Source organism: Paenibacillus sp. HGH0039 (assembly GCF_000411255.1).
In the GTDB taxonomy this organism is placed as follows: Bacteria; Bacillota; Bacilli; order Paenibacillales; family NBRC-103111; genus Paenibacillus_F.
Genome location: NZ_KE150412.1, coordinates 2,212,613 through 2,268,993, shown reverse-complemented (window position 1 = coordinate 2,268,993; position 56,381 = coordinate 2,212,613). Strand labels below are relative to the sequence as shown.

Below are 56,381 nucleotides of genomic sequence, written 5' to 3'. Positions count from 1 at the left end.
GCCAAAAAGGAGGACTTGGATAAAATCCGCGGCTTCAGCCTCGGAGCCGACGATTACATCATCAAGCCGTTCAGCCCGGGAGAACTCGTGGCGCGCGTCAAGGCGCACTTGTCCCGGTACGAGAGACTGAAAGGGCAGCAGGACCAGGATAAGGACGAAATCCGCATCCGCGGACTCGTCATTAACCGTGCTTCCAGAAGGGTATACGTAAACGGCAAAGAAATTCCTTTCACGACCAAGGAATTCGATTTGCTGACTCATCTTGCCATGAATCCCAACCGCGTGTTCAGCAAAGATCAGCTGTTCGACCATCTGTGGGGCATGGACGCGATCGGCGATATTTCGACCGTGACGGTTCATATCCGCAAACTCCGGGAGAAAATCGAGCCGAACCCGTCGGATCCCGCCTATATCGAGACGATCTGGGGAGCGGGCTACCGGTTCAAGCCGTAAGGGTTCGAAGGGGGAGCCCCGGGTTCCGGCGGACCGCTTTCGGCCGCGAGATTTTCGCCGGAACCGGTATAGGCGATCGTGCCCGTCGGATTGGTGTAAGGCCCGATCGGACGGAACTGGCGGATATGCTTGATCCGCGACTGGAGGCTGACCGGACCGCTGCCGCCCACCTGCATCACCGACGAGGCGGACACACCGAGCACCTTAACCGGGCCTACCTGGATGGTGCCGAGGTTGCGGGTCGTTTTCTCCGCTTCCGGCGGAAAAAGCACTTCCGGATGCGGACGGGCGAAAATGGAATACGCTTCGAACGAGCCTTCGTCACCCAGATAGACGGGAATTTCCCGCTGCAGGGCGAGAGCTCTGAAGCGTGTGTGAATCCCGCCGTTGTCGCCGATCTGGAAAACGGCGGAGCTGGAGACCGAAAGCACTTTCGCCTGGGTGAGCCAAACCAGACGTCTGGCCATGGCTCAAGTATGGGGCAGCGGAACGAGCGGTCCCACTATGACGGATTCCGGCGGGGTATCGAACATGGACGATGCGGTGATGGAATCGGTGTCCCCGATAAGGAAGGTCGAAGAACTGGATACCCCGATGATATAGACGGAGCCTACCTGCAGACATTTATTTTCCACATAAAAATCTACCTTCACGGATGTCCATCTCCTTTTCCTTCCTGATATTGAGCCAAATAATTGCGGATGCCGGCGCGTATGTCGGCTTTTGTTTTTTCGATAAGTTTCCACGTTGCGTTCCCAGGCGGCTCCTGTCCACCCGTATGCAAGAGATCGGGGGAGGAAGCATACTGCCGGACTCTGGCTTCGATCTGCTGCCGCAAATCGTCCATAACCCGTCTGCTTTCGTCCGCTCCGATGTTCAAGTGCCGCTTGGCCGCAAGCTCGATCAGCTCTTCCATGGCTTCGCGGTCGAGAAAGTTGTGAAGGTGCCGGTTGGCGGCTCCTTCGTCTGCGGCCGGGCGGTCTTCGCCGGTTTGTTCGGGCTCCCGGCTTTCATTCGGGGAGAAGCCGTCGGAAGACGGAGTCCCGTTACCCGGGAAGGAGGCGTCCATTCCGTTTACGGAGAAATCTTCGATTTCGTCCACGGTAGAGGGAGAGACGCCGATCGTCAGTGTGCCGTCCAACTGTTCGACTTTCAGCTGATCGAATTTGTATTCGATGCGGTCGATATGTATCCCGCGCTGCCGCTTCAACTCTTCGATTTCGCCGCGCATGGCTGCGGTCGTCTCTTCGAGCTTGGCAATGCGGGCTTCCTGCCGCTGAATGTGCGTCCACATCTGTTGAAGCTGATAGGCGTACAAATTGGGATCGCCCGGCCCGTAGCCGTACATAAGCTCACCTCTCTTTCGCTTTCGCAAAAATGCCGCCGGGGTTCATCCCCGGCGGGAAGTATGAGGCCGCCTGCAGCGGCAGGGCCCGGCGCGCTGTCAACTGCCGCGGGAGGGTCCCCGGCAAACCGGAGGCCGCCACGGCATCCACGGCGGGAACGGCGGCTGCAGGTGGGGACCCGGCCCGAGCAGGCCGCCCGCTCCGGGAGCCGCCTCCGCAGCGCCGGTGGAGCCGGGAGCCGCCGCCGGCTTGCCGGACGCGCCAGGCCCGGCTGAACCGGCCTTGCCGGGAGACCCCCCGCCTTCCGCAGCGCCGGGCAGGCCCCCGCCTGCGGCTCCGCCGAAGCCGGCGAGGGGGCCTTTGCCCACTTCCGGGGCGGGTCCGGTGAAGCCGCCCGTGTTGTACTGGTTCGAGAGCGCACGGATGCTGCCCGCGCTCCCGACCTGCAGGACGGAGGAGTTGGACACGGCATCGACCCTGAGCTGATGGATCGTAATCGTCTGATGGATCGTCCAGCTCATGCGGTTGCCGTTTTATTCGCTTCAGCTTCGACAGCATCGCTGTCGTTCGTATTCGTGGCGCTGACGGCATTAAATACATGCGGCAAATCACCTGTATTAAAAGAACCTGCTCCAGCATAGCTTTTTGAACTGCTGTTTGGCGATATGACCAGGCAGTCCCCGAATTGAACGACAGAGCTGGGGCCTACGGTCAGTATTTTCACGTTTCCGACGATGGCCGGCATAGGCGTTCTCCTTTGCTGCATCTTCTTTTATAGCTTATGTACGGGAGCGCCCAGATGTTCATACTCCTTTCCCCGATTTAACGGATTCCGCAAAGAATGTTCACCACCGGGCGGTCTCCGTTCATATAATGCAGAAGAAGCGGGGGGGAGCTGCGATGAATCAGCCGGACACGAGTAAATGGCTTAAATGGGAGCATGTCGAAAAATTTCTCGATCAGCCCCAGAAATATATTGAGAATATCAAATGGATCGAAGGGTTCGTGCGCGACGTCTTCGACCGTACACTGCCGCCGCAGATGAATGCGGACGTTCAACAGACGCAGACGCAGCCCAAGGCTCAGCAGAAGGGCAAGGAGCGAACGCCGTCCCAGGAGCCGAGGGAGACCGTGAACGGCGATACGTTCGAAACGCATACGGACGTATTCGTCCGGTTAAAAATTCCGAAACGCGAAGATCCGCGTTCGCTGCAGGTACTGGTGAAAACCAGTCACGTCAAAATTCTCGGGCTGACGGACGAACCGAGAAAACTCATTAAACTGCCCAGCCCGGTTCTGCCGAAAACGGCGAAGGCCACTTACAAGGAAGGCGTTCTGCAAATACAGGTGCGCAGGCGCAAGTATAAAGACAGCTACCATGAAGCGTATATCGAGTACTGATACGAAAAGAACCGGCCGTCGGAGGCCGGTTCTTTTTTTGCTGTGTTGGAGAGATGGATTCAGGCTTGCTTCTCTTTTCTTTCAGCGTGCAGCGGTGCCGAAAGGAGATCGGAGCGTCCCGATCCTACAAGTAGGGTCCGAAATCGCAGCGCGTGCAGCTCCCGGCAACCGGTGTTTGGCGTCTCCTGGCGATGGTCCGAAAGCGATTGGACCGGACCCCGGTTTTCGTTAATCCTTCGGGAGCCTGACATGAACTTCGGTGCCGATATCCGGCTCGCTTTGGATTTTGAGAGTTCCGGCATGGAGCTTGACGATGTTCTCGGCGATGGCGAGCCCCAGTCCGACGCCTCCGTTCTTGCGGCTGCGCGCTTTATCGACGCGGTAAAACCGGTTGAACAGCTGCGGGATGTCCTCCTTCTCGATGCCGATCCCTTTGTCCACGACGGAGATCTGCAGGTGACGGGGCTGCTCCCGGACGATGATGTCGATCGGCAGCTGACTGTACTTGATCGCGTTGTCGAGCAGAATGATCAGCAGCTGGCGGATTTTCTCGGGGTCGCCTTTCATCTTCAGAGGAGTGTCCTCTTCGGGAAGATCCAGACGCACCTCGCGGTCGAACGTCAGCTGAATGGACGCGGCCGTAGCCTGGACCAGGGGGCGCAGCTCGAATTCCTGCCATTCGGTCCGCTGCCTTTCGTCGGAATCCGCAAGAGTGAGCAGGCTCTTCGTCATTTCCCGCAGCCGGACGGATTCGCTCAGAATCGCTTCGATCGCTTCCTCGCGGATCTGGGGATCGTTGCTGGCCCAGCGCTTGAGCAGCCTGGCGTAACTCTCGATAATCGTGAGCGGGGTGCGCAGTTCATGGGAAGCATCCGCCAGAAACTGCTTCTGCTGCTCGAAATGCTGCTCCAGCCGGCCGATCATTTCATTAAACGTCTGGCCGAGCTGGGCAATCTCGTCTTTTTTTCGCGTGGATTTGATCTCCAGCCGTCTGAATGTCCCGCTCCGTTCAATGCTTTCCATCGTCTGGGCCAGCCTGTGAATGGGGTTGAACACCAGACTGGCGTAGATATACCCGATGATAACGGATAAGACAAGCGCACCGAGCGTCGTATAAAAAAGAGCGAGAAACAGCACCTGCACGTTATCGTTCAGGGTGACCAGCTTGCGGGCGATTTCCAGCGAAGCGATCTGGCGCTCGTTTTCCATGACCGGTACCTGTACATACAGACAAAAGCCGTTGTCCGTGGAGACCAGCTTGGAGATGGTGCCCGAAGCCGTTATAAACTTGGCGGGACGCTGAAGGAGCGTTTCGTCCGTATAGATTTCTTTTTGCACCATGGAGTCCGGTCCGATGAGCCGGATCAGTTCGTTGGCTACGAGAAAGTCTTTGAGCAGAAAAGGATTTTCCCAATATTCGGGATGCTGCACCACATTTTCTTGAAGCAGCAGCTTGGCCGCTTTGCGTTCGATATTTTGAGTTTCATTGCGCGAATTGTTTTCGATAAAAAGATAGTAAATGAAGAAGTTGACGCCCAGAAGAATCAGAAAGAGCAGGGAAGTCTGAAGCAGAGCGAACCGCAGCTTAAGACTCATCGGAGCCACTTCCTTTTATGAGGTAACCGACACCGCGGATCGTATGGATCAGCTTGCCGGGGAAATTTTTTTCGAGCTTCTGCCGCAAATAACGGATGTAGACGTCCACAATGTTCGTATCGCCTACAAAATCGTAGCCCCATACATCGGAAATGATATCTTCCCGGGATTTCACTTCCCCCTTGTGCTGGAGCAGGTACTGCAGCAGGTCGAATTCCTTGGGCGTAAGCTCGACGGATTTCCCCATGCGGGTAACCTCGCGGCTCTTCAGGTTCATGAGAATATCTTCCGCCTGAAGAATCTGTTCGTTCTCCGCCTGGCTCTGCTGAGTCGTCAGCCGGAGCAGGTTGCGGATGCGGGCGAGCAGTTCTTCGATGGCGAACGGCTTCGTCACGTAGTCGTTCGCCCCCTGGTCCAGGCCGCTTACCCGGTCGGGCACCGCGTCCCTTGCGGTCAGGAGGATGACGGGGACCGCGGACTGCTGCCGCAGGCGGCGCAGCACTTCCAGCCCGCTCAGCTCGGGGAGCATGATATCGAGCAGGATGAGATCCCACGGCTCCGCCAGAGCCATGTCGAGACCCTCGCGCCCGTCCTCGGCCAGACTGACCTCGTAGCCCTCATGCTGCAGCTCCAGCTGCAGGACGCGTGCAATTTTACTCTCGTCTTCCACCAACAAAATTTTGCTGCTCATCCCGCACCTCCGCTTTTACAGATAGTGTTTGTGGAGGGGGCGGTTTCCATACGGAACAGACGAAAATTGAACGGCAATCCGGCAAGGTTTGAAAAAAGAGGCCCGTTTTTAGACAAAAGGGCTAAAATGTAAGGCTGTTTGGCCGGCGGGACCCGTTGATTTTGACCCGTAAAGATGATATTGTTTTGACTACAGAACTAAAATAGGATTTTGGTCAAAACGGAGGTGCCGAATGGATCAGCGGCGCGATAACATTCTCGATGCGGCGAAAAAATCGTTTGCTTTGTTCGGATACAAAGGAACGACGGTCGACCAGATCGCCAAAATCGCCAGTGTAGGGAAGGGAACGCTGTACCTGTATTTTGAGACAAAAGAAGATTTGTTAAACGAGATCGTCAAATCCCTGATCGCCGAGATGAGAAAACTGGCCGATGCCAGCATTTCCAAGGGCGGCACGATCATGGAGAAGCTGCATTCCGCAACATACAGCATTCTGGTTTACCGGAAGGAGCACGAGCTGCTGCTTAAATTGTCGCAGGAGGTGGCCCAATTCGGTACTCCGGCGGCTCAGCACGCTCTGCGCGAGATCGAGGAAGGCGTCATCGGCTACATCAAACAGCATCTGGAGATCGCTGTCGCGAACGGAACCATCAAGCCGTGCGACCCCGAGATTACCGCCTTCGTGCTGGTGCGTATGTACCTAGTGCTGCTCGTCGATTGGGAAAGAAAGCATCCGCCTCTTACCAATGAGCAGATTTCGGATTTAATCCAGCTTTATATGATGGACGGAATCGCCCTCTAAGGGCGGTTCGTCCGTTTACACCCTAAATTATGAACTAGAGAAAATATCCTGGGAGGGAAATGTTAGATGAAGTTTGTTAGACCTGTTGTATACGTAGTGATGGCCGGATTGATCGGCGGGGGAACTTTCCTGCTGTCTTCCAAAGAAGCCATGAGCAGCACACAGAACCGTCCGGCGAATCTGCCGACCGCTTATATCGAAGCGAACCAGGTGGCGGCAAGTTTTAAAGCCGGTGGCCGCGTGACCGAAATTCTCGTCAAAGAAGGGGACACCGTGAAGAAAGGCCAGGTGCTGGCCCGGATTCAAAGCCAGGAAATCGAGGCGAAAGTAGCCCAGGCCAAAGCGGCCGTAGCGCTCTCCCAAGGGAAAATCGCCGAAGCGAAAGGCGCGGAAGCGACAGCCCAGGCGAAAAAACAGCAGGGTCAGGAAGCGGTGACGCTTACCGCGGAAACGGCCGAAAAACAAGTGAAGCAGGCCGAAGCGGTTGTGAAGGCCGCGCAGACGAAGGTGGACGCCCTCAAGAACGGAGCGAGACCGGAAGAGAAAAAGCAGGCGGAAATTCAGCTGAATGCGACCAAAGAGGTTTTCCAGACAGCGGAAGAAAGCTACAACCGGGTTAAAAAAATGAAGGAAGAGGGTCTCGTCGCCCAGACGGACGTGGATAAAGCGAAGGTCAGCTACGAAGAGGCCAAAGCCAAATACGAAGTGGCGCAGCAGCAGTATGCGCTTGCCCAGCAAGGACCGCGCGTGGAGGAAATCCAGGCCGCGGAAGCGCAGCTGGAACAGGCCAAAGCGGCCGTCGAGCTGGCTAAGGCGAACATGGATCAAGTGAAAATCCGCCAGGGTGACGTAAATGCCGCTCAGGCGTCGATCCAGCAGGCGCAGGGCGCCGTCAAATCCGCCCAGTCCGGACAGCAGCAGGCCCAGGCGGCCCAAAGCGAAGCCGAGACGTACCTGAGCTACACCGAGCTGCTTGCTCCATCCGACGGTATCATCATTTCCCAATCCGCTCAACTGGGTGAAATGGTAGGCTCCGGCTTCCCGGTGTTCACGATGGAAACGTCCGCCGAGACGAAATGGGCGCGTTTCTATCTGAAAGAAACGGACGCGGCCGGCCTGAAAGCGGGCGATACCGTGACCGTAAAAGTGACGGCTAACGGCGACGCCGTGACCGGCAAAGTAAGCACGGTCGCTCCGGCTGCGGACTTCGCCGTGAAGAAAGCGACTCAGAACGCGTCCGATACCGATATCCGCTCGTTCGGCGTGAAAGTCGAGCTGCCTCAGCTGCCGGAATCGGTTCTGACGGGAATGACCGTACAATGGGAAGGAAAAGCGGGTGATACCGTTGCCCCTTAAAGTCGGAAGCGTGATCGCCGAGGAATGGCGGCAAATTTTCAAGGACCGCCGGTTGATGGCGATTCTGTTCCTCGTGCCGATCCTTTACACAACCTTATTCGGATCGATTTATATGCAGCACAAAGTAACCGAGATGCAGACCGTTGTCTTCGACGAGGACAACAGTCAGCTCAGCCGCCAGATCGTGCAGGCGTTCGACCAGAGCGAAACGTTCCAGGTCGTGAACGCCTACCATTCGGAGGCGGAAGTGACGGAAGCCATCTCCCGCGGAGAAGCGAAGGTCGGGGTCATTATCCCGAAAGAATTCGAAGCCCGCATTAAACACGGCGATGTGCAGCCGGTCATGACGCTGATCGACGGCGCGAACATGATGATCTCCAACTCCGCGACGCGCGCGGCCAATGAGATCGTGACCACGTACAGCTACGGCGTCAGCGGCAAGAAGCTCCAGCAGCAGGGCCTTCAGGATGAACAGGTCAGCTCAACGTTCTCCGCGGTCCCGTTCCGCTACCGGGTGCTTTACAACCCGACGTTCAACTACAGCGATTTTATGATTTTCGGTCTGGCGGGTGCGATTTTACAGCAGGTGCTTCTGCTCGGCATCGCCTTGACCATCACCCGCGATAAGGAAAAAGGGATCTGGAGCCGTTTTGCGGAGTGGAAAAAGATGCCGTGGCGCCTCGCTTACGCGAAATCGGTTCCCTATTTTATCGTCGGCATGCTGAATGCGGTCGTGGTATTCACGATCATGCTGTTCGGCTTCGACCTTCCGATGCGCGGACAAATTCTGATGGCCTTGCTGCTCTCGGCCTGTTTCAACTTTGCGGTGCTCGGCATCGGGTATTTCATCTCCCTGTTCTCGAGCGCGCAGCTCGGCTCCACTCAGATTGCGATGCTGATCGCGGTGCCGTCGTTCATGCTGTCCGGCTATACATGGCCGTTTGAAGCGATGCCGAAGGCACTGAGCATTCTCGGCCATATGCTGCCGCTCACTTATTTCCTGGAGGGCGTCCGCCATGTGTTCGTCAAAGGCAACGGCTACGACGTCATCGTCAAGGACTGCATCGCGCTTGTTCTGACGGGTCTCATCACTTACTTTGCGGCATTCCTGCTCACCCGGTTCGCCATGTTCCGCAAACAGAAGGATGAGCCGGCTTCGGCCGGGCTGCCTGCGGTTCAGCCGGAGAGCAGCTCCCTTACGGTGTAAGAGCCCTGTTCCGGCCGACACCCTGCCAAACAGTGTTTCACCGGCGCGCGAAAGCCTTGCTTTTACATTGCAAGCGCGCCGCTTACATAGTTTCAGTCATCAAAGCTTTTGTTCCCATGTCCCTCAGCCTGCGTTTAGTTCTTATCATACCTTGGAAAAGAAGGGATTTTCGATGAAAAAAATCATAGCTACGCTGACCGCGTCCGCTTTTGTATTCGGGATGATGCCTGCCGCATGGGCGGCGGATACCCATTCGCCCTACTACGAAGTCAAAGATGGTACCCTTGTTCAACTTCACGCGACAACCGATAAACCTCTCGATAAGGACGAGGTGCGCCTGCCCGCGCTGGAGAAAGTCAGCAAGCTGACCCTCGATAACGTGCTGGAACGTACGCTAAACAACTCCTACAATATGAAATTGCTCTACCTGAAAACAGCCGCGCTCGGCAATAAAAGCAGCGATCTCAAGGATCAGAGCGACAACCTGTACGGCGGCAGCTTCGAAGGCTACAAGCTTCCGGCTTCCCCGCAGGACTACATGACGCCCGAGGCGATGAAGAAGTACCAGATCGATCCGACCAAAGCGACTCCGGACAGCTTCTTCTGGATCGGTCCGGTAGTCGAAACCAACACGGTGCTGAACAAAGTCATCGAAGGCCAGGGTCAGATGGTTAACGGAATTAACCAGATTTTGCAGGCTCAGCGCGAACAGATGAAAACAACCTCGCATCAGCTCGACACGGATATGTGGAACAACCTGCTCCAGACCGATGAAGCGATTGAGGGCATTAAGCTTCAGGTGACGGCGCAGTACGTGCAGCTTCTCGGTTCCAAGAAGCAAATCGTCCTCATGCATGAGTACAAAGGCGTGGCGGAGAAAGAGATGAAACGCGCCCAGGTGCTGAGCGACGCGGGTCTCGCTTCTCCCGAGGACGTGGAAACCGCCCGCAAAGCGGTGAACAAAATCGGCGACGACATTCAGACGCTGGAGAACAATTACCGCCTGGGTCTCGTACAGCTGTGCTTCGATATCGGCGTGGAATATTCCCCGGATCTGCTGCTTGAAGAGCCGGCCGCCGTATCCGCGAACGTGGAGCCGGTTGTGAAGAAAGATACCGAAACGCTGCTCGCCAATTCTTTTAAGCTGAAAATGGATCACAACGGCATCGACGAAGCCATCTGGCAGCAGCAGAATACCGTGACCAAGAATACGTACGGCGGCCAGTATCAGAGCGTCAACACGGGAATCGCTTATCAGAAACAGGAACAGACGAAAGCCGAGCTGGTCAAAAAGATCTACGCGACCTACAGTGATGCCGAGAACGCTTATCAGACCGTGCTGAACGAGCAGCGCAACCTGAAAGACGCGCAGGCCGATGTCGCCAAAATGAAAATCCGTTACGAGAACGGATTTGTCTCCAAGCACGATTTCGATAAATTTTCCTTTAAACTTCAGCAGGCTCAAACCACGCTGGAGGGAGCCAGACTGAAATACTTCGCGCTGGTACGCAAAGCCGAAGCGATGGATAGAGGGTTTATCTCGTAAAAGGCCCGTATTTCGAAAGTTTATGCAGCTGAATGTATATGGACTTTATTATTATGCGAATGAATAAGAGGGACCGATCCTGGGGATCGGTCTCTTTTTTAGATCCATTGAAAGGATGCTTGCCGAAAAAACGAGCATGAGTAACCAGTCTTCCGCGTGCTCGTGGTGAGGCCGATTGTATTCGGCGGTCATCCGCTTGCGGGTAGAAGGTCGTGTTCAAAAGTAGGGAAACAGGAAGTTGACATTGTATAATTATTCATTATAATGAATAATTAATCTAATGCGTATATACACGTACCGGAGGCGAGAGCGATGACCTTTAAGATCCGCACGGATCTGCCGGCGAAAGCCGATTATTATGAGCTGTTCCAATCGACAGGATGGAACGGGGACAGAATCTGGACGGAAGACATGCTGCACGAAGCGGTCCGGAACAGCTGGTACGTCGTTACGGTTTATAAGGGCGACAGGCTGGTAGCGTCCGGCCGCATGGTTTCGGACGGGGTTATTCAGTGTATCATCTGCGAAATGATGGTGCTGCCGGCTTACCGGAACCAGGGACTTGGCAGCAAAATCATGGACCGTCTTCTGGACTACTGCAAGTCAAAAGGAATCCGCTGGGTTCAGCTTGCCTGCGCCAAAGGGAAGCAAGGCTTCTATGAACGCTACGGATTTAACGAGCGGCCGGCCGGTGCTCCGGGGATGGGCCTGTTCCTCTGACCGGGGAGGATGGCCGGCCTTGATGCGAGTAGTGGCAGGAAATGTGGTGGAGCATTGGCATGGGCGAAAGCACGGCTGGAACGGGGACGGTCGCACGCCTAGAGCGAAGGCAGCCGTACGCCGAGAACGGCGAGCGCACGCATCCCGGCGGCCCCGCAGCCGAACGCAAAAAGACGTACAAAATTGTCTCCAATTTTGTACGTCTTTTTCGTGTACCCGGCCGCTTGCGGGTCTGTCCCTCCGGGCCGAGAAGAAAGCGGGCGCCGACGGAGCGGCTTACAGCCCTTCGAAGCTGAAATCGTCGTCGCTAAGCGGTTCGACGCGGAGGGCGCGGACGTAGCCGTTGCCTTTTTTCGAGAAAAAGTCATGCTGCTTCGTCTGCGTCCGGATTCCGTTCAGAACGACCGGATGAACCGGCTCTTCCGGGAAATAAGGATCGCGTCCGAGATTCATCAGCGCTTTGTTGGCGTTGTAGCGCACGTAACGCAGCACATCGTCCTGCAGGCCGAGCGGAGTGTACAGCTCTTCCGTGTAGAGCTTCTCGATCTCGTACAGCTCCAGAAGCAGCTTGATCTGCTCCTCGGCGGCTTCCTGCTGATCGGCTTCGCTCAGAGACGCGAACAGCTCCTGCGCCAGCGTGCCGACGTACAGGCCGTGGATGCTTTCATCGCGCAGAATGAGGTCGATGATCTCGCCGCTGTTCGTCATTTTGCCTTGTCCCGCCAAATAGAGCGGGTAGAAGAAGCCGCTGTAGAACAGGTAGCTTTCGAGATAGACGGAAGCCGTCATCGCCAGGTACAGGTCTTTGTCGGACTGGATGCTGTTGTAGTAGCGGTTGATGAGATCCGCTTTCTGCTGCAGGCGTCCGTTCTCTTCGACCCAGCGGAAAATGCCGTCGATCTCCTCGTTGCTCGCCAGCGTCGTGAAAATGCTGCTGTAGGACTTCGCATGAATCTGCTCCATCATGCCCATAAACGACAGCACCGCTTTGCGCTGGAGGCCGTCCATGTGCTCGACGAGTCTCGGCATGCCGACTCCGCCTTGAAGGGTGTCCAGCAGCGTCAGGCCGCCCAGAACCTTCTTGTAGACGTCCTGCTCGTCCGGACTCATCTCGATCCAGACCATTTTATCGTCGGAAAGGGGAATTTCTTCTTCGGTCCAGAACTGCATCACGTTCTGCTGCCAAAACGACCAGGTGTAATCGTCGTCGGGTTTATTCCAATTGACGGCTTTCATCGCTTTCTCTCCTTTGGATGGGGCGCGCTGCAAATGCGGCATCAGTCGCTGCCGTGCATAACCATAGGCAGCTTTATACGGGGCTGACAATTCCGGCCCGGCATAAAGCTGCTTATAGGGATAGCGCCATACGGATGATTTGCGGCCTGCGCGGAGCGTTTTTACGCTCCGCGCAGCCGGCTTTCTTTTACACTAATCTATTCTTAACCCGGCCCTCTCTTAAACGGAGCAGCTCAGGCATTCTTCCATGGTCAGCCGCTTTGTGCGGGTATAGTAGAGTGATTTCAGGCCTTTTTTGGCGGCGTACAGGTAGTTGCGGGCCAGCTCGCGGGTCGAGATGTCGCTGTTTACGTGCAGTACGGTTGAAATCCCCTGATCCACATGTTCCTGGATTTCCGCGATAAGATCAATGATCTTGAACGGGTCCATCCGGTAAGCCGACTTGTAGAAGAACATGTTTTCCTTGGACAGGTAAGGCATCGGATAGTAGGTCGTCGAGTTCGCATACGTGCGCGTTTCGATCTGATCGACGATCGGCATAACGCTCGAAGTGGCGTTTTGAACGTACGAGATGCTCTGCGTCGGCGCGATGGCCAGGCGGTAAGCATGGTACAGGCCGTGTTTCATGACCTGTTCTTTCAGGACTTTCCAGTCTTCCGGCGAAGGAAGATTCATGCCCTCGAAGAGAGCTTTGACTTTATCGGATTCCGGACGGTAATCCTTTTCTTCGTACTTGGCGAAATAGGTGCCTTTCGCGTATTCGGAGCGTTCGAAATCGGCGAAAGTGATACCGCGGTCGCGTGCGATTTCCATGCTCTTCTCCAGCGAGTAGAAGTTGATGGCCATGAAGAAGGCGCGCGCAAACTCTTTCGCTTCCGGGCTTTCGTAAGCGATCCGGTTCTTCGACAGATAGCCGTGCAGGTTCATCGCGCCAAGTCCGACGGAATGAAGCTCCTTGTTCGCTTTCACAACGCCCGGCGCGTTCGCGACCGTCGTGTTGTCACTGACGGAAGTCAGCGCTTCGATGCCGCTGTGGACGGAATCGCGGATGCTTTTCGTTTCCATCACGTTCACGATGTTAAGCGAAGCGAGGTTGCAGGAAATGTCCCGGCGGATAATATCGCCTTGGCCGTAATCGCCGATTTCCGTCGTCTCCTGGAGCTGGAAAATTTCCGTGCACAGGTTGGACATTTTCACTTTGCCGATGTCTTTCAGGGCATGTCCGCGGTTCGCGTTGGAACGGTTCATGATGTAAGGATAGCCGGATTCCAGCTGGATAACGGCAATTTTGGTCAGCATGTCGCGGGCGCTCATGACGACTTTCTTCTTCACGTTCGGGTTGGCGAGCAGCTCTTCGTACATGTCGTCGATATTCATATCGTCGAGGTGACGGCCGTACTCCTTGTAGACGGAGAACGGGGCGAACACGTGCAGCGGCTTGTTCTGCTCGGCCAGCTCGTAAAACTTCTGCGGCACGATCAGGCCGATGGAAAGCGTCTGGATGCGGGATTTCTCGTCCGCGTTGATTTTTTTGCAGTCGAGGAATTCGATGATGTCCCAGCCGAATACGGAGTAGTAGACGGCTCCGGAGCCCCGGCGCTGACCCATCTGGTCCGCATAGGAGAAGGCATCCTCAAGGAGCTTCATGACGGGCATGATGCCCTTGGCGGCGCCTTCGACGCCTTTGATCGGTTCGCCGCGTCCGCGCAGCTTGGACATGTTCACGGCTACGCCGCCGCCGATTTTGGACAGCTGCATGCAGGTGCCGATGACGTACTGAATGGAGTTCAGGGAGTCGTCCATCTCCAGCAGGAAGCAGGAGACCATTTCGCCCCGGCGGCTGCGTCCCGCGTTCAGGAACGTCGGCGTTGCCGGCTGGACGCGCTGCTCGATGATCGCCTTGGCGATCCGCTGGGCTTTGCCGATGTCGCCTTCACCCAAGTGAAGGGCGACGATGGCGGCACGGTCCTCGTACGATTCGAGGACTTGCTTTTTATCGTTGGTACGCAGGGCGTAATCTTTATAAAATTTCGAAGCGGCCATGTAGGATTGGAACTTAAAGCCGCTTTCGCGGATGGTTTCGTGGATGGCTTCGATCTGCTCCAGCGTGTAGTGTTCGTACACGTTCTCGTAGAAATCTTCGCCGATCAGATAATCGTAGCGTTCTTTGATGCTGCCGAAAGGAACGGTCTGCCCCTGCACTTCCTCAAGGAAGGCGTCCAGCGCTTCGCGGTCTTTCTCCAGACGGTAAAACCCGTCTTCCCCCGGTATCATGAGTTCGTTGTTCAGTTCAATATGCTTCAAGATGGCGCACCCCTTTATGGAATCGTTCCACGTCGCTAGACGTGCCGGAAAGTTCGAATTTGGCAAGCACCGGAACACCGTATGCCGATGAAATGCGGTCGGCGCTCAGGGCAAAGGATTGTCCCCAGTTCTGGTTGCCGCTTGCGGCTACACCGCGCAGAAGGGAAGAGTGATGTTTCAGAAAGTCCAGCACTTTGCCGGGAATTTGACCGAATCCGGTCGTATAGGTCACAAGGACGAACGGCTCCTGGATCGTCAAATCCTCTTCGATCCGTACGGCCTTCAAATTCAGCTTGTTAATGAATCGTTGAACATTTCCCGTACGGGAATCGTACACTACCAGCATGGAAGCATCTTCCTTTCCACTCTTTCAAAAATACGGGGCGCGCCGACCACGGGAAGTAGTCGGCGCGCCCGGATGAAAGCCGCTCCTTGTGTGACAAAGAGCGGCTCTAAATTCACAGTCAGCTTCCAGCCCTTTCGCGCGCCGCTGACGGCTCTGCAAAAAGGCTGGCTGAAGCCGCGCGTACAAGCCGGCTGCCCGGCTCCCCGCCGGAAGGCGGAAGAGGGGGACAGCCAGGCTAGGCGGCTGTATGTGAAAAACGTCCGGACACCTCCCTATCTCCCGTAGGTTCAGCGGTGTCTTTCAGACAGGCAGGTCTCCTGGCTCCAGGTTCATTGCGCCCCTCCGCGGCCTTCCCGACGGCATTCGTCAGTGGCGGTATGGGTAGGGCGCTCCCCGTTGACAGTGGCGGGACCGCGCCGGATTCTCACCGGACTTCCCTTTTGATTCCCGCCTGGTAGGCGGGAAACCTGTCCAATCCATATATAGTCTATATATAGTGAATATGTAGGTGATAGATATGAATTTACCTCAATATATTGTGGTTTGTCAACTGTGCGTAAGGACTCAACAAGGGGAGGAAAACCGAGATATAAGGCGAAAAAGGTGTGATAACCTGCCCATAAACGGGCGAGATTTTATTTCGGATTCTTTTTATTTCGACAAAGTTTGCGGGCGGCGCAGGGGCGTGCAGCCAAGCTGATTTCCATGCGTTGAGCGGGTGTTTTTATGTGCATCTAAATAAAAAAGGATCAAGCTCCTTGGATTGGAGCTTGATCCTTTTTTACATGTTTAAATTCTTCTTGTTGTTCTTTTTATAAAGAATTATTATGCCAGCAAGTATCCATTCGATCACGTGCAGAGCGACAGATAAAGTGAGAGCGGACAAAAAATCCTTGATGTACACACCGGGAATCAGATGAGCAAAAACATAAATCAGAAGACAGTCTGCGATTATCGTGATGATTTGTCTGCTGTAAACGGAAGGAGGCCTTTGGAGTCCGGCTGTCTCACTGGCCGCTGCCCTGCCTAACCAACTCATCCACGGACCACGCCACGCACCAGGGATACTGGTTTTTCGTTTCCTGCGGAATCCAGTAGCAGCGGTCCGTTTTATTTTTATCGGGGTAAAACACATACATGAGCAGCTTCACTTCGCTGATATCATCGGTTTCGCCCGGACGGGGATTCGGGTAACGGACCGTACAGCCCATTTGAGATGAGAATTGGGTGGACACGTTCACTTCATACGTGTACATGAAGCTGGACCCTACACCGATCGAAAATACATCGCCGGGCGCCTTGCCCGCAGGCTTGCATTCAACGGATACGCTGTTGGAAACGGAGGTGATGGTTTTGCTGACTTTAATAAAATTTTCTTCGATTTTCATGGATTCCGACCAATTCACCGGCATACTGAACGAAAGCTGTTTATCCGCATAATCGGGCAGCGCCGTAAACCTTTGCACATAATTCTCGATGCGGTTCGGATCGGGCTGTTTCGGAAATGTGTTCAGGGATTTGCCTTTACGGGCTTCGATGCTAAGATCCGATACGGAGAAAAGACTGAGCTGCACGGCCAAGTCATTCTTTTGCCAATCCGCCAGTTTGTAGGTAAGCCTGGTTATGTTGGGACGGATATACAAATGCGCAGCCGTTTTTTTGGTGGCAGAGGGGTACAGTTCAATCGAAAATTCCTTGATGCTCTTCATTTCGGAAGTGACGGACCGCGTCCGCTCATAAGCGATCTTCAGCTCGCCGCCGAGACCTACGACCGGAACTTTGCCGCTAAAGTTGAGAGAAGCGCCGAATTTGTACTTCGCGGATACCGCCGCCTGCTCCTCCTTCGACCACTTGAACCGGAAGGAACAGATGGAATCTTTAAGTTCGGAACCGTTCAGCACGTGGGGAGGGGGGCTTTCCACAACGCCCAGAAACGTAAGATGGTCATCGTTGGCCCAGTTCGTAAGCGTGTCCGTCAAGGTAAGCCGGTCGGAGCGGTATCGGCCTATTCCGAGATGTTTTTTCCTACCGGAGCCGTCGAATGTCTGCGTAAACCAGATTTCCGACTGGATATGTCCCTCGTCCGTAGGTTTGAAAAACTGGAAAGCGTCCACATGGTGCCCGGAAGGCGTCGACATATGCCCCCAGTTCCGGGGAATGGGAGACGACCAGCGGCCCGAAGGGACGGAGTATTCGTATCTCCTCGCTTTGATGTCTTTCTCGATTTTGCCGCTGACGAACATCTGAAGGACGCTGCCTGTACAGCCGTTCTCGATTGATCCCGGAACGACCGCGAAGTGGCTGACGTTTTCGTCTTCCGCTATGGACTGCGGTTCATTTACTTTCCGGGGCGGCGCATTCTCTTCGTGGTGCAGGAGCCACGTTTTTAAAGCTTCTTTTTTGCGGGGAATGACCGACTTCGTATCCCGGCTTCTTTGAATGTAGCCGACCATGATCCGCACTTCGCCGCCGGGGTCCCGGTAGCTGCACGCCGCCGTATGAGTGACGTCCGCAATGCCGATTTCATCCGCCTTGCCGTCTTTCGCGGGGCGCTGTTCACGGGCTTCAGTCCGCTCCCACGTCTGCCCTCCGTCATCCGTCCAGTTCAGCGCCAGCTTGCCGTCCGCACCGGAGCCGATGAGATACAAGCGGGTTCCGGCCGACACGGCTGCGAACCGGCTGTCCGTCCGAAGGCGCATGCGCTCGCTTAAGGTAAGAGCCGATGACCATTCGATCCCGTCCTGGGAGGTCATTTGGTGCAGCGCTCCCCTCTGATCCGCGTAAAACAGGTACAGGACGCCTTCATGCGCGCACGCCGCCAGAGCAGGTATCCAGCCTCCGCTGACCCCGTCGCACCCATAGGCCACTTTGGTCAAATACTCGATACCGAGCGGCCCTTTCTTCTTGTTGGGGCTCTTAACGACTCTGACCATTTCTTGTTTATCATCATTGAGATAGGTTTCCATACAGACGAGATCCAGCAAATTCCCGTTCGTGTAAAAAAGATAAGCTTTATTGTTGAAAAACGTGCCGGCAGCCGGTCCGAGATTGGATGCCCTCGTATAAAACTCCTCAAAAGCATCGTGTTTGGTTTTGGCAGACATGGTCTCACTCCAGTGGTTAATAAGATGGCGTTCTTTTCCATGGACCACTATACCAAACCGAAATTTTTAAGAAAATTAACGAAAGTTAACGGAAAGAGAAGGATTTTAAAATTCCCGGAGACGGAAAAGCAAAAAGATCCCTTCCCGGAGGAAAGGATCTTTTAAGGTGATTAATTGTTGGCGATAGTTTCCGGCGTCGTCAGCTTGTCGTAGAACTCGACGTACTTGTCCTTGTCCGCAGTGTTGCGGACAGCCATGGCTACGCGCGGGTGTTCGTTGAGCGTTCCGGCGACCATGTAAGGAATGATGTAGCCCCACTCCACTTTCTCGCGCATGGCGACCATGTGGCGTTCGATCAGGTCCAGGACGGGACGCACATCGTAACGCGGGTTTTTCAGGTAGCTGACGAGCAGCTCGGTGGTGCAGTTGCCTGCCGCGCGGCCCATGCCGAAGACGGAGGTGTCGAGGAACTCGACGCCTTTCTCGGCACCGATTACGGTGTTGGAGAACGCGAGCTGCATATTGTTATGCATATGAAGGCCCAGTTTCTTCTCGGGGAGAAGACGCTGGAATTTATTGACCATATAGTCGATATCCTTATGATTCATGCTGCCGTACGAATCGACGACGTATACCACGTCAACCGGGCTTTTGTTGATGAGCTCGAACGCTTCGTTGAGTTCGTTTTCCATCACGTGGGAGAGCGCCATGATGTTCAGCGTCGTTTCGTAACCCATGTCGTGGAACTTTTGTACCAGCTGCAGACCCTTGTCCACATCTTTGATATAAGAAGCTACGCGGATCAGATCCAGTTGGCTCTGCTCGCGGGGGAGAATGTCGTTCTCGTCGACGCGGCCGATATCCACGAGCGCGGAAAGCTTCGTATCGTTTTTGGTAGGGATAACCTCACGCAGGAAATCCTCATTCAGAAAACGCCAAGGGCCCGCATTGTCGCTTTTCAGGAGCTTGGCCGAGTTTTTGTAACCGATCTCCATATATTCAACGCCGGCTGCGTTTAAGCCGCGATACATATCCTGAACAAATTCCACGCTAAAATCCCAATTGTTGACGAGTCCTCCGTCGCGTATCGTACAATCGAGAATTTTATGCTGATCGTGTTTCATTTCGGTACCCTCCAAAAGCCGCATACCGGCTCAACTTTTTGCTATATTATCACGCATCTGATAAGGGTTGTCAATCAATCGGCGCAATTGTCGGACAAACGAAAGAACTGACAGACGGTCAAATAAAAAAGCGGACTCCTAAGGGAATCCGCCTTTTTACAGGTTCCGGCGCCGCATGCCTTCTTTTGTAAGTCCGGGTTTACCGGACGAGGACAAGCTTCCCAATGAGTGGCAGCGGTCTCATTCTGCCGTCATGAGCGTTCCGGATCCCGATAAAAGCCAGCGCGAAGACGGAGATGTCCAGGGGAGGCATAAGCAGGTTCTCCACACCCGGCAGCAGCCCGAGCAGCAGATGCGCGAAAACCGCGTAGAGCAGGAGCAGCAGCCCCTGGTTCGCATGGTACATCGCGAATCTGGAATGCCTGGCAACCATCAGCGGCAGACAAAAAATCAGATAAGCGGACATGGCGGCGGATTTGTTGCTGTCGATATCAGAGGAATTGTGATTGTGCATACGCGGACACCTCACACTCAGAATCGAAAACATGAAGCCGGAGAAATTTCTGCTATACTTCTACTATAGAATATGCATACCCCGTTTGAAAAGGGATAGACGCAGGCTGGACACGGAAATGGAGGAATTTATTTGGAAAAAGCTACGGTTCATATAAAAAAGGCGGGATACGGCGATTCCGGCGCGATTTTGCGGGATATTGACTTCCGTATCCTGGAGGGCCAGCTGATCGGTCTGATCGGGCCCAACGGCGCAGGCAAAAGCACGACCATCAAGAGCATGCTCGGCCTGCTGAAGGATGTCGAGGGGAACATTGAATTTGCCGACGGACGGGCTTCGGTGGCTTATGTGCCGGAGCAGCCGGTGCTGTACGAGGAGCTTACGCTGTGGGAGCACATGGAGCTTGCGGCGGCGGCCTACGGGCTGGAGCGCCCGGTCTTCGAGGAACGGGCGGAGGCGCTGCTGGCCCAGTTTAAGCTGTCGGGTGACCGGCACCGGTTGCCGGTGGCCTTCTCCAAAGGCATGCAGCAGAAGGTGATGCTCATCATCGGCTTCCTTAACCGGCCCTCCTTGTACATCGTCGACGAGCCGTTCATCGGACTGGACCCGAGGGCGACGAAGGACTTCCTGGAGCTGCTGCGGAAGGAGCGGGAGAGGGGAGCGGGCATTCTGATGAGCACCCACGTGCTCGATACCGCGGAGCGCATCTGCGACTCTTTCCTGCTGCTCAGCGAAGGGCGGATCGTAGCGCAGGGGACGCTGGACGAAGTGCGGCAGGAGTCGGGACTGCCGGACGGCACTCTCTTCGACTGCTTCCATGCGCTGGTCTGAGGAGGGGAGAAGATGAACATGACACCGGCAAAATTATTCAAGCGAAGGCTGCTCGATGACTGGACCTACCAGTACCGCATTCTGCGTACGGCGGTAGACTGGACGGTGGCCGTGTATCTAATCGTTCCGGCCCTGATCTTCGCCTTCATTTATTATTCGGCGTGGTGGCGGACGCCGCCCGAATGGTTCGGCTATATCCCGGCATCGCTGGTCGCCGTTTTCTTGTATCTGTTCGCCTGGTCCGGCACCGTCCGCTTCTTCATCGAGGAAGCGGACCAGCTCTTCCTCGTGCGCAGCGAAGGCTGGATGCCCGCGATCAAGCGCCGCGGGCTTCTGTACTCGCTTGCGCTTCAGGCGCTGACGACGGCCCTGCTGGCGGGCGCTCTGCTGCCCCTGCTGCGCGCGGAAGGATCGGGCGGCGCGCTGAAGCTTGCGGCCCTGTTCCTGGCCGTCTACGCGGCCAAGGTCAACCTGGGCCTGCTGCGCCAGCTTGCGGCGCTCGCCTGGGCGGGATGGAAGCGCGTGGCCGCTTCCATCGTGCTGTTCGCGGCAGGCTTTCTCATCTACTGGGCCTGTGTCCAGTTGATTCTGGCGGGTGCTGCCGCGGGCTATCTCGCCGGGCCGCTCCTGCTTGCGGCCGCGGTTCCGCTCAGCCGCCGCCGTCTGCGGGCGGCGGGAGCGTTCTACCCCGACGTTCAGCGGGAGCGGGAGGCGAGGCTGAAGCTCGCCTCCCTGATGCTCCGCGGCATCGTCGAGGGCAAGAAGCCGCGGCAGCTCCGGGCTCCGCTGGTGCTGGGCCGCTCGCAGCGGGTGGTCCGCGGAACGGGCGCTTCGGCGGTTCTGGCCGATTCGCTCGTCAAATCGGTCCTCCGCCGGCCCGGCCAGTGGAAGCTGTACGCCCAGTTGACGGCTGTGCTCGCGTTCGCCGCATGGCGGCTTCCCGGTCCGATGCACGTCGTCCTGTGGGCCGTCGCCGCTTTCGTGCTGGCCTACTGGATGAAGTCGGTCGCGCGGGAAACGCTGGGCGCTTCTTTCTTCCGCATGTTCGCGTGGAGCGAAATCAGCAAGCAGGAGGCGCTCCGCAAAGCGTCGTTCGCTCTGGCCGTTCCCGGACTCGCGCTGATCGGGCTTGTCGCGGGCGGCAGCATCTCGCTGCCGCTGGGGATCGCCGCTCTTGTGCTTTCGGTGCCCGCCGCGTATGCGGCCGCTTTTCTGGTGACCATCTGGTATTAAACGCCAGGGTTTGGCGAACACTAAGGGCGACCGGCAAGCGTGCGTCCCGGGTAGAAAGCTCGATAGGAAGAGCGCACGGCGGATCTGACAGCACCGGAAAGGATGCCTTATGAGCGACACACCGATATTTTTCGAATTTCCGCAGGAACGGGATATGCGGCTTGCTTATGATACGTTGTTTGAGCTGGGCTACCGGCCGGGCGTCAATGCTTCGGAAGGGAAGTCTACGCTGCACATCCATGTGGAAGGGCAGGACCTTGCTTCCGCCATGCAGATCGCCCAGGCACACGCGGGTGAGCTGATCGACGCGCCGCCTGCCGCCGAGGTCAGTTACAGCGAACCGGAGGCTTACGCGGCGGCGTACGATCTCGACACGATCCGGATCCCGGCTCACTTGATCCAGGATCCGGAGGAGGACGCGCCGGAAGGGACCCTGGCTGCTGTGCATAATGGGGACGGAATCGGCAGCGTTCCGGACGCTTATACCGACGCAGCGGGTGCGGGGGCCGACGGCTCGTACGAGGAGCCGCAGCGGCAGTTTGACCCGTCCGACGACGATCTGGACCGGTTCTCGGCCGGGATTCATTTATGAGACGGGGCTGCCCTGCGGGTCCCGGCTGTCCGCCGGACGCCCCGCGAGTTCATGGCGCATAGCAGAGGCGGATCGCCCCATGAGGAGGGTCCACTGCATGGTCCCGTCATCATGTGTTGTTCAACTGCCGCGGATACCGGCAGGAACACGGCCGATCCACGGCAGCCTGAACTACTTCGCTCGAACGACAAAAAAACCAGCCTCTCCGGAAGGAGGAGTTGGTCTTTTTGGTTTAGACGGGGCGGTAGTGTCCCGTTTGTTCAGCGCTTGGCTGTGCGATGTCATCCGGCCTGGCGGGCGGCTTCGAAACACCCGCTTTGCGCGGAAACAAGGCTGGCTTTACAGGGAGACAGCTCCCTGCTTCCATCGGCAGCCCGCAAGAGAATAAGCTGCCGGAAGTCCTTCTCGATTCCCGAAAGACCCATGGGTGACGAATGGAACGGCACCGTACGCCCGATTTTCTCCGCCTTTCGTGCCGCATCGCAGCCGGTTAACGGCGATTCCTTTTTCCTTATGCCGCAGTCCCGCCTCTTAAACAGTCACTTCCTCCGCCCGCATAGCCGCATGCTTGCCCGCCGTATAACCCGTGGCGAAAGCCGCCGTAATGTTGTAGCCGCCCGTATACCCGTGAATATCCAGAACCTCGCCGCAAAAAAACAGGCCCTCCGTCAGCTTGGATTCCATCGTTTTGGGATCGATTTCTTTCAAGTTCACGCCTCCGCCGGTGACGAAGGCTTCCTCGATCGACAAGGTTCCGTTAACGCGGAGAGGGAAAGCTTTCAGGAGCTTGCTCAACTCCATCCAGTTCTGCTTGGGCAGGTTGGCGTGGGTGAGCGCCTCGTCCAGCTCCGCTTTTTGGAGCAGCAGGGGAATGAGCCGCTCGGAGACGGCGCCCTTCAGCACGTTCTTGATCGCCCGTTTCGGTTCGGCCGCGGCGAGCGCCAGCGTCTGTTCGTACACTTCCTCCGTACTCCGGTCGGGGAACAGGTCGATAGTGAGCTCGACGCTGTCCTTCTGCGACTTGCGGAGTTCCTTGACGACGAACTGGCTGCAGCGCAGCGAGATGGGGCCCGAGATCCCGAAATGCGTAAAAATCATATCGCCTTGATGGGTAATCAGCTTCTTGCCCTTGGCGTTCCATACGGTAAGCGCCGCATTGCGCAGCGACAAGCCCTGCAGCTCCCGGCTTTTGATGAAAGGCTCAGCCGAAGTGAGCGGCACTTCCGTAGGAAAGAGCTCGGTAATGGTATGACCGGCCGCCTGCGCCCAAGCGTAGCCGTCGCCCGTCGAACCCGTGTGAGGCACGGACTTGCCGCCGGAAGCGACGATCACGCATTTGCCGCGCAGCGTTTCCCCGGTTTGCAGCCGCACGCCGGTCGTCCGCCCGTTCTCGTAAAGCACGCGGTCTACGGAGCAGTGGGTCCGGATGGTTACGCCTTGGCCGCGCACTTGGCGGATCAGCGTATCTACGACGGTTTTGGCTTTATCGGAAACGGGGAACATGCGCCCGTTGTCTTCCTCTTTCAGCCGGATGCCGAGATTTTCAAAGAAAGCGATAATATCCTGGTTGTTGAAATGAGAGAAGGCGCTGTATAAAAAACGGCCGTTGCCGGGAATGTGCCGGATGAGCTCGTCCATTTCCTTATTATTTGTGACGTTGCAGCGTCCACCGCCCGAAATTCCGAGCTTCCGGCCTAATTTGTCGCCTTTGTCCAACAGAAGCACGCTGGCTCCGTCCGCGCTTGCGGCGACGCCGGCCATAAGACCCGCCGAACCGCCGCCGATAATAATGACATCGTAAATCATGTAGTTGTAAACTCCCTAAACCTTCGAATTTTATTCGATCATATCACGGATCGTCCGCTTTTCAAACCGGTAGGGATCGCGCCTTTGAAGGGGGGATGGAGGCCAAATTGGAAGGGACCGGCGGGTGATCAGGGAAGGGGCGAACCGTCGCAGTCTCCGCGGCGAGCCGGGGAACGAAGAGACCGTCCCGTTTTCTCTCTTTTCTTATTATATAGGTCAGCTTAAAATGGCAGCTCAGGACGGGGGCAGCTCGTGAACGTAGGTACCGATCCACGACCGGCTGTAATGCTCCCGGACTCGGATGACCAGCTTGTCCGGATATACCTGGACAAGAAGACTCTCGCTCTTAGCCGGTTTTACCGGCTTTTGATGGAAATCAAGCACTTTCCGTACGGAGGAGGATCCGACGGAGAGAAAGCCGGTGGGGACTGCCTGACCGCCAAGACTCCAGTCGTAATGGGAGTGGCCGGAGAAAAGAACGGCCTGCGGATACTCCGTCAATACGCGGCGGAACGCCTTATAGTCCGTTACGCCCCGCTCCTGCCCGGAGCCTTTCAGCGTATGGACAAGAGGCTGGTGCAGGAAGACGAAGACCGGCCTGCCGGGGTGCGTTCGGGAAGCCTCGGACAAGCGCCTGCCGAGCCAGTTCATCTGCTCCGCCGACAAGTAAGCGTCCTCCCGGGCATCTTTGACGACGTCCCGATAGCCTTCTCCGCTGAGGAAAATGAACGTGTATCCGGCCATCTCCGCCGCATGGTAGGGCTTCTCGTAGCCGAAGCAGCGCGTGAACAATCCGACCGCCTCGCGTGTGGACCAGAACGGATTGAGCCGGCTCGTATCGATAGAGCCGAACGGCGTACGCCACATCCGGTAATACTCGTGATTGCCCATTGTCGCATGAAGAGGCGGATGGGGCATGGCGTTCAGCACCGCTGCCAGCGCGTTGTAGTCCGCCGGATTGCCGTCGGTCAGGTCGCCGTTCAGCACCATCATGCCGCTGTCCGGCGCTAGAGCCGCATGATCCAGTAAAGCCGTCCGCAGGAGATCCTGCGACAGTTTGTCGTGCGCCTCGATATGAATGTCGCTCAGCACGGAGAACGTCAGCAGCGCCCGGGGCGTCTCTACCGGGGAAACCGTCCGTCCGTCGTCCGCTCCAGCTCCGGCTTGCTGCCCGGAGTGCTGCGGTGGCGCTGCGGCAAGCAAAGCTTCTGCCGCAGGCACCGTCTGCCGGCCCGGCGGCAGAAGGCAGACGGCTGTGCAGCAGGCCAGAAAAACCGCGGCGGCACGCTGAAAATGTTTCACGGCACTACACCTCCGTCTCCATTGTCAGGATCATTTGGGTTAGTGTTCCTTGCCGCCTGTTTTTTATGCGTACGACCCGGGCCGGAGCCCGGTTATCCTGAGGTCGGATATCGGCCCCGACTTAGGTCCAGGACCAAAAACCGCCGCGAGTCCGTTTTGGCGAATGCCGCTGTCGACTAGAATAAAGACATAAGACAACGACAACGAAAGGCGGTGACGCAAAAAGATGAAACGCAATCCTAACATGGGCCTCGCGATCGTGCTGATCGCATTCGGAGCCTGGCTGATTCTCGGCAAACTGGGCATTCACCTGGGTCCGATTATGAGTTACTTGATTCCGATCGGCATGATCGTGGTCGGCTACTTCGGGATTCAGAGAGGCAGCAAGCTGGGCTGGGTAATCGCCCTCCTCGGTATCTTCGCCCTTCTAGGCAAAATGACGACATTGTTCATTATCCTGATCGCTGTCGCCATGATCGCGTTCGGTGTATCGATGCTGAAAGGCACGTCCAATTCCTAAGCCCAAGACGCTGATAAAAGAAGGTGGTAAATACAATGAGCATTCTGAAACGAATTCGTGATATAACGGTAGCAACGCTGAACGAGCGGCTGGAAGAAAGCGAAGATCCCATCCGCTTGATCGACCAATATCTCTCCGCCAAGAGAGAACAGCTCATGCAAAGCGAGCGTTTGTATCAGCAGTGTACGGCGCATGCCTCCTCGCTGAGACAACAATACTTAAGTGCACTGGAAACGAAAGAGAAACGCGAGCAGCAGGCCGCACTCGCCCTGAAAGCGGGCGAAGAGAACATGGCCCGCCTGATCCTTCACGAGAAGCTTCAGGCCGAAGAGCGCAGCGACCAGTACCGCGGCCTCTACGAGCAGGCCGGACAGTCGGCCGCCGAGCTGGAAGAAGAGCTTCAGACCATGCGCGCCGATTACCAGGAAGTGCTCGACAAGCGGGGCTACTACATGGCCCGCATGGAGTCGGCCAGGCTGCAGCAGCGGCTGAACTCGCGCCTGGGTTACGGAGACGGTTCTTCGTCGCCCCGCATGTTTTACCGGATGGAAGAGCACGTATCCGATATGGAGATGCAGGCACACGTCCTTCGCGACCTGCGCCGCACAACCCGGGAGGGCGGCTCCGAGAACTCGAATCCGGCTTTAGAGAAGGAGCTTGAGGCGCTGCGCCGCAAGATTAACCGGGAGGAGTCATAATACATGAGAAAACTATACCGCTCGCGCACCGACAAGAAAGTAACGGGACTTTGCGGCGGACTTGCGGAAGTGTTGAACGTCGATGCAACCCTGCTGCGGCTGCTCACAGTCGTCGCGGTGTTCATCACCAGCGGTTCGCTGATCCTGCTTTACTTCATCGCCAGCTTTATCGTTCCGAAGGAACCGGGCTTCGACCCACCGCGCGGTCCTTACGGACCGGGTCCGTACGGCGGAGACTCCTACGGTCCTTACGGCAACGCCAACAACAATAACTACGGCGGCTCTTACGGCGGCAACCAGGCTTACAACGGCTGGAACGGCAAAGAGGCTAAACACGGCAGACAGCAGTCCGCCGCAGGCTCCTCTTTCGGAGCGCCGAAGGCTGACAATATTGATGAAATGATGAAAGATATCGAGAAAAAAGCGATGCAGCGCGAAATCGAAGAGCTTCGCGGCAAACTCGATCGCCTGGAAAAGCAACAAAAACCAACTAATAACGATTCCAAAGGAGATGTATAAACATGGGAGTTTTTTCGAGAATTAAAGATATGACGAAGGCGTCTATTCACGAGGTATTGGATAAAGTCGAAGATCCGGTCGTTATGCTCAACCAGTATATCCGCGACATGGAAGAAGAAATCGCGAAAGCGGAAGTGACCGTGGCGAAGCAAATCGCCAACGAGCGCAAGCTGAAACAGCGCCTGGAAGAAAGCGTACGCCTGTCCGCCGACCGTGAAGGCAGAGCGGCAGCCGCGCTGAAAGACGGCGAGGAGCAAGCGGCACGCCAAGCACTTGAGGAAAAACTGTACCACGACGAGAAAATCGCCGAGTATACCGATCTGCACGAAGCTTCCAAAGGTCATGCGTCTGAACTGACTCAGCAGCTTCACGACATGAAAGACGAGTATTACAAGCTGCGCAACAAGCGCAATGAGCTTGTGGCCCGCACACAGCTGGCCAAAGCGAAAAAGCAAATGGCGCAAGTGAGCTATAACGGCGTGATCGAAAGCGGTAATGCCTCCAGAGGCTTCCAGCGCATCGAAGAGAAAATCATCCAGCTGGAAGTGGAAGCGGAAATCGCCCGCAAGCCTTACGTACCGGCATCCGGTTACAGCAGCGTGTCGAGCTACAATCCGTCCGATTCCGCCAAGCAGGCCAAAGTCGACGAGCAGCTCCAGCAGTTGAAGAACAAAATCGGCGGTACGAAAGCCGAGAAGTAATCGGCTTCGCAGAAGCCTTATGACTGACCGGCAGGCGCCGGAATTCAGAGCAGGAATTCCGCGCCGCCTCCGGCCGGTTCTTACCGCAATAAGCGGCACCTCTTGCACAGCTATACCTGACCTTGCCTTCGGAGATCGGACTCCGGAGGCTTTTTTTTCTGTCCGCTCCCTGGTTGATTGACCGATCATGCGACGCGGCTCCGCAGGTGACAAGAGCGAATTGCCCTCCAACGTGGTGCGCATACTACGGAAAAGAAAGGAGATGAACCCCGAATGGCTAAATCCAACAATTCCAAAGAGCAGGATATTCACGAAAAAGAAAATAAACAACGCAAAAGCACCCCGTCCGAATCCGGCGGCGACAAAAAACTGAACGGGCCGAATTTTCCCGCGACGTAGCGGCATTTAGGGTCTTGCGGACGCCATGGATCTTATACAGCCCCTTTGCTTTCTTTTCCCCCGATTGTATAATGGAATGGAAAAGAAAATGTCCATGACATTGATCACAGGGGAGTGAACCAATTATGGTGATGTCTTTTGACTCATATATGAGAGACATGGTACAACCAATGCGTGAGGATCTGACCCGCATCGGCGTGAAGGAACTTCTGACGCCCGAGCAGGCAGCGGAAACGCTGGAGAATTCGGAAGGAACGCTGCTGCTCGTTATCAACTCCGTTTGCGGCTGCGCGGCGGGCCAATGCCGTCCCGGCGTTGCCAAAGCTCTGCAGAACGAAGTGAAGCCGGATCACCTGTACACCGTTTTCGCCGGTCAGGAGAAAGAAGCGACGGCTAAAGCCCGCGAATATCTGGCGCCTTATCCGCCTTCGTCGCCTTCGATCGCGCTGTTTAAAGACGGTCAACTGGTGCATTTTATCCAGCGCCACCAAATCGAAGACCGTTCCGCCGACATGATTGCCGGCGATCTGACGGATGCCTTCGAAAAGTACTGCAAATAAGAACGAGACCGTTAACCGGTCCGTTCTCAATAAAGCAAGCTCCTGCGGCCGTCTTTGGACGGAAGCGGGGGCTTTTTTCTTGTCCGCGGAAGGGCTTCGCGCGGCGCACGGCTTAAATTAGTCATGTGGCCCTAACACGTTGAGCATATCAGACTATAGCCCGGCCCGGAGGAATTGAGTAAAGTTTTAATATAAAGAGAGCGTTTCCAAGATGTGGGGATCGGGAAACGTCCGTGGACGTGAGTGTAAAACGAACAGCTGAATCCGGAGGCGGGCATGATTTTTTTCATGCGGCCCGGAGGAGGTGATTGAGCGGATAAAAGTCGGGATGAGCGGAGCAAGTACAAACGGCGGCAGGACGCTGATTACAAAGCGGCGGAATGAAGCAAGCAAAAGGAGGTTTTTTGAAAGCGTTTACTAAAGATCGAAAAGATCGTCCACTAAAAAGAGAAAGAAGGGAAATAAATGAAAAGCAACAAAAAAATAAAAATGACCTGGCTGGGTTTCTTTGCGCTTCTGCTGGCGCTGCTCCCTCTGTTCAACACGGGCGCGGGCAGGGCTTCTGCGGCCGAACCGGCCAAAATCGTCGGGTATTTTACCTCCTGGGGGATTTACGGCCGCAATTATCAAGTTAAAGATATCGACGGCTCCAAATTGACTCATTTGAATTATGCCTTTGCGGACATTTGCTGGGGCGGGGTGCACGGCAACAATTCGACCGACAGCCCTAACAAGCAGACGTGGTCTTGTACGGATTCACATGTGCCTCTGCAATCCAAATCCGTCCCTAACGGAACGATTGTGCTTGGAGAGCCGTGGGCGGACGTAAATACGCCGTATGCGGGCTACACCTATGAGGAGTGCGACCAGAAGGCGCTTTGCGGCAACTTTGCGGGTCTGCGTGACCTCAAGAAAAAGAACCCGTCGCTCAAAACGCTCATCTCCGTGGGCGGATGGACTTGGTCCAACCGTTTCTCCGATGTGGCAGCCAACGCGACTACGCGCGAAACTTTCGCCAATTCCGCTGTCGAGTTTATCCGCACGTACGGTTTTGACGGTGTGGATCTGGACTGGGAGTACCCCGTAGCGGGCGGCCTGTCCGGCAACACCTACAGCCCTGCGGATAAGCAGAACTACACGCTTCTGCTCAAAAAAGTCCGCGAGAAATTGGACGCGGCCGGAACTGCTGACGGCAAGAAATACCTTTTGACCATCGCGTCCGGCGCCAGCCAGAAGTATGCGAACAACACGGAGCTGTCCGAGATCGCCAAAACCGTCGATTGGATCAACATCATGACGTACGATTTCCACGGCGGCTGGGAAAAGTCGACCAACCATAACGCAGCGCTCTACCCGGACCCGAACGATCCGTCCACGGGCGAAATCAAGAAGTTCAATACGAGCGACGCGATCGATATTTACTTCCAGTCGGGCGTTCCCGCCAACAAGCTGGTGCTCGGTCTTCCTTTCTACGGCAAGGGCTGGAAGGGCTGCCCTCCGGGCCCGAACAATGACGGCCAGTACCAGACCTGTGTAGGGGGCTGGGACGGCAGCGTTCTGCCGACCGGCACTTGGGACGACTGGGCGTCCGGCAACAGCGGCACGTTCGATTACGGCGACATCATGGCCAACTATGTGAACAAGAACGGCTTCACCCGCTACTGGAACGACACGACCAAAACGCCTTATCTGTTCAACCCGACGAGCGGCACGTTCATCTCCTATGAAGACACGCAATCCATTGCCGCCAAAACGGCTTACATCAAAAGCAAAGGCCTGGCCGGCGCGATGTTCTGGGAAACCAGCTCCGACTGCCGCACCAGCCCGAAATTCTCCTGCACAACCAAGCTTCTCGACAAAGTGGCGGCCGACCTTCTGAGCCCTGCCGTACCGGATACCCAGGCTCCGACGGCGGTTACGAATTTGGTCTCTACCGGCAAAACGTCCACGAGCGTCACCTTGAGCTGGACCGCTGCGACGGATAACGTCGGCGTAGCCGGATACGAAGTGTCCTACGGCACGACGAAAGTCAATGTGACGGGAACCACCGCCAACATCACGGGCCTGACGGCCAATACCGCTTATACGTTCACCGTAAAAGCGAAAGACGCGGCAGGCAACGTATCCGCACCGGCTTCCGTAACCGTCACGACGGACGGCGGAACAACAACGCCGGATACGCAAGCTCCGACAGCGGTCACGAACCTCGTCTCCACCGGTAAAACATCGACCAGCGCAGCTCTTAGCTGGACAGCAGCGACGGATAACGTCGGCGTTACGGGTTATGACGTCACATACGGCACGAAAACCGTCTCCACGACGGCGACAAGCCTCAACGTGACCGATCTTACACCGAACACAGCCTATACGTTCACGGTCAAAGCCAAGGATGCGGCGGGCAACATATCCGCTCCGGCTTCCGTCACGGTTACCACGGACCCAGCGACGAACCCGGGCTCTCCGGTTCAGCCGACCTTCACGGTAACGAGCGATTGGGGAACGGGCTACAACTTCAGCTTCTCCATCAAGAACACGGGAACGACCCCGATCACGAACTGGAAGCTGGAATTCGATTACACGGGAAGCATCACATCCGTCTGGGATGCTTCCATCGTCAGTTCCGCCAATAACCATTTCGTGATCAAAGGCGCAGGCTGGAACAACACGCTTCAGCCCGGAGCTACCGTTACTTTCGGAGGCGCGGGGCTTGTGAAAGCCCAACCGACGAACATTGTGGTAACAGGCAGCTAATCCGCTGCGGATTTTGAAGTGAGATAATCTAACATGAAAAACCGTCCCGGCCATCCTTTTGGTGGTTGGGGCGGTTTTCTTTGTGGTAAGATAAGTTCAAACCTTAGGTGTGGAGAAGGAGGATTTTTTTAATGAGCCTGCAGCAGGAAATTATACAAGAACTTGGCGTTAAACCGCAGATCGACGTTCAGGAAGAAATCCGCAGACGCGTAGATTTTTTGAAGCAGTATGTAAAAAGCGCGGGCGTATCCGGTCTGCTGATTGCCATCAGCGGGGGCATCGACAGCGCCGTTGCCGCCGGTCTTTGCAAAATAGCGACGGACGAGCTGACGGAAGAGAGCGGCAAAGAGTATAAGACAGTCGGCGTCTTCCAGCCGTACGGGACACAAGAGGATATTCATGACAGCTATGCGACGGCAGAAGCGTTCAACCTCAAATACCGCATGGAAACCAATATCGAAGAAGCGGTGAACGAGATCGCGCTCGAAGTCGAGTTCGGTCTGAAAAATGCGGGCGACTCCCGTCATATGAGTAAAGAAGGCAAGGGCAACGTGAAGGCGAGAACCCGGATGGTCGTGCAGTATGCCATCGCTTTCGAAATGAACCTGCTCGTCGTCGGTACGGATCATGCTTCCGAGGCGATTACGGGCTTCTTTACGAAGTGGGGCGACGGCGCCGTCGATATCACTCCTCTCAGCTCACTCAACAAGCGTCAAGTACGCGCTCTGGCGGCCGAACTGGGCGTTCCGGACAGTGTGCTGCATAAAGCTCCGACTGCCGGACTGTGGGAAGGACAGACGGACGAGAAGGAACTTGGAGTCAGCTACGAGGACAACAGCGACTATCTGGAAGGCAAAGCGATCGATCCGGCCGCCGCGGAAAAACTTGAGAAGCATTATATGAAAACAAGACATAAGCGCGGCCGCATTCCCGGCATTTAAATCCGAGCGTTCAAGCGGAAACTTGCCTGGCATTCGGAGACCTGTTCTTTTTCGGGAAAAAAGATAAAGAAGCGGAGGAGCGGAGCTCTTTCGCTTCTTTTGCGTATGCGAATGCTGTGGCGGCGGCGTCCCGGCTTGACCTCGCGGAATGGCCGTGCCACAATCAGGCAAGGTGAACGAAACGGAAAAAAAGATGAGTAACGGAGGCGTACACATGATTATCGGAGTCGGAATGGACATGGTTGATATCGCCCGTGTAGCGGGATTGCTGCGGGAAGAGAGCGGAGATCGGTTCATGCGGAGGATTTTAACCGAAGAAGAACAGCAGCTTGCAGCCGGGAAAAGAGGCAGGCTGGCCGAGTTTACGGCAGGGCGTTTTGCCGCGAAAGAGGCCGTGGTCAAAGCGTTGGGATGCGGAATCGGCCGCCAGGCGGGGTTTCATGACGTCAGTGTCCTTCCGGACGAGTCGGGTAAGCCCCATTGTTTCCTATCCGAGGGGGCGAGGCAGCGTCTGGGGCTCGGACAGGACGTTGTCATTCATTTGAGCATTACGCACACGGATACGATGGCGGCGGCCTACGCGGTTGTCGAGCGGCCTTAGCCCGGAAAAGGCCGGAAGGCGGATACACTCACGGTTACGGGGCGTTATGAAGGCGCATCGGAAGATGAGCGGGCCTGCTTAATAGCGCTTGTCAGGTAGGCGGTGAATCGCCATCAAGCGGAAGCTCCAAGAAGGCATACAGTATAAGCCGGCATTCGGAGGATAAAACGGGAAAGGTAAATGAAAGTCCGCAGTCGCGGTAAAACGCGAACGGTAAGCGAAAGGGACTGCTATAGAACGGCAAGCGAAATGGAGAACTATAGAACGGCAAACGAAAAAACGGGGAGCTATAGAACGGTAAACGAACCGGAGAGCTACAATCTGGCGCTCTCCTGAGTGCAGCCCGTGTGCGCAGCCAAAGCGGGCCGATGGAGCGCTGCACAAAAGGCTGGGTGTTTTGTAAACTCCCCGGCGCAAAAGAAAAGACAGCCCGTTTCCGAAGCTGTCCGAGCTGCCTGATTCTGTGCCCAGTGGGCCGTGCGTTTGCCTGCCGTAAGCGAGGCGAGCGCGTACCACCACGCTCCACTCCGGGAGCCGCGACTCAAAGATGGAAAGCCGTCTGAGCCGGGCCCGCGGCCAAGCGGAGAGCTTGGCACGTGAGGCAGGCCTACCAGACTGACGGCCGCAAAAAACTTGCGGCGCTATCCCGTCACAGGCGCCAGCGGCCTTGTCAGGGACCAGGCGCAAACGAGCAGGCTGAGGCCGCTCATCCCCTGCAAAATGACGCCGGAGTAGCCCAAATACCAGAGGGCCATCACGATCGTAAGCGCGAAGAGCCACAGACCGAGCCAGAAAAGCCTTCGGTCGGCGGCCGCTCCGAGCAGGACGAAAACGACCGAGAGCAGGAACGCCCTCAGAAGCGCGACGAAATAAGGGCCGACCGCCTGCACATATTCGAGCACGGCTACGGCGCCGATCAGCATAACGGCGGGGAAGGCGAGCATAACGAGGGAAATGGAGCCTTCGCGCGCGGCGCCGGCTTTGCGGCGCATTTTTACCCAGATCACGATGCTGGCAAGCACGGCCGCCGCGAATATTCCCTGCGCGAGCCAGTCTAAATCGACCCATTCCTGAAAGAAATCGACCGCCGCCGCGACGACTCCCTGAATGCCCCATACAGCCAGATAAGGCGCGAGCCAGCGAAAGCCGGAAGGAATCACGGCCGGTCTGCCGGGTGCCGTTCGGGCTTCTTTCATTTTGTACAACCTCCGTTCCCGAATCCAATCATCCGAAAAAGTCCGAATACGACAAGAATACCCAATTCAGCCCGCAAAAACAAGCAAAGGCCGGACAGTTCCATCCTCCCCTCTTTTGCTTTATAATAAAAGGTTGTGGGTGTTCAAAACGTGAGCCCCGGAGAGGAGAGGGAATCCAGGTGGCAGAGCTTGAACGGCAGCAGGAACGCAATGAGCCGGTACCGGCTGAAGAGGGACAAGTTCCGGAAAAGCCGAAGAAAACAAAATCGGCGTCCAAAACGGATAAAACACCGCCGGTGGAATACCCGACGGAACAAAAACGATTTTTCTCCGCCAATTTGTTGGCGTGGTATTTGATACATCGCCGCGATCTCCCGTGGAGACGCAGCCGCAACCCTTATTATATCTGGATTTCGGAAGTTATGCTCCAGCAGACGAGGGTGGACACGGTGATACCGTATTTCCACCGGTTCGTCGATTTGTTCCCGACGGTAGAGGCTTTGGCCGTAGCCCCGGAGGATGAGGTTCTGAAAGCGTGGGAAGGGCTCGGCTACTATTCCCGCGCGAGAAACCTCCAGCAGGCCGTACGCGAGGTTCACGAGCGTTACGGGGGCATCGTGCCGGACACGAAGGAGGACATCTCCTCCCTCAGAGGGGTAGGCCCGTATACGTCGGGCGCGATTCTCAGCATCGCGTACAACAAGCCGGAGCCCGCCGTCGACGGCAACGTCATGCGGGTGCTTTCGCGCTACTTCCTCATCGAGGACGATATCGCGAAGCCCGCCGCAAGAGTGGGGATGGAGCGGCTGGCCCGCGATCTCATCCCCGAAGGCTCCGCGGGGGACTTCAACCAGGCGCTGATGGAACTCGGCGCCATGGTCTGCACCCCGCGCTCGCCGCAGTGCCTGACCTGCCCGGTCATGGACCACTGCTCGGGCAGGCTGGCCGGCAGGGAAGAGACCCTGCCGGTGAAGAGCAAGGCCAAGCCGCCGAAACCGGAGCGGCGGCTTGTGGCCCTGATCGAGGGCGAGGGCCAGAACGCGGGGCGGATACTTATCCGCCAGCGACCCCAGGAGGGCCTCCTCGCCCGCATGTGGGAGCTGCCGCACGTAGAGCTGCCGGCGGCCGCCTCCGGCGGCGCCCGCGGCTCCCTCGCGGCAGCGGAACCTCCCGGCCCTGAGGGCGGGCCGGGGCTGCTTCTCGCGGCGGCGGATGAAGCCGCCGCATCTTCCGCCGGCGCGGATCGGTCGGCGGAGGCACAGCCTGCCGTCGGCAGCGCGGCCGCCGGGCCGGAAGCGCCGGCGAAGCGGGGCCGCCGCGGCAAAGCCGCCGCTGCGGGGAGCGAGGCTCCCGCAGCCTGGCCGGGCGATGCGCACAGCATGGAGCAGCTGCGCATCGCGCTGGCCGAGGAGGAGCACGTGGACGTGCTCCCGCAGGGCTGGATCGCCGACACGAACCACACCTTCAGCCATCTCTACTGGGACATGAAGGTGTACCGGTGCCGGCTCGGCGGCCAGGGAGGCGCTCCCGCGGGGCAGCTGCCTTACCGCTACCGCTGGATGTCGCCGGAGGAGCTGGAGCGCTACGCGTTCCCGAACGTGTTTCTGCGCGTCTTGAAGATGTACGCGGAGGAACAGGGCGTATGGGAGGGGAAGTAGACCCGGCCGCCCCGGATGCCGTCTAAACGCGCATCACCGGGAAGTAAAGCGCGACAAGGGCTCTGAACCGTTCCTTCGCAGGTCCTTCAGCGCCTCGGTCGTTAGCTAGGCGTCCCGTTTGCTGCTGGATCTGTTCGGAAGGGTCACGCTGGCCGGCAGCCGGTTCTCCCTTGCACCGTATGTCCCGCTCCCGAGCGAGCGAGCAAGCAAGCACGAAGAACGTGTACCGCACCGGAAAGGGCAGATTCTTGATGCCTTTTAAAACACAATTCCATAAACACATTCTTCTAGACACATACAGCCCCATATAAAAAAAGACGCCCTCCCAGGCTTATCGCCCGGGAGGGCGTCTTGCGTATACCGGAATTATTTCTTAGCGGCTTCGTAACGCTTGTTAACGGCATCCCAGTTAACAACGTTCCAGAAAGCGGAGATGTAGTCCGGGCGTTTGTTTTGGTATTTCAGGTAGTAAGCGTGCTCCCATACGTCCAGTCCGAGAAGCGGAGTGTCGCCTTCGAAGAGCGGGCTGTCCTGGTTAGGAAGGCTGTATACTTTCAGTTGGCCGTCTTTACCGAGCGCAAGCCATGCCCAGCCGCTGCCGAAACGGGTAGTAGCCGCTTTGGCGAAATCTTCTTTGAATTTATCGAAACCGCCCAGCTCGCTGTCGATAGCTTGAGCCAAAGCGCCGGTAGGCTGACCGCCGGCGTTAGGAGCGATGGTTTCCCAGAAGAGGGAGTGGTTGGCGTGTCCGCCGCCGTTGTTGCGTACTGCAGTGCGGATCGCTTCCGGAATGCTGTTCAGATCGCTGATCAGGTCTTCCAGGGATTTGTTCTGAAGGTCGGCATGGCCTTCAAGTGCAGCGTTCAGGTTCGTTACGTATGTGTTGTGATGACGGTCGTGGTGAATTTCCATCGTTGTTGCGTCGATGTGCGGTTCCAGTGCGTTATTCGGATAAGGTAGAGCCGGTAATTGATGTGCCATGATTTGAATACCTCCTAAGCGATATGTTAACACTTACCTGTTTATTATAAGACGATTTTTGATAGTAAATCAACATTTATGTATATTAAGTCGGTTAGACCGTATTCTCCCGCCTTCTTTCAATCTCCCGGATGACCTGCGCGTGTATAGCCGTACCCTGTGCGTTGAGCCAGGGAGACAGCTCGCTCATCACCGAATGGTGATAAGATAATTCTTCTTCATCCCAGGCGGAAGCGTCCAGTGAACTCAGTTCGTGCAGATGTCGTTTTTCCTGCTGTGGCATTTTTTTCACCTCCTTTTATTAAGAATGACCGGAAACCGGAGTTATTATCAGAAATTTTCTGCAAGAAGGCGCCGGGAAGATGTGAAGAAGACGGGGGGGAGGTTTAGAAGAACCGGAAAGGACAACGTTTTCCTTGCCTTATGATTTGTAAGCGCTATACATTTTTGCTTGCAAAAGCAAATAAGGGATTGACACCCGGCATGAAAGCGTTTATCTTAAATTTATAAAAGTTAAACCCTTTTAATTTTTGAGAACAAGCTGACACGGATGACAGAAAAGGAATTTGAAGTGGTTTACGAGGTTTTAGGCTGAAAAATGGGCATAATATCCAGAAATCCGAATCGGTTTAGATGGAAATCATGCCTTTTATTTTTGGACTAAAATTAAAGCGTTTTAACTTTCGGAAGGAAGGATGCCATGAGAACCAAAACGGCAAGGCACCAAACGCTCTGGTTTTACATCTTCATTTCACCCTGGCTGATCGGAGCTGTTCTGTTCGCCCTGTATCCCATCGTATCATCAGCTTACTACAGTTTTACCGAGTATGACATCGTAAATCCCCCGAAATGGGTCGGTTTTCAGAACTACGTCGATTTGTTCCACGATGATATCTTCTGGATTTCCATCTGGGCTACCGTGCGATATACGCTGCTGAGCGTTCCGATCCAGCTCGGGCTTTCGCTTCTTTTCGCGCTCCTGCTCAATCAGAAGATCCCGTTCAAAGGTTTTTTCCGGACGGTCATGTATTTCCCGAGCATGATATCGGGTGTGGCCATGGCTCTGATCTGGATGTGGATTTTCAATCCGCAGAGCGGGCTTCTTAATCAGGGGCTCAGCCTGCTGGGGCTGCCCGGGCCGCTTTGGCTGTTTGACGAGAAGTGGGCCATCTTCGCTCTCGTGCTCATGTCGCTGTGGACGGTAGGCGGGGGAATGGTCATCTTCCTGGCCGGTCTGCAAAGCGTGCCGCCAAGTCTGTACGAAGCGGCCGAACTGGACGGCGTAACGCGCCTCCGCTCGTTCTGGCACATTACGCTGCCGATGATCTCGCCCGTGTTCCTTTTTCAGCTGATTATGGGTCTGATCGAGTCTTTCCAGGTCTTTACCCAAGCGTTCATCATGACCAAGGGCGGACCGAACTATTCGACGATGTTCTACGTGTATTACCTGTATCAGAACGCCTTCAAGAATTTCAAAATGGGCTATGCTTCCGCGATGGCCTGGCTGCTGCTGATCGTCGTCATGGTCCTTGCCCTGCTTATTATGAAAGGCTCTAAACGATTCGTTCATTACGAAGGGGGAGACGGAGTTTGAGCAGCGCGGTTCCTACACAGCCCGCGAGGGCCTATAAACCTTCCAGGCTGAAGGCTGGGCGCAGAACATGGTTCGACTGGTTCGTCTTCGCCATGCTGATCGTCCTGTCGGTCTTGATGATTCTGCCGTCGGTTCACATGCTGTCCACGGCTTTCAAAACGCGGGCGGAATCGCTGAGATTCCCGCCGACGATCCTGCCGGATAAATTCGTGACGGAAAACTTCAAGAAATTGTTCGAGCTCGATTTTCTCAACTGGTATCAGAACAGCCTGCTCATCGGCATTATGACGGTGATCGGCACGGTGCTTTCCTCCGCTCTGGTCGCCTACGGTTTTTCGCGGTACCGGGCGAAGGGCAAGGACGCCCTGTTCGCTTTTCTGCTGGCCACGATGATGCTGCCTTACCCGGCCGTCATGATCCCGCAGTTCATCCTGTTCAAGGAACTCGGCTGGATCGATACGTTCCTGCCGCTGATCGTTCCGGCCTTTCTAGGCTCCGCCTATTTTATATTCCTGCTCAGGCAGTTCTATACCTCCCTGAGCAACGAGCTTTTCGAAGCGGCCAAAGTCGACGGCTGCTCGGAGCTCCGCCAGTGGTGGAGCATCGCCCTTCCGCTGTCGGGCCCGGCCCTGGCGACCGTCGCCATCTTCTCCTTCATCTGGAGCTGGAACGACCTGCTCGGGCAGGTGCTTTATCTGAACTCGACCGAGAAGTTCACTCTGCCGATCGGTATGGCCGGCATGGTGTCCTCGACCACGCGCCCTCCTTCCTGGAACGTCGTTATGGCCGCATCTCTGCTGGCGCTGGTACCGATTCTGGTTTTATTCTCCGTCGCGCAGCGCTATTTCGTACAGAGCATCGTGCTGACGGGTGTGAAATAAGAGAGGGAAACAATAAGGAGGTCTACCTTAAATGTGGATGACTAGAAAACCGTATCATATGACGCTCGCTGCCGTATTGGCGGCGTCGGTAACGCTGGCGGGCTGCTCCGGGGGAGACAAGAAGACCGAGGGAACGGGCGGTTCCGGCAAGTCGGGAGAAACCGTAACGATTACCCACTACACCCAGGACGCGCCGGACAAAGCCTACGTGGAGCAGCTCATTCCGGAATTCGAGAAGAAGTTCCCCAACATCAAGGTCAAGGTTGTAAAAGCGCCTTACGAGCAATTTGAATCGAAGCTGCAGAGCATGGTAGCCGCCGGCAATTCGCCGGACGTCACTTCCCACTGGGGCGATGCGGGCTTCGCGGAATATTACAACAAAGGCTTGGTCCGCGACATAACCGATCTTCTGAAAGAAGACAGCTTCAAACCTTCCGACTATGGAATTTCGGATCATTTGATGGATATCTACAAAGTCAATGGCAAAACTTATGGAATTCCTGTCTATAGTTACGTATCTGTTCTCGTATATAATAAGGATATGTTTGACAAGGCAGGAATTCCGTACCCTCCGTCCGATTATGAAGACAAATCGTGGACGTTCGAGAAGATGCAGGAATATGCCAAGAAGCTGACCAAAATATCCAAAAACCTGAACGATACCCAGTACGGCATCGATTGGGGCTGGTCCGAGAGAGATATGAGACCGCTTTATTTCGGCGCCAGCACGTATCCGGAAGAAACGTTTACGAAGAACGGGGGCAACCCGGAGGTTTCCAAATTCAATTCGCCCGAAGTGAAGGACGCTTACCGGACGCTGTTCGATATGATGCACAAAGACAAAAGCATGATCGATCCCGTTACGACCAAAGCTGTCGCGGGCGAAGGAGGAGACCCGTTTGCCGCAGGCAAAGTCGCGATGTCCGTGGGCGGTGCCTGGCTTCTCGCCGGTTCCAACGATTTCGGCTTTAAAGTCGGCGTAGCCGCCGTCCCGGCCGGGAAGAACGAGAAGGCGAGAGACGTGCTGTTCGTCGATCCCCTGTTCATCCTCAAAGACTCGAAGCATCCGAAAGAAGCGCTGGAGTGGATTAAATTCCAGCTTTCCAAGGAAACGCAGGAGAAAGCGGTCGAACTCAGCGGAGGCACGCCGCCGGCGAATTCGCAAGCAGGCGAGAAGTATTTCAGCTACTTCCAGAATATCGATCCGAAAGATCTCAAGAACGTGTACGAAGGCGGCCTGAAGTACGGCGTGGAATCGTGGAACCATATGATCCCGGGCTACGCGGAGCTTAACACGATCATCAAAAACGAAATGGAGCCGATCGAGAACGGCAAAAAATCGGTCGACGAAGTCATGCCGGATCTTGAGAAGCACATCAACGACGTTTTGGCGAAAAGGCAGAAAAAATAACACAGTCGGACTCTTGACCAGCCCCGCTGCATGGTGGGATTCCGACGTTGGGAGTTCGATTGGATGAAAATAAGCATATTTGACGTTGCAAAAAGAGCGGGAGTATCGGTGGTCACCGTCTCCCGCGTTCTGAACGACTCGCCTACGGTGAGGGAAAACAACCGGCAGAAAGTGCGCCAGGCTATCAAGGAGCTCGATTACCGGCCCAATTCGGCCGCAAGGAGTTTAGCCAGAGGGAAGACGGGCGTAATCGGCCTTACGCTTACGACTTTGCAGGATTCCCTGTTCGACGGAATCGTCAAGTGCGTGAACGATGCGCTGAAGGAGCACGGCTATTTCCTGGCCCTGTCCATCGGACCGGACACGAGTGATTCCGACTGGGGAGAGGGCAGCAACTTTCTGTACCAGGAAGACAGGGTGGACGGAATTATCGTACTTTCCCCTCTTAAGGAGGAAAACGACGTCCTGGAGTTGAAAAGGAAAAAGATCCCATTTGTACTGGTGGATAACCAGCAGGAAGACATGAGCGCCTCGGTCGTTAACGTCGATAACTATATGGGCGGTTTGGAGGCGACGCGTCACCTGCTGAGTCTCGGGCATACCAAAATCGCGCATATCGCGGGTCCCGAGCTCTACCGGAGCGCCAGGGAGCGGAAACGGGGCTATATCGATGCCATGGCGGAAGCGGGGCATCCCCCGTTTCTTTTGGTGGATTCGGATTTCGATATCCGAAGCGGCTTTGACATCGCCAAGAGCTGGCTGGCGGAGGGCGAGAGGCCGACGGCCGTATTCGCCGCCGACGATTTCATCGCGCTGGGCGTGATCGAGGCCTTCCGCGATGCGGGACTTCACGTGCCGCGCGATCTTTCCGTCATCGGCTACGATGACCAAGCCTTCTCGTCGGCGATTCATCCCCGGCTGACGACAGTCTGTCAGCCCTCCGAGGGGATGGCGCAGGAAGCGGTGAAGCTGCTGCTGAAGATCGTGAACGGCACGCAGAAACGGAATGCTTCGGTGAAGCTGGAGCCGAAATTGATCGTGCGCGAATCCACGGCGTCTCCGGACGGCAGAACACTCGAAATAGACAGATAAAATAGGAGCTGTGAAATAGGAGAACAATTGCATGGAACGGGAGATGGAGAACTGTGAACTATTATTTGGGCATGGATGCAGGCGGCAGCAAAACCTATGCGGTTATCGCCGATGAAACCGGACGGGTGGTCGGCACCGGCAGAAGCGGTATGGGGAATCATCAAATTCATCACGATCGGGCGGCCGCGAGCATCGGGGGCGCCGTGGACGAGGCGCTTCGCGAAGCGGGCCTGACGAAAGCGGATATCGCTTTCGCTTACTTCGGGCTGGCGGGGGCGGACCGCGAGATCGACTTCCGCATCCTGCGGAAGCTTCTGGAGCCGATCGGCTTCGCGAACTGGGATCTCGCCTGCGATACCATCGTCGCCATGCGGGCGGGCACCACGAAGCCTTACGGCGTCGTCGCCATCTGCGGCAGCGGCGTGAACTGCTCGGGCATGAACCGGCAGGGCGAAGCCTACCAGTGCGGCGGCTTCACCTACACATTCGGCGACTTCGGCGGCGGGGGCGGCCTTGCCGTCGAAGCGTTCCGCTCGGTCGTCCGCGCCTGGGACGGACGGGGAGAGCAGACCCTGCTGACGGGCCTGGTTCTGGAGCTGCTCGGCTACGAGACGGTCGGAGACATGTTCCACGAGTTTCTCGACCATAACAAGTCCGTTCCGCTGGAGCTCGCGAAACTGCTTTTCACGGCCGCAGGCCAGGGAGATCAGGTTGCACGCGATATTCTGAAGGAGCAGGGCGAGGAAATCGGCCTCTCGGTCAAGGCGATCGTGAACAAGCTCGGCATGGCCGAAGAGGAGTTCGATGTCGTACTCGCCGGCAGCGTGCTGATGCGCGGAAACGGCGACTACGTCGAGAAGTATATCGTAGACGCGGCGAAGAAAGCGGCTCCGGCAAGCACGATCCGCCGGCTGGACGCCGAGCCGGTAGTGGGCTCCGTGCTGCTTGCGATGGAACGCGGCGGCTTGACGGTCAGCGAAGAAGTGAGCGAGAAACTGAAGCAGTTAAAAATGTAAACCAAATCGGGGAGTGAGAGAGATGGACAAAAGCTTGAAAATCGTCGTCATCGGTGGAGGTTCCTCTTATACACCGGAAATCGTAGAAGGATTTATTCTGAATTACGACAAGCTGCCGATTCGTGAAATTTGGCTCGTCGACATTCCGCAGGGTGAATGGAAGTTGAACATCGTCGGCAGCCTGGCGAAGCGCATGGTCGAAAAATCCGGCCTGCCGATCCAGGTTCATCTGACGCTGGACCGCCGGGAAGCTCTGCCGGGGGCAGACTTCGTCTCCACGCAAATGCGTGTCGGCATGCTGGAAGCCCGCGCCTGGGATGAGTCCATCCCGCTGAAATACGGCGTCATCGGCCAGGAAACGACGGGGCCGGGAGGCATGATGAAGGCGTTCCGGACAATACCGGTCCTGCTCGACATCTGCCGCGACATGGAAGAACTGTGTCCGGACGCTTGGCTGCTCAACTTTACGAATCCGGCCGGCATGGTAACGGAAGCTATCTCCAAGCACAGCTCCATCAAATCGATCGGCCTGTGCAACGCTCCCATCGGCATGCACAAATGGCTGATGAAAGAATACGACGTTCCGGCGTCGAGCATTTATACCGAGTTCGTCGGTCTCAATCACCTTCACTGGATCACGCAGATCACCGTGGACGGGGAGTCGAAGCTGGAAGAACTCGTCGGCAGCGGCAGCGGATATTCTGCCAAGAACGTGCCTCAGATGGAATGGAACGCAAGCTTTATCCGCGGTCTGGGCGCGGTGCCCTCCTACTATCTCAAGTATTTCTACCTGAAGGATGAAATGCTGGAGGAACAGATCGAGGCGTCGAAGAAGGACGGCACGCGCGCCGAGGTCGTCAAGCGGGTCGAAGACGAGCTTTTCGAGCTCTATAAGGACCCGGATCTGGCGGAGAAGCCGAAGCAGCTGGAGAAGCGCGGCGGAGCTTACTATTCCGAAGCGGCGGTTAACCTGATGTGCTCCCTTTACAACGACTCAAGGGATATTCAGACCTTGAACGTGCGCAACGACGGCATTCTGGATTTCCTTCCGAAGGAGTCGAGTATCGAGGTGAACTGTGTCGTGACCCGGCAGGGACCGATCCCGCTTTCGGTGACACGCGTGCCGGAGGCTGTCAAAGGCCTGATCCATGCCGTGAAAACGTATGAAATCCTTGCGATCGAGGCGGCCGTTACGGGAGACAGAAGTATCGCCCTCCAGGCGCTTGCTCATCATCCGCTCATTTCCTCGGTCAATACGGCCGAAAAGATGCTGGACGAAATGCTGGAGCAGAACCGCGCCTATCTGCCTAATTTCTTTCCCGCTGCCGAACATTCGAACGTTTAACGGTTTACGGCCCTAATCATTATCGATAAAAGAAAAATCGACAAGCAAACAGACGATTTAGCTGTTGGAATAGAACGAAAGACAGCCGGGATAACCCGGCTGTTTTTTTTGTGCCCGGAAGTCGGCCTTCCAAAAAGATTCAAATGAGGAAGAACCCGAAAGCGGCTTTTCCCAGGTCCGTAATCCTATGAAACTGTTGGAAGAAGAAGGACTTTTTAGGCGAAAAAAAGCACAAAAAGTCATGTAAACGCTTCCTATTAAGCGCTTTCAAGAGATTTATTAAGAAAAGCTAGTGTTTTTTGAAAAAAAGGGAGGATTTTCGGCGTTTTTTGTCGTAAAATTATTTTTACACCGAAAAATTGATATTGTGGGAGTGGACCTCATGCGTGTTCGTTCTTTTCGATTGTCTGATTACAGCTCGATCTCCGGTCTGCTTCAGGAAGCGCTCAGCGATCCTTGTTACAAGGAAACGATGCAGGCGTTTGCCAAGCAGCTGTCGTGGGACGGCGAATTAGTGTTGGTTGCGGAAGAGCAGGATGAGCTGGTTGGTATGGTAATCGGGACTATCGATGATAACAAAGGGTACTATTACCGCCTGGCAGTTGCACCCGGGCATCGTCGCAAGGGAATCGGCAAGGCTTTGATTGAAGGAATGAAGCAGCGTTTTATGCAGCGTAAGGTTAAACGCATTCTTGTCACAGTCGATCATCACAATGAATTGGTGCTGCCTGTTTATGAGTCGGCGGGATACAATCACTCCGATTTTACGAGAACGGCAAACCGGCTCAGCATTGTAAAGAAAGCAAGCATGTAGGGGTCAATTATAGTATAATGAAGGCATATCTTTTTGTCGCTGGCGGACAGGCTCCGCTCCCGGGAGGAAGGTATGCTTTTATTGTAACCACTTCTTTTATGCCGGGAAGAACGGGCTCCGTAGGGAGCTTTTTTAGTCGCTGCGTATTTATTTTTCTACGCGGGTTCCGGTCATTTCGTTTCAACCTGATCGAATTTCAAATTAACCGACAATACCAATGAAGTCATGAGCATAAGCTGCATTAGCCGGATGAGACGGTTTATATAGAGGGGCAATTTCAATGGAATCTTTCGAGCATTTTGTCATTAAGAGCTTTAAGCACGACGGTCATCTGCACCGGATGTGGCTGGAGAACTGGAAAGTGCCCCAGCACGAGCTCCATCCCGAACATCAGAGAGAAAACATGAACGTGTTTATCAACAACCAGACGAAAATCCAGGAAGCGGACGGGAAGGAATGGACAAGCCGGATTCCGGGCGTCTCTTTTTTTATACCGGGGGAATGGTACAATATCGTCGCTCTTCTCGAAGAGGGGGGCGTGCGCTACTACTGCAACGTAGCCTCGCCGTTTTACCGGGCGGGCAACGTGATCACCTACATCGACTACGATCTGGATGTGATCCGGATGGCCGGAGGCGACGTTCATGTCGTGGACCGGGAGGAATACGAGCAGCATAAGGCGCTGTACCGGTATCCTCCGCTGGTCGAATCGAAAGTAAAGGCGGGGCTGGACGCCCTGCTGAAACGAATCGGCAAACAGGGCGCCCCGTTCGGGGACGAAAGCGTCCGCCGATACTATCAGCTGTGGAAGGACAGGGAAACGGAGGCGTGAGGTGACGGATTCCAGGCGGGAACCCCGGTCTTCTTCCGCGCCCGCACCGGAGACGGGCGGAGTGCAGGGAGGCGGCCGCATTTCCGGGAGAAGAAACTGGAGCAGGCTGGGAACTTTCGTTGTCATTATACTGGCTGCTGCCGTTATTCAGCGGTACGGATTCAACATTTCCGCCGTCCGCGGAATATCGATGGAGCCGACCCTGCATGAAGGGGAGCGGCTTTTTGTGAATAAAACGGCTGCTTGGACCGGGAGTTTCAGCCGGGGAGACGTCGTAGTCCTGAAAGAACCGGATGGGACAGACATGGAGAAGACCCACCCCTATCTGGTCAAAAGGATCGTGGCTGCGGCCGGTGACCGGCTTGAAATTACGGACGGCCGGGTATTTGTAAACGGGGAAGAACTGAAGGAGCCCTATACGGACGAAAGGATCGGGGACGGCGATTACGGTCCTTTAACCGTAGGTAAAGGCTACTGTTTCGTCATGGGCGACAACCGGCGCAGCGGAGCGAGCCTGGACAGCCGGAGTTTCGGTCCGGCAGCCGTTAGTTTGCTGATCGGACGGGCAGAATGGATAGTATGGCCGTCAGACGCCCTGAAAGGTCTCTAGAAAGGCTTTTAGGGGCACGAATAAGACCTGAGAAGCAGCTGGCGCTTAAAGAGCGCACACGCAGGAAGAAAGGCCCCTGCCCGGATACACCGTCCGTTAGCAGAGCCGGTTTGAACGTTTCAACTCAGACGATACGGAAGGAGGGATAGAGCGTGCGGATAACACTTGCGGATGCTTCCGAAAGGGAACTGCTCCTGCTTAAGCAGGAAATCATCCAGGCGGCGCCGTCGCTCGGAATCGATAAAATCGGTTTCGCTTCGGCGGAGCCTTTTCACGATTTGAAGGATATTCTTCTTCGGCACCGCGAGAAGGGCTACGAATCCGGCTTCGAAGAGCCGGATATCGATAAGCGCGTTAACCCGGACCGCAGCTTCGAAGGGGTCAAATCCATCATCGCTATCGCGGTCGCCTATCCCTCCAAGCTGGTTAACCCTCCACGCTCGGAAGCGGGGGCGTACCGGGGGATGCTGGCCCGGGCCGCCTGGGGCGACGATTACCACCTGGTCCTGCGGGACCGGCTGAAGCGGCTGGGGGCGTTTCTGGAAGAGCGCGTCGACGATGTCCGGTTTATGGACATGGTCGACACCGGCGCTCTCGTGGACCGTGCCGTGGCAGAGCGTGCGGGAATCGGCTGGGTCGGCAAAAACTGCGCCGTCATAACTCCCGAGTGGGGTTCCTGGGTTTACCTCGGCGAATTGCTTACAAATCTTCCTTTCCCCGCCGATACTCCTATTATGGACCAGTGCGGGGAATGCCGGATCTGCATCGACGCCTGCCCGACGGGAGCGCTTGTTGGGCCCGGGCAGCTGAACTCCAGCCGGTGCATTTCCTTCATCACGCAGACGAAGGGAACGATTCCGGACGAGTTCAAGGAGAAGATCGGGAACCGGCTGTACGGATGCGATACGTGCCAGATCGTCTGCCCGGTGAACAAGGGCAAGAACTGGACGCACCACGAGGATCTCCAGCCGGATCACGAGGTCGTGAAGCCGTTATTGATCCCGCTGCTCACCATGGGCAACCGGGAATTCAAGGAGCGCTTCGGAAGAAGCTCGGCGGCCTGGAGGGGGCGCAAGCCCATCCAGCGCAATGCGGTGCTCGCGCTGGGCAATTTCAAGGACCGGTCGGCCGTTCCGGTGCTCGCTTCCCTGCTCAAGGACGATCCGCGTCCGGAGCTTCGGGCCACGGCGGCCTGGTCGCTCGGCAAGATCGGAGGCGAGGCGGCGCTAGAAGCCGTGCTCCGGGCGCAGCGCAGCGAACGCGACGAAGGGGTGCTTGCCGAGCTGGACAAGGCGGCGCGGAAGCTCGGCGGGCTTTCGCCAAGCGGCGGCGATCCGGCCGCGCCAGAAGCCGGCGGGCCGCAGGCGGACGGCGCCGGAACGGCACCGGCTGCGGAGTAGCCGCCGTGCGTTAAGCCCGGGGCGCGCTGCCGGAAGTGCCCGCAGCCAACTACCACAAGCGGAGGGATGCGTAATGGACGACAGCGGCAGAGGAACGGTCACGACGGCAGGGGAATCTGTCTATATAGAAACCGATACGCTGGATTCTCTAATCGGCCCTCTGCTTCTCGCCAGGACGAAGACGGGGCTCTGCGCGATCGAATTCGGGAGCGGTCCGGAAGCGGTCCGCAAGCTGGAGCAATGGACGGACCGCTGGATTCCGGGCGGTACCCTTGTTCCGAGTCCCGGAGGATTCCGGGAAATCAGAGAACAGCTTGCAGAGTATTTCAGCGGACAGAGACGTTCGTTCGACCTCGCATTCGATCTGCGGGGGACGGAGTTTCAGCTCCGGGTCTGGAAGGCGCTGCTGTCCGTTCCGTACGGAGCTACCGCTTCTTATAAAGACATCGCCGCCGCCATCGGATCGCCTCAGGCGGTCAGGGCGGTCGGCGGGGCCAACAACCGCAATCCGGTCCCGATCGTCATCCCGTGCCACCGCATTATAGGCGCAGGCGGGCAGCTGGTAGGATACGGGGGCGGGCTTCCCGTCAAGACGGCTCTGCTTGAGCTAGAGGGCTGGTCGCCGGCGGATGTCCGGCATACATCGAAGAATCGGGAGTGGAAAGCATGAAATATGTTCCTATTGATTCCATAGAACCGGGACAATATCTGGGAAAGACGATTTTTACGGCGTCCGGGGCGGTTATGCTGGCCGAGGGGGTTCAGCTTACCGTTTATATGATTAATACGCTGAGACGCATCGGGGTTTCCATGCTTTATATCCAGGATCAGGAGACGGACGATATCGAAATTCCCGAAGTCGTCAGCGAGGAAACGAAGCGGATCGTCATCCGGCAGATGCTGGACACCTTCGATTCCATCCGGTCCGGTAAAGACTTCAATACACGCCACATGAGCAAAAACGTGGATACGCTGCTGGACGAAATTTTAAAAAACAAGGACGTTCTGATCCAACTGACGGATATCCGCACGAAAGACAATGACATGTACCTGCATGCCCTCAACGTCTGCATGATTTCCACACTGATCGGGATCAATATGAATCTGAATCCGCAGCAGCTTAAAGAGCTGGCTATCGGCGCGCTGCTTCACGACGTAGGCAAGCTGGACCGGATTACGGACGACGAAGCCAAGGACGACCGGCTTCATCATACGTGGAGAGGCTTCGAGCTGCTTAAAGCCAAGCGGGAATACAGCCTGCTTATCGCGCATGTCGCGTTCCAGCACCACGAAACGCCTGACGGGCTAGGCAAGCCGCGCAGACTCCTGGGAGAGCAGATTCATCTGTACGCGAAGATCGTAAGTGCGGCCAATACCTACGACAATCTCCTTCAAGGCAGCGGCCTGGACGCGGGGCTGCTCCCCCATGTGGCGATCGAGCACATGATGGCTATGGCGGGTACGAAGCTGGACAGGGACATCCTGATTCACTTTCTGCGCACCGTATCGGTCTATCCGACGGGGATTTCCGTCCGTCTGTCCACTCGTGAAACGGGTGTAGTGGTCGGCCAGCACCGGGGCTTGCCGGGCCGTCCGGTGGTCCGCATCATCAAACAGGGCGGCGGCAAAGAGTACGATGTGAAGGAAATGGATCTGGCGAAACACACCACGCTTTTTATCGAACACGTGTTGGCCTGAGAAGCTTGGATTTTCGGCTTTATAATGCTATGATGAGTTTGACTGAAAACAATTTTTGAACGCAGGGGGAAAAGCAGGATGTGGCAAATTATCATTCCGATTCTGACCTTGATAGCGGGACTGGTCGGAGGCTTTTTTATCGGAGTGTTCTATCTCCGTAAGCAGCTCGAATCGATGCAGAACAATCCGGAAATGATCCAGAAGATGGCTAAGCAGATGGGCTACAACATGAACAAGCAGCAAATGAACAAAGTGCAGACTATGATGAAGAACCAGAACCTGACCAGCAAAAAGCCGAATAAAAATGCAAGATCCAAATAAAAAATCCGCATGAAAGCGGCCGGGAATCCTGTTTCACAGGCTGCTCGGCCCTTTGAGTAGAACGGACCAGTATTATCCAGAGGTGGTTGGCTTATGCCCAGCAACAAAGATAAGATTATCGCTGCTGCCATGGAACTTTTTCACGAGCAAGGCTTTCAGGCTACGGGCCTGGAAGAAATTCTCTCCCGGTGCGGCGTGGTGAAAAGCAACTTTTACTACCATTTTAAGAGTAAGGAAGAGCTCGGCCGGCAAGTCATTCAGCAGAAGATCGCGCTGATGGAGGAGCAGATATTCGGGCCGTCGCTGGACAACCGGGCGCTCGGGCCGAAAGAGAGGCTGGGACGGCTGTTCCGCCTCATGCAGGTCTCGGCGGAAGAGCATGATTGCCGCAGGGGATGCTACATCGGCAACCTGGTTCTTGAATTGGGGGACCGGTACGAAGAACTGCGCCGCTTGCTGGTGGATTTTCTCGAAGACATAGAGAATAGAATCGAAGCCTGCCTGCAGGAAGGGGCAGCTAATCAAGAGATCAACCTTCATGGCATGAAAGCCAGGGAAACGGCCGTTGCGCTGACCGCACTGCTGCAGGGCGGCATGCTTCTCGGCAAAGCGCACCGCAGTAGTTTCGCGCTGCAGTACGGCGGCAAGCTGGTGAAACATATCATAGGGAACGGATCGGAAGGAGAGCAACATGCCGGCTAAAGAATACAAAAACACGAAAGTCGCGGATAACCGCGAACAGATTGAAGGGCATATCCGGGAAATACTTCGTCTGATCGGAGAGAACCCGGAACGCGAGGGGCTGCTGGATACTCCGGCGCGTGTAACCCGGATGTACGAGGAGATCTTCGCCGGATATGAGGCGGATTTTCGCGACGTACTCGGCGTAACCTTCGATGAGCAGCACGAGGAACTCGTTATCATCAAAGATATCGTCTATTACAGCCAGTGCGAGCATCATATGGCGCCGTTTTTCGGCAAAATCCACGTGGGTTACATTCCGAGCGGAAAGATAGCGGGCCTCAGCAAATTCGCCCGTCTGGTTGAAGCCATCACGCGCAAATTGCAGGTGCAGGAGCGGATTACTTCCCAGATCGCCAACACGCTGGACGAGGTGCTGGAGCCTCACGGCATTATGGTCGTCGTGGAAGGCGAGCATCTGTGCATGTGCTCCCGCGGCGTGAAGAAGCCCGGCAGCAAAACCGTCACGTCGGCCGTACGCGGCTCGTTCCGGACGGATTCCGCTTTGCGGGCGGAGTTTTTGTCGCTGATTAAGTAATTCCGCGGAAAAATGCGGGTGAACCTGCCGGACCGCTGCGGGAAAGTCAGGCGAACGTCTGATCCAAGCAATCGCAGGCAAAACAAAGTAAATAAGAACTTCGGCCCACCCGAAATTCAACTAGCAAGAAGGACAGTCTTAAAAAGGCTGTCCTTTTTTTGTTAGGTTCATCGTCTTAAATGCAACTAAAAACAATTAAATAAAATTAAACACACAATCTTTACTTGTATTTAATCGTGGGTTTACAAAACTTCTTTACCATAACAACTGTAAGAGAAATGAATCCAAACGCAGCTTATTCCATTTTACAAATTCGAGAGGATGAACGACGGTCATGAAAAAAACAGCTTCATTTTGCCTGACTCTTCTTATGGCGATTTCCCTTCTGGCAGGCTGCGGAAAAAGCGGCAGCGAAGCGGGTGCCGCGACCAAGCCACCGGAAAAGGCGGGAGGCAATGAGGGCTCTTCCCAATCGGGCGCTCTGAAAGGCGACCTGACGGTGTACACCGCACTGGAAGACGATCAGATTAAAGCTTACCTCGAATCGTTCAAAAAAACGAACCCGGATGTAAAGGTAAATATTGTCCGGGATTCGACGGGCATTATTACGGCCAAGCTGCTGGCCGAGAAGGATAACCCTCAAGCGGACGTCGTCTGGGGCGTTGCGGCGACAAGCCTGCTTGTGCTCGATCAGAACGGCATGGTGGAGGGCTACTCGCCCAAAGGGATCGAACGTGTCTCCCCGATGTTCAAAAGCACCGGCACTACGGCGAAATGGGTGGGCATCGACGCGTGGGAAACGGCTTTTATCGTCAATACGAAGGAACTTGAGAAAAAGAAACTTCCGGTGCCGAAGACATACCAGGATCTGATCAAACCCGAGTACAAAGGCATGATCGTGATGCCGAATCCGGCTTCCTCGGGAACGGGATTTTTCGATGTGACGGGTTGGCAGCAGCTCTACGGCAAAGGTCCGTCCTGGGAGTTCATGGACAAACTTCATAACAATATCGCCGTCTACACGCACTCCGGTTCCAAACCGGCCAAGATGGCGGCTGCCGGGGAATACCCGATCGGCATCTCGTTCGGTTACCGCGGCATCCAGGAGAAGAAGAAAGGCGCGCCGGTTGAAGTTGTATTCCCTCAGGAAGGCTCCGGCTGGGATGTGGAAGCGAACGCCTTGATGAAGAAGGCGGCGATTAAGCCCGAAGCGAAGGCGTTCCTGGACTGGGCGATCAGCGACGAGGCGATGAAAGCCTACAACAAGAACTATGCGATCATCAGTGTGAACGACGGTTCCGGCACAATTCCGGAAGGCTACTCCAAAGACCCGCTCAGCCAGCTCATCAAATACGACCTGAACGATGCCGCGAAGAATAGAGACGGCATTTTGAAAGAGTGGGAAAAACGCTACAACGCCAAGAGCGAGCCAAAATCCTAAAATAAAGCGGTAATCCCGCTTGCGGCAACAAGCCAGAACCGTTAAGCCGGCAGCCGGAAGGAGAGGAACACATGAATCAGGCTCACTTATCAATCCGGGGGATCCGCAAGACATTCGGTTCTTTCACGGCCTTGGACAGCATCTCCCTGGATGTCCGCAAAAATGAATTCGTCTGCCTGCTCGGCCCCAGCGGCTGCGGCAAAACGACGCTGCTCCGCATCATTGCCGGGCTGGAGCACCCGGACACGGGCGCGATATCGGCAGGAGGAAAAGACATCACCGCTCTTCCTCCGGCTCAACGGAATTTTGGCATGGTGTTCCAGTCGTATGCCTTGTTCCCGAACATGACGGCAGCGCAGAACATCGCGTTCGGCCTGAAGAGCCGGAGGCTCGGCAAACGCGATATCGCCGAGAAGGTGAGAGAATCGCTGGACCTGGTGGACCTCTGGGAGATGAGGGACAAGTACCCGTCCCAGCTCTCGGGAGGGCAGCAGCAGCGTATCGCGTTGGCGCGCGCCGTCGCGCTGTCCCCGGACTTCCTGCTGCTGGATGAGCCGCTGTCGGCGCTGGACGCCAAGGTGCGGCATAAGCTGCGCGGAGAAATCCGCGCGCTACAGGAGAAGATAGGCGTCACGACCATCATGGTGACGCACGACCAGGAAGAGGCGCTGACGATGGCGGACCGCATTGTGGTGATGAACAATGCGGAGGTCGCACAGATCGGCACGCCGAGAGAGGTTTACGAACGGCCGGCTTCGCCGTTCGTAGCCGATTTCATCGGCGCGATCAACTTCCTGGACGGAGCAGAGCTCCAGGAAAGGGGCTTGCGCGGCGCCGGCATGATGGCGGTCCGGCCCGAGCATATCGGCGCCGAAGAGCCCGGTTCGCGCGGCGGCATACCGGCCGTCGTCCGCGGCATCGAATTCCGCGGACCTTTCTATCACGTCATGCTGGACGTATTGGACAGCAGCGGGGAGCCGCTCGGACGCCCGATGACGATTCATGTGTCCGCCCAGCATTACCAGCAGTTGGGCCTTGAGAAGAATAAGAAGCTGTCGCTCCGCCTGCCTGAAGAACGGCTGATCGCCTTCGAGCCCCAGGCAGCAGCGAAGTAAGAGAAAGGAGTCCTTGTCATGATGATCGTACGCAGGGTGCAGAGCGCCGCCAGAGACGTTCGTTCCAGTCTTAAGAGAACGGGAGGAAGGGTCAGGCGCCGGCACGGCAAAGAGGAGCGGATGCAGCAGGCTCTGATCGCCCTCATGATCGCGGTGCTGGCCGTTACGGTGTTGCTGCCCCTGATCGGGTTGTTTTCCAAAGCGTTTTACGATAAAACGGGGCAATTTGCGGGTCTGGAAAACTTTGTCGTGTATTTCACGACACCGGCCCTTCTCCGTTCCCTGCTCCATACCTTGAACGTGTCTTTACTCACTACAGTCATCTCAGTCAGCCTCGCGTTCTTGTATGCATATGCGCTGACCCGTACGGATATCAAAGGCAGGACACTTTTCCGCTATATCGCGCTGCTCCCGCTTTTTGCCCCGACGATGATGCACGGCATCGGTCTTATTTATTTGTTCGGCAACCAGGGGCTGGTGACGACCGGTTTGTTCGGTCTTCTGCCCGCCGGGCTGGATATCGGCTTGTACGGTCCGGTCGGAATCGTACTGGCGGAAGTGGCTTACACCTTTCCTCAGGCGATGATGATCATACTCGTGTCGCTGGCGGTAACCGACAACCGGTTGTACGAAGCGGCCGAAACGCTTGGGGCGGGGAAGTGGAGAACATTTCTGAGCGTAACGCTGCCAAGCGTGAAATACGGCGTCATCAGCGCTCTGTTCGTCTGCTTTACGATGAGCTTTACGGATTTCGGCGCCCCGAAAATCGTCGGGGGCAACTACAATGTGCTTGCAACGGATATTTACAAGCAGGTGATCGGCCAGCAGAACATGACGATGGGCGCGGCCGTAGGCATCCTGCTTACACTGCCGGCTATTCTGGCTTTTGCGGTGGACCGTTTCGTGGAACGCAGGCAGAAGGCGCTCGTTTCCTCCAAATCGGTTCCCTATCGGATTCAGAAAGGAAGCTGGCGCAACGCCGTGTTTTACGTGATTTGCAGCTTGATCGGGGGCGCCATCCTGCTCCTGCTGGGCGCCGTAATTTTCGCTTCCGTGATTAAGGTGTGGCCCTATGATTTATCGTTTACGTGGAATCATTTCGATTTCACATCCGTGGCCGGCGAAGGGCTGGCTCCTTTCTGGAACAGCATGCAGGCGGCTCTCTATACCGCTTTGATCGGTACGGCGGTTACATTCATTTTCGCTTATCTAATTGAAAAAGTGCGCCACTGGCACGCTCTGCGGCAGTTTGCTTATTTCCTGTCGATTCTGCCGCTCGCGCTGCCGGGAATGGTGATCGGGCTTGCTTTTATTTTCTTCTTCAACCGGCCGGACAATCCGCTAAACGGGATCTACGGCACCATCTGGATCGTCGTTCTGGCCAACATCGTGCATTTCTATGCGGTTCCTTTTATTACGGCGACAGCCTCGCTCAAGAAACTCGATAAGGAGTTCGAGACGGTTTCGGCATCGATGCGTGTTCCGTTCTACCGGACATTCGCACGGGTAACGGTTCCCATGTCTCTGCCGGCTGTCCTGGAAATGTTCGTTTATTACTTTGTGAATTCCATGGTAACCGTGTCGGCAGTCGTGTTTCTGTACTCCGCCGATTTCAAGCTGGCTTCGGTTGCCATTGTCAATATGGACGATGCGGGGGATACCGCCCCGGCCGCCGCCATGTCCGTCCTCATTCTGCTGACCAACATTGTCGTGAGGATCGGCTATGAGCAGCTTACGAAAGTGATGCGGAACCGGGCTTCCGCCTGGCAGCGGAAATAATTTTTTAACAGGTTTGAACGTTATCCCGATAAAATATCAACGCCTTTACTTCATCAAACCGAAAGCGGAGCCGGATAGGCGGAGGATCCGCGACGGCCCGTTACCAGGAGGAGACTCGACATGATCAAAGCCGTCATTATGGACTGGGCAGGCACGACTGTAGATTACGGCTGCTTTGCTCCCTTGAATGTTTTTATAGAAATATTTCGCCGCAAAGGCATAGAAATTACGCAGGAGGAAGCACGCGGACCGATGGGGCTCCTTAAATGGGATCACATCCGTGAGATTACGAAAATGCCTCGCGTGGCCGACCTTTGGGAACAAAAATTCGGCAGCCGCCCCGACGACCGCGACGTGGATACCTTGTATGCGGATTTCGAGCCGCTCTTGTTCGCTTCGTTGCGCAATCACTGCGAGCCGATCCCCGGCGCGGTGGAACTCATGGGAAGACTGCGCGAACGCGGGATCAAGATCGGGTCCACAACCGGTTATACCGAGGAGATGATGGACATCGTTGTGGAGGAAGCCGGCAGAAGAGGCTACCGTCCCGATGTGCTCGTGACGCCTACGGAGATGCCCGCGGGCCGTCCGTATCCCTGGATGATCTACGAGAACTGTATCCGTCTCGGCGTTTACCCGCTTCATCATGTCGTTAAAGTCGGAGATACCTTGAGCGACATCCGGGAAGGCCTGAACGCAGGGGTTTGGACGGTCGGGA

55 protein-coding genes, 3 pseudogenes and 1 riboswitch (2 of these 59 running past the window's edge) are annotated in these 56,381 nt (G+C 56.0%); of the genes and pseudogenes, 40 read left to right on the top strand and 18 right to left on the bottom strand.

The window, feature by feature from the left end; translation table 11 throughout:
- Positions 1-453 carry the 3' portion of a response regulator transcription factor gene (locus tag HMPREF1207_RS09840; RefSeq protein ID WP_009676338.1) on the top strand. It extends 246 nt beyond the left edge of the window, so only the last 453 of its 699 coding nucleotides appear in the window; its start codon lies beyond the left edge, outside the window; it ends in the stop codon at positions 451-453.
- Here the strand turns inward: HMPREF1207_RS09840 and HMPREF1207_RS09835 are convergent.
- The 5 genes and pseudogenes from HMPREF1207_RS09835 to HMPREF1207_RS09815 all read right to left on the bottom strand — a co-directional run bounded on the left by HMPREF1207_RS09835 (position 435) and on the right by HMPREF1207_RS09815 (position 2,544).
- On the bottom strand, positions 435-920 hold the full coding sequence (locus tag HMPREF1207_RS09835) for a spore germination protein GerPE (protein WP_009676309.1): 486 nt from the start codon (positions 918-920) through the stop codon (positions 435-437). The two genes, HMPREF1207_RS09840 and HMPREF1207_RS09835, sit on opposite strands and share 19 nt — an antisense overlap.
- A 3-nt stretch (positions 921-923) precedes the next feature.
- A complete protein-coding gene (locus tag HMPREF1207_RS09830) occupies positions 924-1,199 on the bottom strand; it encodes a spore germination protein GerPE (protein ID WP_231392032.1) in 276 nt (91 codons plus the stop codon).
- The gene (gene gerPC / locus HMPREF1207_RS09825) at positions 1,103-1,801 is read right to left on the bottom strand and encodes a spore germination protein GerPC (RefSeq protein WP_009676305.1); all 699 of its coding nucleotides are present in this window, start codon (positions 1,799-1,801) and stop codon (positions 1,103-1,105) included. Before gerPC ends, HMPREF1207_RS09830 begins: the two co-directional genes overlap by 97 nt.
- 366 nt (positions 1,802-2,167) lie before the next feature.
- Positions 2,168-2,320: pseudogene (locus tag HMPREF1207_RS30240) on the bottom strand (spore germination protein GerPB); the annotation flags it as partial.
- Positions 2,317-2,544, bottom strand: coding sequence for a spore germination protein (locus HMPREF1207_RS09815; RefSeq protein ID WP_009676340.1), 228 nt, complete (start codon positions 2,542-2,544; stop codon positions 2,317-2,319). The gene HMPREF1207_RS09815 and the pseudogene HMPREF1207_RS30240, both read right to left, overlap by 4 nt.
- A 155-nt stretch (positions 2,545-2,699) precedes the next feature.
- Here HMPREF1207_RS09815 and HMPREF1207_RS09810 point away from each other — a divergent pair, with 155 nt between their 5' ends.
- Positions 2,700-3,200: an Hsp20/alpha crystallin family protein gene (locus HMPREF1207_RS09810; RefSeq protein WP_009676318.1), complete on the top strand. Its 501-nt coding sequence runs from the start codon at positions 2,700-2,702 to the stop codon at positions 3,198-3,200.
- A gap of 228 nt (positions 3,201-3,428) precedes the next feature.
- Here HMPREF1207_RS09810 and HMPREF1207_RS09805 read toward each other — a convergent pair whose 3' ends face one another.
- Complete coding sequence (locus tag HMPREF1207_RS09805) at positions 3,429-4,796, bottom strand: sensor histidine kinase (protein WP_009676323.1); 1,368 nt, start codon at positions 4,794-4,796, stop codon at positions 3,429-3,431.
- Entirely contained in the window at positions 4,786-5,487 is a 702-nt protein-coding gene (locus tag HMPREF1207_RS09800) for a response regulator transcription factor (protein WP_009676304.1), read from the bottom strand. The genes HMPREF1207_RS09805 and HMPREF1207_RS09800 overlap by 11 nt, the downstream gene beginning before the upstream one ends.
- A 232-nt stretch (positions 5,488-5,719) precedes the next feature.
- Here HMPREF1207_RS09800 and HMPREF1207_RS09795 point away from each other — a divergent pair, with 232 nt between their 5' ends.
- From HMPREF1207_RS09795 to HMPREF1207_RS09775, 5 genes are all read left to right on the top strand, one after another.
- Positions 5,720-6,289: a TetR/AcrR family transcriptional regulator gene (locus HMPREF1207_RS09795; RefSeq protein WP_009676345.1), complete on the top strand. Its 570-nt coding sequence runs from the start codon at positions 5,720-5,722 to the stop codon at positions 6,287-6,289.
- A 66-nt stretch (positions 6,290-6,355) separates the two neighbouring features.
- Entirely contained in the window at positions 6,356-7,645 is a 1,290-nt protein-coding gene (locus HMPREF1207_RS09790) for an HlyD family secretion protein (RefSeq protein ID WP_009676313.1), read from the top strand.
- Positions 7,626-8,852 (top strand): ABC transporter permease, encoded by a 1,227-nt coding sequence (locus HMPREF1207_RS09785; RefSeq protein ID WP_009676311.1) that lies wholly within the window; start codon positions 7,626-7,628, stop codon positions 8,850-8,852. The genes HMPREF1207_RS09790 and HMPREF1207_RS09785 overlap by 20 nt, the downstream gene beginning before the upstream one ends.
- A gap of 172 nt (positions 8,853-9,024) precedes the next feature.
- Positions 9,025-10,398 (top strand): TolC family protein, encoded by a 1,374-nt coding sequence (locus tag HMPREF1207_RS09780; RefSeq protein ID WP_009676350.1) that lies wholly within the window; start codon positions 9,025-9,027, stop codon positions 10,396-10,398.
- A gap of 312 nt (positions 10,399-10,710) precedes the next feature.
- Complete coding sequence (locus tag HMPREF1207_RS09775; protein WP_009676344.1) at positions 10,711-11,118, top strand: GNAT family N-acetyltransferase; 408 nt, start codon at positions 10,711-10,713, stop codon at positions 11,116-11,118.
- Positions 11,119-11,394: 276 nt separating this feature from the next.
- Here HMPREF1207_RS09775 and nrdF read toward each other — a convergent pair whose 3' ends face one another.
- The 6 genes from nrdF to HMPREF1207_RS09735 all read right to left on the bottom strand — a co-directional run bounded on the left by nrdF (position 11,395) and on the right by HMPREF1207_RS09735 (position 19,746).
- Positions 11,395-12,354, bottom strand: coding sequence for a class 1b ribonucleoside-diphosphate reductase subunit beta (gene nrdF, locus HMPREF1207_RS09770; protein ID WP_016423626.1), 960 nt, complete (start codon positions 12,352-12,354; stop codon positions 11,395-11,397).
- 219 nt (positions 12,355-12,573) lie between these two features.
- A complete protein-coding gene (gene nrdE, locus HMPREF1207_RS09765) occupies positions 12,574-14,658 on the bottom strand; it encodes a class 1b ribonucleoside-diphosphate reductase subunit alpha (RefSeq protein WP_009676302.1) in 2,085 nt (694 codons plus the stop codon).
- Positions 14,645-15,004, bottom strand: coding sequence for a class Ib ribonucleoside-diphosphate reductase assembly flavoprotein NrdI (nrdI, locus tag HMPREF1207_RS09760; RefSeq protein WP_009676335.1), 360 nt, complete (start codon positions 15,002-15,004; stop codon positions 14,645-14,647). Before nrdI ends, nrdE begins: the two co-directional genes overlap by 14 nt.
- 290 nt (positions 15,005-15,294) lie before the next feature.
- Positions 15,295-15,490, bottom strand: a riboswitch (cobalamin riboswitch).
- A gap of 521 nt (positions 15,491-16,011) precedes the next feature.
- A complete protein-coding gene (locus HMPREF1207_RS09745; protein WP_009676334.1) occupies positions 16,012-18,108 on the bottom strand; it encodes a hypothetical protein in 2,097 nt (698 codons plus the stop codon).
- 170 nt (positions 18,109-18,278) lie between these two features.
- Positions 18,279-19,232: an aldolase catalytic domain-containing protein gene (locus HMPREF1207_RS09740; RefSeq protein WP_009676343.1), complete on the bottom strand. Its 954-nt coding sequence runs from the start codon at positions 19,230-19,232 to the stop codon at positions 18,279-18,281.
- A gap of 199 nt (positions 19,233-19,431) precedes the next feature.
- Positions 19,432-19,746 carry a hypothetical protein gene (locus HMPREF1207_RS09735; RefSeq protein ID WP_009676312.1) on the bottom strand — a complete coding sequence of 105 codons (315 nt, stop codon included), beginning with the start codon at positions 19,744-19,746 and terminating at the stop codon, positions 19,432-19,434.
- A gap of 132 nt (positions 19,747-19,878) precedes the next feature.
- On the opposite strand from HMPREF1207_RS09735, the gene HMPREF1207_RS09730 reads away from it, so the two are divergent.
- The 3 genes from HMPREF1207_RS09730 to HMPREF1207_RS09720 all read left to right on the top strand — a co-directional run bounded on the left by HMPREF1207_RS09730 (position 19,879) and on the right by HMPREF1207_RS09720 (position 22,402).
- On the top strand, positions 19,879-20,577 hold the full coding sequence (locus HMPREF1207_RS09730) for an ABC transporter ATP-binding protein (protein ID WP_009676324.1): 699 nt from the start codon (positions 19,879-19,881) through the stop codon (positions 20,575-20,577).
- A 12-nt stretch (positions 20,578-20,589) separates the two neighbouring features.
- Positions 20,590-21,810: an ABC transporter permease gene (locus HMPREF1207_RS09725; protein WP_009676336.1), complete on the top strand. Its 1,221-nt coding sequence runs from the start codon at positions 20,590-20,592 to the stop codon at positions 21,808-21,810.
- Between the two features lie 109 nt (positions 21,811-21,919).
- A complete protein-coding gene (locus HMPREF1207_RS09720; protein ID WP_009676339.1) occupies positions 21,920-22,402 on the top strand; it encodes a hypothetical protein in 483 nt (160 codons plus the stop codon).
- A 531-nt stretch (positions 22,403-22,933) separates the two neighbouring features.
- On the opposite strand, the gene HMPREF1207_RS09715 is transcribed toward HMPREF1207_RS09720, so the two are convergent.
- Both HMPREF1207_RS09715 and HMPREF1207_RS09710 read right to left on the bottom strand, forming a co-directional pair.
- Entirely contained in the window at positions 22,934-24,208 is a 1,275-nt protein-coding gene (locus tag HMPREF1207_RS09715) for an NAD(P)/FAD-dependent oxidoreductase (protein WP_009676307.1), read from the bottom strand.
- 234 nt (positions 24,209-24,442) lie between these two features.
- Positions 24,443-25,510, bottom strand: coding sequence for a metallophosphoesterase family protein (locus HMPREF1207_RS09710; RefSeq protein ID WP_009676328.1), 1,068 nt, complete (start codon positions 25,508-25,510; stop codon positions 24,443-24,445).
- 226 nt (positions 25,511-25,736) lie between these two features.
- Between HMPREF1207_RS09710 and HMPREF1207_RS09705 the strand changes: the two genes are divergently transcribed.
- The 10 genes and pseudogenes from HMPREF1207_RS09705 (at position 25,737) to acpS (ending at position 33,200) form a co-directional block, all read left to right on the top strand.
- Positions 25,737-26,030 carry a LiaF transmembrane domain-containing protein gene (locus HMPREF1207_RS09705; protein WP_009676300.1) on the top strand — a complete coding sequence of 98 codons (294 nt, stop codon included), beginning with the start codon at positions 25,737-25,739 and terminating at the stop codon, positions 26,028-26,030.
- A gap of 35 nt (positions 26,031-26,065) precedes the next feature.
- A complete protein-coding gene (locus HMPREF1207_RS09700; RefSeq protein WP_009676308.1) occupies positions 26,066-26,728 on the top strand; it encodes a PspA/IM30 family protein in 663 nt (220 codons plus the stop codon).
- A gap of 3 nt (positions 26,729-26,731) precedes the next feature.
- Positions 26,732-27,247 carry a PspC domain-containing protein gene (locus HMPREF1207_RS09695; protein ID WP_009676341.1) on the top strand — a complete coding sequence of 172 codons (516 nt, stop codon included), beginning with the start codon at positions 26,732-26,734 and terminating at the stop codon, positions 27,245-27,247.
- Between the two features lie 2 nt (positions 27,248-27,249).
- Positions 27,250-27,948: a PspA/IM30 family protein gene (locus tag HMPREF1207_RS09690; RefSeq protein WP_009676348.1), complete on the top strand. Its 699-nt coding sequence runs from the start codon at positions 27,250-27,252 to the stop codon at positions 27,946-27,948.
- Positions 27,949-28,221: 273 nt separating this feature from the next.
- Positions 28,222-28,347: a hypothetical protein gene (locus HMPREF1207_RS30560; RefSeq protein WP_009676301.1), complete on the top strand. Its 126-nt coding sequence runs from the start codon at positions 28,222-28,224 to the stop codon at positions 28,345-28,347.
- A 125-nt stretch (positions 28,348-28,472) separates the two neighbouring features.
- Complete coding sequence (locus HMPREF1207_RS09685; RefSeq protein ID WP_009676320.1) at positions 28,473-28,907, top strand: BrxA/BrxB family bacilliredoxin; 435 nt, start codon at positions 28,473-28,475, stop codon at positions 28,905-28,907.
- Positions 28,908-29,396: 489 nt separating this feature from the next.
- A pseudogene (locus HMPREF1207_RS09680) lies at positions 29,397-31,370 on the top strand (glycosyl hydrolase family 18 protein); the annotation flags it as partial.
- Positions 31,371-31,379: 9 nt separating this feature from the next.
- A pseudogene (locus HMPREF1207_RS30755) lies at positions 31,380-31,658 on the top strand (cellulose binding domain-containing protein); the annotation flags it as partial.
- A gap of 131 nt (positions 31,659-31,789) precedes the next feature.
- Positions 31,790-32,599, top strand: a complete 810-nt coding sequence (gene nadE, locus HMPREF1207_RS09675; protein ID WP_009676310.1) for an ammonia-dependent NAD(+) synthetase — start codon at positions 31,790-31,792, stop codon at positions 32,597-32,599.
- 214 nt (positions 32,600-32,813) lie between these two features.
- Positions 32,814-33,200, top strand: coding sequence for a holo-ACP synthase (acpS, locus tag HMPREF1207_RS09670; RefSeq protein ID WP_009676333.1), 387 nt, complete (start codon positions 32,814-32,816; stop codon positions 33,198-33,200).
- Between the two features lie 641 nt (positions 33,201-33,841).
- On the opposite strand, the gene HMPREF1207_RS09665 is transcribed toward acpS, so the two are convergent.
- Positions 33,842-34,396: a hypothetical protein gene (locus HMPREF1207_RS09665; protein WP_009676322.1), complete on the bottom strand. Its 555-nt coding sequence runs from the start codon at positions 34,394-34,396 to the stop codon at positions 33,842-33,844.
- A gap of 296 nt (positions 34,397-34,692) precedes the next feature.
- Here HMPREF1207_RS09665 and mutY point away from each other — a divergent pair, with 296 nt between their 5' ends.
- Complete coding sequence (mutY, locus tag HMPREF1207_RS09660) at positions 34,693-36,054, top strand: A/G-specific adenine glycosylase (RefSeq protein ID WP_036739908.1); 1,362 nt, start codon at positions 34,693-34,695, stop codon at positions 36,052-36,054.
- Positions 36,055-36,420: 366 nt separating this feature from the next.
- On the opposite strand, the gene HMPREF1207_RS09650 is transcribed toward mutY, so the two are convergent.
- Both HMPREF1207_RS09650 and HMPREF1207_RS09645 read right to left on the bottom strand, forming a co-directional pair.
- Complete coding sequence (locus HMPREF1207_RS09650; RefSeq protein ID WP_009676925.1) at positions 36,421-37,035, bottom strand: superoxide dismutase; 615 nt, start codon at positions 37,033-37,035, stop codon at positions 36,421-36,423.
- A 94-nt stretch (positions 37,036-37,129) separates the two neighbouring features.
- Positions 37,130-37,318 (bottom strand): hypothetical protein, encoded by a 189-nt coding sequence (locus tag HMPREF1207_RS09645; RefSeq protein WP_009676916.1) that lies wholly within the window; start codon positions 37,316-37,318, stop codon positions 37,130-37,132.
- Between the two features lie 417 nt (positions 37,319-37,735).
- On the opposite strand from HMPREF1207_RS09645, the gene HMPREF1207_RS09640 reads away from it, so the two are divergent.
- From HMPREF1207_RS09640 to phnX, 19 genes are all read left to right on the top strand, one after another.
- Entirely contained in the window at positions 37,736-38,629 is an 894-nt protein-coding gene (locus tag HMPREF1207_RS09640) for a carbohydrate ABC transporter permease (RefSeq protein WP_009676921.1), read from the top strand.
- Positions 38,626-39,510: a carbohydrate ABC transporter permease gene (locus tag HMPREF1207_RS09635; RefSeq protein WP_009676896.1), complete on the top strand. Its 885-nt coding sequence runs from the start codon at positions 38,626-38,628 to the stop codon at positions 39,508-39,510. Before HMPREF1207_RS09640 ends, HMPREF1207_RS09635 begins: the two co-directional genes overlap by 4 nt.
- A 31-nt stretch (positions 39,511-39,541) precedes the next feature.
- A complete protein-coding gene (locus tag HMPREF1207_RS09630; protein WP_009676889.1) occupies positions 39,542-40,921 on the top strand; it encodes an ABC transporter substrate-binding protein in 1,380 nt (459 codons plus the stop codon).
- 63 nt (positions 40,922-40,984) lie between these two features.
- Positions 40,985-42,013, top strand: a complete 1,029-nt coding sequence (locus HMPREF1207_RS09625) for a LacI family DNA-binding transcriptional regulator (protein WP_009676906.1) — start codon at positions 40,985-40,987, stop codon at positions 42,011-42,013.
- Between the two features lie 53 nt (positions 42,014-42,066).
- Positions 42,067-43,029, top strand: a complete 963-nt coding sequence (locus tag HMPREF1207_RS09620; RefSeq protein ID WP_009676868.1) for an N-acetylglucosamine kinase — start codon at positions 42,067-42,069, stop codon at positions 43,027-43,029.
- A 22-nt stretch (positions 43,030-43,051) separates the two neighbouring features.
- Positions 43,052-44,374 carry a 6-phospho-beta-glucosidase gene (locus tag HMPREF1207_RS09615; RefSeq protein WP_009676884.1) on the top strand — a complete coding sequence of 441 codons (1,323 nt, stop codon included), beginning with the start codon at positions 43,052-43,054 and terminating at the stop codon, positions 44,372-44,374.
- A 382-nt stretch (positions 44,375-44,756) separates the two neighbouring features.
- Complete coding sequence (locus HMPREF1207_RS09605) at positions 44,757-45,188, top strand: GNAT family N-acetyltransferase (RefSeq protein WP_016423621.1); 432 nt, start codon at positions 44,757-44,759, stop codon at positions 45,186-45,188.
- A gap of 280 nt (positions 45,189-45,468) precedes the next feature.
- A complete protein-coding gene (locus tag HMPREF1207_RS09600; protein ID WP_009676910.1) occupies positions 45,469-46,020 on the top strand; it encodes a DUF402 domain-containing protein in 552 nt (183 codons plus the stop codon).
- 1 nt (position 46,021) lies between these two features.
- Positions 46,022-46,630, top strand: a complete 609-nt coding sequence (lepB, locus tag HMPREF1207_RS09595; protein WP_009676870.1) for a signal peptidase I — start codon at positions 46,022-46,024, stop codon at positions 46,628-46,630.
- Positions 46,631-46,782: 152 nt separating this feature from the next.
- Entirely contained in the window at positions 46,783-48,030 is a 1,248-nt protein-coding gene (gene queG, locus HMPREF1207_RS09590; RefSeq protein WP_009676875.1) for a tRNA epoxyqueuosine(34) reductase QueG, read from the top strand.
- Positions 48,031-48,103: 73 nt separating this feature from the next.
- Complete coding sequence (locus HMPREF1207_RS09585) at positions 48,104-48,700, top strand: methylated-DNA--[protein]-cysteine S-methyltransferase (RefSeq protein WP_009676888.1); 597 nt, start codon at positions 48,104-48,106, stop codon at positions 48,698-48,700.
- Positions 48,697-49,728: an HD-GYP domain-containing protein gene (locus tag HMPREF1207_RS09580; RefSeq protein ID WP_016423620.1), complete on the top strand. Its 1,032-nt coding sequence runs from the start codon at positions 48,697-48,699 to the stop codon at positions 49,726-49,728. The genes HMPREF1207_RS09585 and HMPREF1207_RS09580 overlap by 4 nt, the downstream gene beginning before the upstream one ends.
- 78 nt (positions 49,729-49,806) lie before the next feature.
- Complete coding sequence (locus tag HMPREF1207_RS09575) at positions 49,807-50,049, top strand: YneF family protein (RefSeq protein WP_009676878.1); 243 nt, start codon at positions 49,807-49,809, stop codon at positions 50,047-50,049.
- Between the two features lie 93 nt (positions 50,050-50,142).
- Positions 50,143-50,751 carry a TetR/AcrR family transcriptional regulator gene (locus HMPREF1207_RS09570; RefSeq protein WP_009676923.1) on the top strand — a complete coding sequence of 203 codons (609 nt, stop codon included), beginning with the start codon at positions 50,143-50,145 and terminating at the stop codon, positions 50,749-50,751.
- Positions 50,741-51,328 carry a GTP cyclohydrolase I FolE gene (gene folE, locus HMPREF1207_RS09565; RefSeq protein WP_009676881.1) on the top strand — a complete coding sequence of 196 codons (588 nt, stop codon included), beginning with the start codon at positions 50,741-50,743 and terminating at the stop codon, positions 51,326-51,328. Before HMPREF1207_RS09570 ends, folE begins: the two co-directional genes overlap by 11 nt.
- 334 nt (positions 51,329-51,662) lie before the next feature.
- On the top strand, positions 51,663-52,769 hold the full coding sequence (locus HMPREF1207_RS09560) for a putative 2-aminoethylphosphonate ABC transporter substrate-binding protein (protein ID WP_009676929.1): 1,107 nt from the start codon (positions 51,663-51,665) through the stop codon (positions 52,767-52,769).
- A 71-nt stretch (positions 52,770-52,840) separates the two neighbouring features.
- A complete protein-coding gene (locus HMPREF1207_RS09555; protein ID WP_009676930.1) occupies positions 52,841-53,884 on the top strand; it encodes a putative 2-aminoethylphosphonate ABC transporter ATP-binding protein in 1,044 nt (347 codons plus the stop codon).
- An 18-nt stretch (positions 53,885-53,902) separates the two neighbouring features.
- Positions 53,903-55,663 carry a putative 2-aminoethylphosphonate ABC transporter permease subunit gene (locus tag HMPREF1207_RS09550; protein ID WP_009676895.1) on the top strand — a complete coding sequence of 587 codons (1,761 nt, stop codon included), beginning with the start codon at positions 53,903-53,905 and terminating at the stop codon, positions 55,661-55,663.
- Positions 55,664-55,783: 120 nt separating this feature from the next.
- A protein-coding gene (phnX, locus tag HMPREF1207_RS09545; RefSeq protein WP_009676892.1) for a phosphonoacetaldehyde hydrolase crosses the window boundary here: on the top strand, positions 55,784-56,381 show its 5' portion. Its footprint extends 245 nt past the window's final position; only the first 598 of its 843 coding nucleotides appear in the window; the start codon lies at positions 55,784-55,786; its stop codon lies beyond the right edge, outside the window.

What these genes read in the sequence shown, in the direction of transcription:
- HMPREF1207_RS09800 (WP_009676304.1), bottom strand. Translation starts at nt 5,487, where the DNA reads ATGAGCAGCAAAATTTTGTTGGTGGAAGACGAGAGTAAAATTGCACGC.
- folE (WP_009676881.1), top strand. Translation starts at nt 50,741, where the DNA reads ATGCCGGCTAAAGAATACAAAAACACGAAAGTCGCGGATAACCGCGAA.
- nrdF (WP_016423626.1), bottom strand. Translation starts at nt 12,354, where the DNA reads ATGAAAGCCGTCAATTGGAATAAACCCGACGACGATTACACCTGGTCG.
- HMPREF1207_RS09695 (WP_009676341.1), top strand. Translation starts at nt 26,732, where the DNA reads ATGAGAAAACTATACCGCTCGCGCACCGACAAGAAAGTAACGGGACTT.
- HMPREF1207_RS09625 (WP_009676906.1), top strand. Translation starts at nt 40,985, where the DNA reads ATGAAAATAAGCATATTTGACGTTGCAAAAAGAGCGGGAGTATCGGTG.
- nrdI (WP_009676335.1), bottom strand. Translation starts at nt 15,004, where the DNA reads ATGCTGGTAGTGTACGATTCCCGTACGGGAAATGTTCAACGATTCATT.
- HMPREF1207_RS09690 (WP_009676348.1), top strand. Translation starts at nt 27,250, where the DNA reads ATGGGAGTTTTTTCGAGAATTAAAGATATGACGAAGGCGTCTATTCAC.
- HMPREF1207_RS09795 (WP_009676345.1), top strand. Translation starts at nt 5,720, where the DNA reads ATGGATCAGCGGCGCGATAACATTCTCGATGCGGCGAAAAAATCGTTT.
- HMPREF1207_RS09835 (WP_009676309.1), bottom strand. Translation starts at nt 920, where the DNA reads ATGGCCAGACGTCTGGTTTGGCTCACCCAGGCGAAAGTGCTTTCGGTC.
- HMPREF1207_RS09740 (WP_009676343.1), bottom strand. Translation starts at nt 19,232, where the DNA reads ATGAAACACGATCAGCATAAAATTCTCGATTGTACGATACGCGACGGA.
- HMPREF1207_RS09550 (WP_009676895.1), top strand. Translation starts at nt 53,903, where the DNA reads ATGATGATCGTACGCAGGGTGCAGAGCGCCGCCAGAGACGTTCGTTCC.
- HMPREF1207_RS09585 (WP_009676888.1), top strand. Translation starts at nt 48,104, where the DNA reads ATGGACGACAGCGGCAGAGGAACGGTCACGACGGCAGGGGAATCTGTC.
- HMPREF1207_RS09665 (WP_009676322.1), bottom strand. Translation starts at nt 34,396, where the DNA reads ATGAAAGAAGCCCGAACGGCACCCGGCAGACCGGCCGTGATTCCTTCC.
- HMPREF1207_RS09615 (WP_009676884.1), top strand. Translation starts at nt 43,052, where the DNA reads ATGGACAAAAGCTTGAAAATCGTCGTCATCGGTGGAGGTTCCTCTTAT.
- HMPREF1207_RS09575 (WP_009676878.1), top strand. Translation starts at nt 49,807, where the DNA reads ATGTGGCAAATTATCATTCCGATTCTGACCTTGATAGCGGGACTGGTC.
- gerPC (WP_009676305.1), bottom strand. Translation starts at nt 1,801, where the DNA reads ATGTACGGCTACGGGCCGGGCGATCCCAATTTGTACGCCTATCAGCTT.
- nadE (WP_009676310.1), top strand. Translation starts at nt 31,790, where the DNA reads ATGAGCCTGCAGCAGGAAATTATACAAGAACTTGGCGTTAAACCGCAG.
- HMPREF1207_RS09775 (WP_009676344.1), top strand. Translation starts at nt 10,711, where the DNA reads ATGACCTTTAAGATCCGCACGGATCTGCCGGCGAAAGCCGATTATTAT.
- HMPREF1207_RS09715 (WP_009676307.1), bottom strand. Translation starts at nt 24,208, where the DNA reads ATGATTTACGATGTCATTATTATCGGCGGCGGTTCGGCGGGTCTTATG.
- HMPREF1207_RS09720 (WP_009676339.1), top strand. Translation starts at nt 21,920, where the DNA reads ATGAGCGACACACCGATATTTTTCGAATTTCCGCAGGAACGGGATATG.
- acpS (WP_009676333.1), top strand. Translation starts at nt 32,814, where the DNA reads ATGATTATCGGAGTCGGAATGGACATGGTTGATATCGCCCGTGTAGCG.
- HMPREF1207_RS09640 (WP_009676921.1), top strand. Translation starts at nt 37,736, where the DNA reads ATGAGAACCAAAACGGCAAGGCACCAAACGCTCTGGTTTTACATCTTC.
- HMPREF1207_RS09605 (WP_016423621.1), top strand. Translation starts at nt 44,757, where the DNA reads ATGCGTGTTCGTTCTTTTCGATTGTCTGATTACAGCTCGATCTCCGGT.
- HMPREF1207_RS09685 (WP_009676320.1), top strand. Translation starts at nt 28,473, where the DNA reads ATGGTGATGTCTTTTGACTCATATATGAGAGACATGGTACAACCAATG.
- HMPREF1207_RS09555 (WP_009676930.1), top strand. Translation starts at nt 52,841, where the DNA reads ATGAATCAGGCTCACTTATCAATCCGGGGGATCCGCAAGACATTCGGT.
- HMPREF1207_RS09600 (WP_009676910.1), top strand. Translation starts at nt 45,469, where the DNA reads ATGGAATCTTTCGAGCATTTTGTCATTAAGAGCTTTAAGCACGACGGT.
- HMPREF1207_RS09790 (WP_009676313.1), top strand. Translation starts at nt 6,356, where the DNA reads ATGAAGTTTGTTAGACCTGTTGTATACGTAGTGATGGCCGGATTGATC.
- HMPREF1207_RS09700 (WP_009676308.1), top strand. Translation starts at nt 26,066, where the DNA reads ATGAGCATTCTGAAACGAATTCGTGATATAACGGTAGCAACGCTGAAC.
- HMPREF1207_RS09780 (WP_009676350.1), top strand. Translation starts at nt 9,025, where the DNA reads ATGAAAAAAATCATAGCTACGCTGACCGCGTCCGCTTTTGTATTCGGG.
- HMPREF1207_RS09630 (WP_009676889.1), top strand. Translation starts at nt 39,542, where the DNA reads ATGTGGATGACTAGAAAACCGTATCATATGACGCTCGCTGCCGTATTG.
- HMPREF1207_RS09725 (WP_009676336.1), top strand. Translation starts at nt 20,590, where the DNA reads ATGAACATGACACCGGCAAAATTATTCAAGCGAAGGCTGCTCGATGAC.
- HMPREF1207_RS09805 (WP_009676323.1), bottom strand. Translation starts at nt 4,796, where the DNA reads ATGAGTCTTAAGCTGCGGTTCGCTCTGCTTCAGACTTCCCTGCTCTTT.
- HMPREF1207_RS09560 (WP_009676929.1), top strand. Translation starts at nt 51,663, where the DNA reads ATGAAAAAAACAGCTTCATTTTGCCTGACTCTTCTTATGGCGATTTCC.
- HMPREF1207_RS09745 (WP_009676334.1), bottom strand. Translation starts at nt 18,108, where the DNA reads ATGTCTGCCAAAACCAAACACGATGCTTTTGAGGAGTTTTATACGAGG.
- HMPREF1207_RS09570 (WP_009676923.1), top strand. Translation starts at nt 50,143, where the DNA reads ATGCCCAGCAACAAAGATAAGATTATCGCTGCTGCCATGGAACTTTTT.
- HMPREF1207_RS09645 (WP_009676916.1), bottom strand. Translation starts at nt 37,318, where the DNA reads ATGCCACAGCAGGAAAAACGACATCTGCACGAACTGAGTTCACTGGAC.
- HMPREF1207_RS09580 (WP_016423620.1), top strand. Translation starts at nt 48,697, where the DNA reads ATGAAATATGTTCCTATTGATTCCATAGAACCGGGACAATATCTGGGA.
- HMPREF1207_RS09810 (WP_009676318.1), top strand. Translation starts at nt 2,700, where the DNA reads ATGAATCAGCCGGACACGAGTAAATGGCTTAAATGGGAGCATGTCGAA.
- HMPREF1207_RS09705 (WP_009676300.1), top strand. Translation starts at nt 25,737, where the DNA reads ATGAAACGCAATCCTAACATGGGCCTCGCGATCGTGCTGATCGCATTC.
- HMPREF1207_RS09815 (WP_009676340.1), bottom strand. Translation starts at nt 2,544, where the DNA reads ATGCCGGCCATCGTCGGAAACGTGAAAATACTGACCGTAGGCCCCAGC.
- HMPREF1207_RS09650 (WP_009676925.1), bottom strand. Translation starts at nt 37,035, where the DNA reads ATGGCACATCAATTACCGGCTCTACCTTATCCGAATAACGCACTGGAA.
- HMPREF1207_RS09735 (WP_009676312.1), bottom strand. Translation starts at nt 19,746, where the DNA reads ATGCACAATCACAATTCCTCTGATATCGACAGCAACAAATCCGCCGCC.
- HMPREF1207_RS30560 (WP_009676301.1), top strand. Translation starts at nt 28,222, where the DNA reads ATGGCTAAATCCAACAATTCCAAAGAGCAGGATATTCACGAAAAAGAA.